Origin of the sequence: Methylorubrum salsuginis, assembly GCF_900114375.1 — a bacterium.
GTDB lineage: Bacteria > Pseudomonadota > Alphaproteobacteria > Rhizobiales > Beijerinckiaceae > Methylobacterium > Methylobacterium salsuginis.
In genome coordinates this window covers 1-55593 of the sequence record NZ_FOSV01000004.1, presented here as the reverse complement: position 1 = coordinate 55593, position 55593 = coordinate 1, and the positions used below count along the sequence as shown (strand labels likewise).

Annotated in this window: 56 protein-coding genes (1 of these 56 only partly in view); 32 read left to right on the top strand and 24 right to left on the bottom strand. The window is 70.5% G+C overall.

What is annotated here, in order from left to right; translation table 11 throughout:
* A protein-coding gene (locus BM140_RS07010; RefSeq protein ID WP_165616411.1) for an aKG-HExxH-type peptide beta-hydroxylase crosses the window boundary here: on the bottom strand, nt 1-167 show its beginning. The gene continues 733 nt to the left of window position 1, outside the view; the window shows 167 of its 900 coding nt (coding positions 1-167); its start codon is at nt 165-167; its stop codon lies off the left edge, out of view.
* Between the two features lie 172 nt (nt 168-339).
* Between BM140_RS07010 and BM140_RS25345 the strand changes: the two genes are divergently transcribed.
* From BM140_RS25345 to BM140_RS06995, 3 genes are all read left to right on the top strand, one after another.
* A complete protein-coding gene (locus tag BM140_RS25345) occupies nt 340-651 on the top strand; it encodes a hypothetical protein (protein ID WP_131803754.1) in 312 nt (103 codons plus the stop codon).
* Between the two features lie 592 nt (nt 652-1243).
* Nucleotides 1244-1399 carry a DUF3309 domain-containing protein gene (locus tag BM140_RS07000; RefSeq protein WP_091943448.1) on the top strand — a complete coding sequence of 52 codons (156 nt, stop codon included), beginning with the start codon at nt 1244-1246 and terminating at the stop codon, nt 1397-1399.
* Nucleotides 1400-1899: 500 nt separating this feature from the next.
* Nucleotides 1900-2148 (top strand): acyl carrier protein, encoded by a 249-nt coding sequence (locus BM140_RS06995; RefSeq protein ID WP_091943446.1) that lies wholly within the window; start codon nt 1900-1902, stop codon nt 2146-2148.
* Here BM140_RS06995 and BM140_RS06990 read toward each other — a convergent pair.
* Nucleotides 2143-3246, bottom strand: coding sequence for a YheC/YheD family protein (locus tag BM140_RS06990; RefSeq protein ID WP_131803753.1), 1104 nt, complete (start codon nt 3244-3246; stop codon nt 2143-2145). The genes BM140_RS06995 and BM140_RS06990 overlap by 6 nt on opposite strands.
* A 143-nt stretch (nt 3247-3389) precedes the next feature.
* Between BM140_RS06990 and BM140_RS06985 the strand changes: the two genes are divergently transcribed.
* Nucleotides 3390-4463, top strand: a complete 1074-nt coding sequence (locus BM140_RS06985; RefSeq protein ID WP_091943442.1) for a hypothetical protein — start codon at nt 3390-3392, stop codon at nt 4461-4463.
* 52 nt (nt 4464-4515) lie between these two features.
* On the opposite strand, the gene BM140_RS06980 is transcribed toward BM140_RS06985, so the two are convergent.
* From BM140_RS06980 to BM140_RS06950, 8 genes are all read right to left on the bottom strand, one after another.
* Nucleotides 4516-5184, bottom strand: coding sequence for a hypothetical protein (locus tag BM140_RS06980; protein ID WP_091943440.1), 669 nt, complete (start codon nt 5182-5184; stop codon nt 4516-4518).
* Nucleotides 5185-5311: 127 nt separating this feature from the next.
* On the bottom strand, nt 5312-5482 hold the full coding sequence (locus BM140_RS25775) for a hypothetical protein (protein ID WP_165616410.1): 171 nt from the start codon (nt 5480-5482) through the stop codon (nt 5312-5314).
* A gap of 80 nt (nt 5483-5562) precedes the next feature.
* Nucleotides 5563-5925, bottom strand: coding sequence for a phage holin family protein (locus tag BM140_RS06975; RefSeq protein ID WP_244535330.1), 363 nt, complete (start codon nt 5923-5925; stop codon nt 5563-5565).
* Nucleotides 5926-6463: 538 nt separating this feature from the next.
* Nucleotides 6464-9760, bottom strand: coding sequence for a hybrid sensor histidine kinase/response regulator (locus BM140_RS06970; RefSeq protein WP_091943436.1), 3297 nt, complete (start codon nt 9758-9760; stop codon nt 6464-6466).
* Between the two features lie 117 nt (nt 9761-9877).
* Nucleotides 9878-11968, bottom strand: a complete 2091-nt coding sequence (locus BM140_RS06965) for a hypothetical protein (RefSeq protein WP_091943434.1) — start codon at nt 11966-11968, stop codon at nt 9878-9880.
* A 283-nt stretch (nt 11969-12251) separates the two neighbouring features.
* Nucleotides 12252-15086, bottom strand: coding sequence for a DUF4159 domain-containing protein (locus tag BM140_RS06960; RefSeq protein WP_091943432.1), 2835 nt, complete (start codon nt 15084-15086; stop codon nt 12252-12254).
* Between the two features lie 13 nt (nt 15087-15099).
* Nucleotides 15100-16014, bottom strand: a complete 915-nt coding sequence (locus BM140_RS06955) for a DUF58 domain-containing protein (protein WP_091943430.1) — start codon at nt 16012-16014, stop codon at nt 15100-15102.
* 13 nt (nt 16015-16027) lie between these two features.
* On the bottom strand, nt 16028-17038 hold the full coding sequence (locus BM140_RS06950; RefSeq protein WP_091943428.1) for an AAA family ATPase: 1011 nt from the start codon (nt 17036-17038) through the stop codon (nt 16028-16030).
* 214 nt (nt 17039-17252) lie between these two features.
* Here BM140_RS06950 and BM140_RS06945 point away from each other — a divergent pair, with 214 nt between their 5' ends.
* The 5 genes from BM140_RS06945 to BM140_RS06930 all read left to right on the top strand — a co-directional run bounded on the left by BM140_RS06945 (nt 17253) and on the right by BM140_RS06930 (nt 20643).
* Nucleotides 17253-17678, top strand: a complete 426-nt coding sequence (locus BM140_RS06945; RefSeq protein ID WP_091943426.1) for a PaaI family thioesterase — start codon at nt 17253-17255, stop codon at nt 17676-17678.
* A 44-nt stretch (nt 17679-17722) separates the two neighbouring features.
* Nucleotides 17723-18316: a DUF1285 domain-containing protein gene (locus BM140_RS06940; RefSeq protein WP_091943424.1), complete on the top strand. Its 594-nt coding sequence runs from the start codon at nt 17723-17725 to the stop codon at nt 18314-18316.
* Complete coding sequence (locus tag BM140_RS06935; RefSeq protein WP_091943422.1) at nt 18313-19017, top strand: CoA pyrophosphatase; 705 nt, start codon at nt 18313-18315, stop codon at nt 19015-19017. The genes BM140_RS06940 and BM140_RS06935 overlap by 4 nt, the downstream gene beginning before the upstream one ends.
* Nucleotides 19018-19126: 109 nt before the next feature.
* Complete coding sequence (locus tag BM140_RS26220; RefSeq protein WP_244535329.1) at nt 19127-19384, top strand: DUF6111 family protein; 258 nt, start codon at nt 19127-19129, stop codon at nt 19382-19384.
* Nucleotides 19381-20643, top strand: a complete 1263-nt coding sequence (locus BM140_RS06930) for a CCA tRNA nucleotidyltransferase (RefSeq protein WP_244535328.1) — start codon at nt 19381-19383, stop codon at nt 20641-20643. The genes BM140_RS26220 and BM140_RS06930 overlap by 4 nt, the downstream gene beginning before the upstream one ends.
* 155 nt (nt 20644-20798) lie before the next feature.
* Here BM140_RS06930 and BM140_RS06925 read toward each other — a convergent pair whose 3' ends face one another.
* The 7 genes from BM140_RS06925 to hemH form a co-directional block, all read right to left on the bottom strand.
* On the bottom strand, nt 20799-21200 hold the full coding sequence (locus BM140_RS06925) for a F0F1 ATP synthase subunit epsilon (RefSeq protein WP_091943418.1): 402 nt from the start codon (nt 21198-21200) through the stop codon (nt 20799-20801).
* 77 nt (nt 21201-21277) lie between these two features.
* Nucleotides 21278-22723, bottom strand: coding sequence for a F0F1 ATP synthase subunit beta (gene atpD, locus BM140_RS06920; protein WP_091943416.1), 1446 nt, complete (start codon nt 22721-22723; stop codon nt 21278-21280).
* Between the two features lie 41 nt (nt 22724-22764).
* Complete coding sequence (locus tag BM140_RS06915) at nt 22765-23655, bottom strand: F0F1 ATP synthase subunit gamma (RefSeq protein WP_091943413.1); 891 nt, start codon at nt 23653-23655, stop codon at nt 22765-22767.
* Nucleotides 23656-23801: 146 nt separating this feature from the next.
* Nucleotides 23802-25334: a F0F1 ATP synthase subunit alpha gene (gene atpA, locus BM140_RS06910; protein WP_091943411.1), complete on the bottom strand. Its 1533-nt coding sequence runs from the start codon at nt 25332-25334 to the stop codon at nt 23802-23804.
* Between the two features lie 65 nt (nt 25335-25399).
* On the bottom strand, nt 25400-25969 hold the full coding sequence (locus tag BM140_RS06905; protein WP_091943408.1) for a F0F1 ATP synthase subunit delta: 570 nt from the start codon (nt 25967-25969) through the stop codon (nt 25400-25402).
* 219 nt (nt 25970-26188) lie between these two features.
* Nucleotides 26189-26560, bottom strand: a complete 372-nt coding sequence (locus BM140_RS06900) for a VOC family protein (protein ID WP_091943406.1) — start codon at nt 26558-26560, stop codon at nt 26189-26191.
* 4 nt (nt 26561-26564) lie between these two features.
* Nucleotides 26565-27635 (bottom strand): ferrochelatase, encoded by a 1071-nt coding sequence (gene hemH, locus BM140_RS06895; protein WP_091943404.1) that lies wholly within the window; start codon nt 27633-27635, stop codon nt 26565-26567.
* A 204-nt stretch (nt 27636-27839) separates the two neighbouring features.
* Between hemH and BM140_RS06890 the strand changes: the two genes are divergently transcribed.
* The 3 genes from BM140_RS06890 (at nt 27840) to BM140_RS06880 (ending at nt 31105) form a co-directional block, all read left to right on the top strand.
* Nucleotides 27840-28796, top strand: a complete 957-nt coding sequence (locus BM140_RS06890; protein WP_091943402.1) for a class I SAM-dependent methyltransferase — start codon at nt 27840-27842, stop codon at nt 28794-28796.
* A 69-nt stretch (nt 28797-28865) separates the two neighbouring features.
* Nucleotides 28866-30374, top strand: coding sequence for a bifunctional metallophosphatase/5'-nucleotidase (locus BM140_RS06885; RefSeq protein WP_091943799.1), 1509 nt, complete (start codon nt 28866-28868; stop codon nt 30372-30374).
* Nucleotides 30371-31105, top strand: a complete 735-nt coding sequence (locus tag BM140_RS06880; protein WP_091943400.1) for a uracil-DNA glycosylase — start codon at nt 30371-30373, stop codon at nt 31103-31105. The genes BM140_RS06885 and BM140_RS06880 overlap by 4 nt, the downstream gene beginning before the upstream one ends.
* Nucleotides 31106-31182: 77 nt before the next feature.
* On the opposite strand, the gene BM140_RS06875 is transcribed toward BM140_RS06880, so the two are convergent.
* On the bottom strand, nt 31183-31395 hold the full coding sequence (locus BM140_RS06875) for a hypothetical protein (protein WP_091943398.1): 213 nt from the start codon (nt 31393-31395) through the stop codon (nt 31183-31185).
* Nucleotides 31396-31736: 341 nt separating this feature from the next.
* Here BM140_RS06875 and BM140_RS06870 point away from each other — a divergent pair, with 341 nt between their 5' ends.
* The 4 genes from BM140_RS06870 to BM140_RS06855 all read left to right on the top strand — a co-directional run bounded on the left by BM140_RS06870 (nt 31737) and on the right by BM140_RS06855 (nt 35320).
* Nucleotides 31737-32309 carry a cob(I)yrinic acid a,c-diamide adenosyltransferase gene (locus tag BM140_RS06870; RefSeq protein ID WP_091943396.1) on the top strand — a complete coding sequence of 191 codons (573 nt, stop codon included), beginning with the start codon at nt 31737-31739 and terminating at the stop codon, nt 32307-32309.
* A gap of 160 nt (nt 32310-32469) precedes the next feature.
* Nucleotides 32470-33219 (top strand): electron transfer flavoprotein subunit beta/FixA family protein, encoded by a 750-nt coding sequence (locus tag BM140_RS06865; protein WP_091943394.1) that lies wholly within the window; start codon nt 32470-32472, stop codon nt 33217-33219.
* 73 nt (nt 33220-33292) lie between these two features.
* Entirely contained in the window at nt 33293-34246 is a 954-nt protein-coding gene (locus tag BM140_RS06860) for an electron transfer flavoprotein subunit alpha/FixB family protein (protein WP_091943392.1), read from the top strand.
* Nucleotides 34247-34438: 192 nt separating this feature from the next.
* A complete protein-coding gene (locus BM140_RS06855; protein ID WP_091943390.1) occupies nt 34439-35320 on the top strand; it encodes a 3-hydroxybutyryl-CoA dehydrogenase in 882 nt (293 codons plus the stop codon).
* 154 nt (nt 35321-35474) lie between these two features.
* Here the strand turns inward: BM140_RS06855 and upp are convergent, their stop codons facing one another.
* The 3 genes from upp to BM140_RS06840 form a co-directional block, all read right to left on the bottom strand.
* Complete coding sequence (gene upp, locus BM140_RS06850) at nt 35475-36125, bottom strand: uracil phosphoribosyltransferase (RefSeq protein WP_091943388.1); 651 nt, start codon at nt 36123-36125, stop codon at nt 35475-35477.
* Nucleotides 36126-36221: 96 nt separating this feature from the next.
* Nucleotides 36222-38315 (bottom strand): glycogen debranching protein GlgX, encoded by a 2094-nt coding sequence (gene glgX / locus BM140_RS06845; protein ID WP_091943386.1) that lies wholly within the window; start codon nt 38313-38315, stop codon nt 36222-36224.
* Nucleotides 38316-38396: 81 nt separating this feature from the next.
* Nucleotides 38397-39818 (bottom strand): alpha,alpha-trehalose-phosphate synthase (UDP-forming), encoded by a 1422-nt coding sequence (locus tag BM140_RS06840; protein ID WP_091943384.1) that lies wholly within the window; start codon nt 39816-39818, stop codon nt 38397-38399.
* A 595-nt stretch (nt 39819-40413) separates the two neighbouring features.
* Here BM140_RS06840 and BM140_RS06835 point away from each other — a divergent pair.
* The 13 genes from BM140_RS06835 to BM140_RS06775 all read left to right on the top strand — a co-directional run bounded on the left by BM140_RS06835 (nt 40414) and on the right by BM140_RS06775 (nt 50875).
* Nucleotides 40414-40869 (top strand): hypothetical protein, encoded by a 456-nt coding sequence (locus tag BM140_RS06835; RefSeq protein WP_091943380.1) that lies wholly within the window; start codon nt 40414-40416, stop codon nt 40867-40869.
* A gap of 20 nt (nt 40870-40889) precedes the next feature.
* Nucleotides 40890-41300 (top strand): phage holin family protein, encoded by a 411-nt coding sequence (locus BM140_RS06830; protein ID WP_091943378.1) that lies wholly within the window; start codon nt 40890-40892, stop codon nt 41298-41300.
* Complete coding sequence (locus tag BM140_RS06825) at nt 41297-41698, top strand: DUF3618 domain-containing protein (RefSeq protein WP_091943376.1); 402 nt, start codon at nt 41297-41299, stop codon at nt 41696-41698. The genes BM140_RS06830 and BM140_RS06825 overlap by 4 nt, the downstream gene beginning before the upstream one ends.
* Nucleotides 41699-41756: 58 nt before the next feature.
* Entirely contained in the window at nt 41757-42524 is a 768-nt protein-coding gene (locus BM140_RS06820) for a DUF883 family protein (protein ID WP_091943374.1), read from the top strand.
* A 45-nt stretch (nt 42525-42569) separates the two neighbouring features.
* Nucleotides 42570-43295: a 5-oxoprolinase subunit PxpB gene (gene pxpB / locus BM140_RS06815; RefSeq protein WP_091943797.1), complete on the top strand. Its 726-nt coding sequence runs from the start codon at nt 42570-42572 to the stop codon at nt 43293-43295.
* A complete protein-coding gene (locus tag BM140_RS06810) occupies nt 43292-44311 on the top strand; it encodes a 5-oxoprolinase subunit C family protein (RefSeq protein ID WP_091943372.1) in 1020 nt (339 codons plus the stop codon). Before pxpB ends, BM140_RS06810 begins: the two co-directional genes overlap by 4 nt.
* 46 nt (nt 44312-44357) lie before the next feature.
* A complete protein-coding gene (locus BM140_RS06805) occupies nt 44358-45437 on the top strand; it encodes an apurinic/apyrimidinic endonuclease family protein (protein WP_091943370.1) in 1080 nt (359 codons plus the stop codon).
* Between the two features lie 134 nt (nt 45438-45571).
* The gene (locus BM140_RS06800) at nt 45572-46123 is read left to right on the top strand and encodes an RBBP9/YdeN family alpha/beta hydrolase (RefSeq protein WP_091943368.1); all 552 of its coding nucleotides are present in this window, start codon (nt 45572-45574) and stop codon (nt 46121-46123) included.
* Nucleotides 46124-46258: 135 nt separating this feature from the next.
* On the top strand, nt 46259-46537 hold the full coding sequence (locus BM140_RS06795; RefSeq protein ID WP_091943366.1) for a hypothetical protein: 279 nt from the start codon (nt 46259-46261) through the stop codon (nt 46535-46537).
* 159 nt (nt 46538-46696) lie between these two features.
* Entirely contained in the window at nt 46697-47707 is a 1011-nt protein-coding gene (locus BM140_RS06790) for an NAD(P)H-quinone oxidoreductase (protein ID WP_091943364.1), read from the top strand.
* A gap of 81 nt (nt 47708-47788) precedes the next feature.
* A complete protein-coding gene (locus BM140_RS06785; protein ID WP_091943362.1) occupies nt 47789-48073 on the top strand; it encodes a hypothetical protein in 285 nt (94 codons plus the stop codon).
* A 38-nt stretch (nt 48074-48111) separates the two neighbouring features.
* Entirely contained in the window at nt 48112-49869 is a 1758-nt protein-coding gene (gene ggt / locus BM140_RS06780) for a gamma-glutamyltransferase (protein WP_091943360.1), read from the top strand.
* A 220-nt stretch (nt 49870-50089) separates the two neighbouring features.
* A complete protein-coding gene (locus tag BM140_RS06775; RefSeq protein ID WP_091943358.1) occupies nt 50090-50875 on the top strand; it encodes a lysophospholipid acyltransferase family protein in 786 nt (261 codons plus the stop codon).
* Between the two features lie 126 nt (nt 50876-51001).
* On the opposite strand, the gene metW is transcribed toward BM140_RS06775, so the two are convergent.
* Nucleotides 51002-51691: a methionine biosynthesis protein MetW gene (gene metW / locus BM140_RS06770; protein WP_091943795.1), complete on the bottom strand. Its 690-nt coding sequence runs from the start codon at nt 51689-51691 to the stop codon at nt 51002-51004.
* 17 nt (nt 51692-51708) lie between these two features.
* Nucleotides 51709-52914: a homoserine O-acetyltransferase MetX gene (gene metX / locus BM140_RS06765; protein WP_091943356.1), complete on the bottom strand. Its 1206-nt coding sequence runs from the start codon at nt 52912-52914 to the stop codon at nt 51709-51711.
* Between the two features lie 377 nt (nt 52915-53291).
* Here metX and msrB point away from each other — a divergent pair, with 377 nt between their 5' ends.
* The 3 genes from msrB (at nt 53292) to BM140_RS06750 (ending at nt 55099) form a co-directional block, all read left to right on the top strand.
* Entirely contained in the window at nt 53292-53801 is a 510-nt protein-coding gene (gene msrB, locus BM140_RS06760; protein ID WP_091943354.1) for a peptide-methionine (R)-S-oxide reductase MsrB, read from the top strand.
* Nucleotides 53801-54532 (top strand): peptide-methionine (S)-S-oxide reductase MsrA, encoded by a 732-nt coding sequence (msrA, locus tag BM140_RS06755; RefSeq protein ID WP_244535340.1) that lies wholly within the window; start codon nt 53801-53803, stop codon nt 54530-54532. Before msrB ends, msrA begins: the two co-directional genes overlap by 1 nt.
* Before the next feature lie 252 nt (nt 54533-54784).
* On the top strand, nt 54785-55099 hold the full coding sequence (locus BM140_RS06750) for a hypothetical protein (RefSeq protein WP_091943352.1): 315 nt from the start codon (nt 54785-54787) through the stop codon (nt 55097-55099).
* Nucleotides 55100-55266: 167 nt separating this feature from the next.
* On the opposite strand, the gene BM140_RS06745 is transcribed toward BM140_RS06750, so the two are convergent.
* A partial coding sequence (locus tag BM140_RS06745) for a transposase (protein ID WP_207549438.1) occupies nt 55267-55593 on the bottom strand: 327 nt, incomplete at its 5' end.

Sequence of the window (55593 nt, the reverse complement as noted above, 5' to 3'; positions counted from 1 at the left end):
CGTTGTGCCTCGTCCCGTTGGCCGCGCTGAAGCGAGAGAACGAGTTCGTAGTAGCGGGCGAAGACCGTAGGGTCCAAGCGATGCTCACGGACGTCGCGATCGACCTGGATCGGATCGACTCCGGAGCCTTCGAGAAGGCTCGCGGCATTCGAGGCGACGTACGCCAAGCTTGCCGCGAGCTCTTCTCTGACGATGTGATCGTGATCGAGTCCTGCCGTCGGACGAAACAATTCGACACTCGCCAATCAGATCGGCGGCGATCGTTGCATCGCCGCCGGACAGCAGAAAAAATCGAAGTTTACCTTACGGGGAGGGAGGGGGCGTCTCACCGATCTTCACGTGCGCGGCGTCGAGTGCGGCCGCCATCTCTTCTTCGCTGGCGCCGACCCCTTCGAGATCGCGAAAACCGAGGAGCTGGCGCAGATCGAGAAGCGTCGCTTGGCCGCCGACGATCTCGGCCTCATCCTGAACGCGGTTGGGCTGCATATGAACGGTCCCCTCAGTGAAGAAGCTCGACCGTTTCTGAAAATGCTCGCGATGTCAAGGAAGACGCAGCTTGCGGCGCCCGAATCGACGGCAAATCAAATGGTTTGCACGCTCATGATGCAGCAAAAGCGCACCGACATTCACGGCAATGATTTACTCTCGTGATATTTTTCGAAATTCCTAACCGGCAGCCCTATCGCTCAAGATCAAGCCGATATCGATTTCAAATCGGTCCGAATTCATATCAGGAAAAATCAAGAGGCAAGGCAATCTTGCCAGCAACTGTCGCAAGATTGCCTTGGCGCCCTCGCGCCCAAAGATGAAATCGGCGGCGGGAGGAAGTTTCGTGGAATATTCTGGGACGCTCCGGATTTGGCCGAGCTACGACCCTGCGAACCTCGAAATTGAACCCTGTATTTCAAATCGCCCCAGCGATGCAGGCAAATGAGCGATATGAATTTGCCGATTGATAGATATTTTAGCGGACGCAAGGCATCAGATTCACAACCTGCACGACGCGCGGCCACGGCCCCGCGCTAGACCGGAGGGCACGTCCTTCAGGACGGCGGCAAGGGAAACCGGTTCGACGGAACAGGCTTCTCCGGCAAAGCCGTGAAGGGTGCGGCGCGAAGCGTCCCTGAGCAGCGGCATGACGAGGTCGGGCGCGGGCGCGCTCGGCCGCCTGCAACGATTGTGTGACGGCAATCGTTAGGCGTCACGCTCAAGCGATGATGCGGGAGCGTGAGGAGCGCCACTCATGTCCGTCACGACCATTCTGCTGATCCTGCTCATCCTTCTCGCGTTCGGCGGTGGCGGCTTCCTCGGCGGCGGAGCCTATCGTGGACCCGGCTTCGGATTGGGCGGCATTCTGCTCATCATTCTCATCGTGCTGCTCGTGACCGGACGAATCTGACACCAAGCGGCGATGATCCTGACGCATCGCCGATTGGCCCCGCGACGGTGGGGCGACGGGCGTCCGCCGGACGCACGGAACGGGACCATCGGTCCGGTTCCGTGCCGCTTGGTCTGAGTCGTCCGCTCAGGCTGCGAGACCGATCGGTCTCATCGATGCAGGACCGGGACGTCTCCCCCGGGACCGACCGCATCGGCATCCGCGACATGGCGCAGGAGGTCCGCGCCCGGTCGGATCGATGACGGGTCATCCTCATGACGGAGCTTTCCGGCATTGAGGATGCGGGACTGCGCCGCGGTCTCGCGCACCCGCCTCTCGGAGACCGATACGGGAAGCCGACGGGAGGGCAGGCAGATTCGGCGCCCTCCTCGTCCGGCCTCGTCGCCGCAACCGTCAGGCGCTACAGGGTGGGCGGGGCGCGAAGGGACGGCCTTCCGTCCGCGCCGAAGCCCATGGCCTCGTCGCGCGTCCCGGGCGGGACAGCATGAGGATTGTCGGGCATGGATGTCGGCCGATGGATCATCGACTACGTCGCATCCGTCGTCGGTCGGGAGGCGGACGATCTCGACCTTCATGAGCCGATGGAAGTCTACGATTTCGACTCCATCGATGCCGTCGAGATGACCTTCGCCTTCGAGCGGACCTTCGGCCGCGAAGTCGATCCTCACCTGATCTTGCAGGGCGACCAGACGGTCGCCGGACTGATCGCCGAACTGAGCCGCCCGCCCGGGGCCTGCGCCGGATCATGAGAGCGGCGGAAGCGTCGCGGCCGGCGACCCTGCGACCAGCCACAGGGCGTAGGCGATGGTGCGCACGGCGCGATCGTGTTCGTGCAGGCTGGTCTGCGGCCGGGTGTTGGTCTCGATGAGCCAGAGCCGGTCGTCGGGGTCGAGGGCGAGGTCGACGCCGAGCTCCGACAGGGTATGGCCTTGCGCCGCCTCGATGGCCGCCGCGATGCCGAGCGCCGCCGCGTCCGCCTCCGCCGTGATCTCCGCAGCGGGACGGGCCCTCCGGGTCGCCAGGAAGCCGTCGAGAGGGCCCTGATAGCCGCCGCGGCTGACATTGCTCACCGCCTGCCCCGCCTCGCCGAGGCGGACATAGCGCCGGGTCACGCCCCAGGCGCCGTGCCCGTCGCGTTGCAGGTGGAGGCGCAGGTCGGCGGCGCGCCCATCTGGACTCGTCGAGACGATGTAGCGCTGGACGATGTAGCGGCGGTAGCGCAGGCGCCCGGCGATCCGGGCTGCCACGGCGGCGGCGGCCGTGGCGCGATCGGGGAAGGCCGTCACCGCGCCGTCCTTGCGCAGGCACCAGCCCGCGCCGGATCCCGCATGCAGGCGGTGGATGCCGTGCCCGCGCTTGCCGTCGACCGCCTTGACGACGCAGTCGCCGTGCGCGGCCATCCAGGCCTCGATCCGCTCGGCCGGGGCCTCGGGATCGACCGTATCCTGCGGGATCACGTAGCGGGCGAGCGGCGTCGCGGTCAGCAGGGCCGGCAGCACGAGCTTGTCGGGGCCGGTGTCGCGGATGACCGGAACGGCGCCGCGGATCCAGCGATCGACGCGGCGATGCCGCTCCTGAAGCGGGTTGGTGACGACGAGGACCACGTCCGGCAGCGGCACGGACGCGCTCACCCAGGCGCCGGCCTCCCAGGTCTCCCCCTCCAGCCGCCCGGTCTCCGGGTTGCAGTCGTCGGAATTGAGCAAGACGAGGCGCGCGCCCTGCATCAGCGCCTCCGCGGCCAGCGCGCGCAGGCGCAGGGGCAGCAGATGCAGCCGCGGTGCCCTTCCGAACACGAGGACGCCGACGAGCGGCAGGGGCCGGGCCTGTGACGACGGGGGAACGCTCACGGTGACTCCGCTGCTCTGCATGTCGCCGACCGGATGGCGGGGTGCCCGGTCGGAGCGCCACGAGTCTGCCGTCTGACCGGGATAGAACGCCCCTGGCCCGACCGCATTCCCTGTCGTGCAGGCGGGATTCCTTGGACGGCGCCATGAAGCTCCCCGATCCCGATGCGGCGCTCGCCAACCGGCACGACGATATCGGCCCCGATGCCGCGGCTCTGTGCCTCGCCGCGCGGCGAGGGGGTGTCGAGACCGACATCGTCGTGGGCGCGAGGCGCGGCGTGCCGGAGGCGTGGCTGCGCCTGCATGTCGATGGCCGACGCTTCCTCTATCGGCAGGGCGTCCTGCTGCACGCCCACGACGATCCGGACAGGCCCTTCGGCCGCCACGTCAACGGCGCCGATGCCGCGCGCACCACCGACAAGGAGCGGACCAAGGCGATCCTGGCAGCGGCCGGCATCTCGGTTCCGGAGGGGCGGCTGTTCGCCGAGGACGCGGAGGCCGACGCCGTCGCCTATGCCGCTGCGCTGGGCGGTCCAGTCTGCATCAAGCCCAATCGCGGCTGGGCCGGGCAATACGTCTCGATCGGGCGCGCCGCGCCGCCCGAATGGGGCGCGGCCTTCCGCAAGGCGCGGCGCATCGCGGGCGGCGTGCTGGTCGAGCGCGCGCTGCCGGGCGAGGTGCTGCGCCTGTTCTACGTCGCGCCGGATTGCGTCGCGGTGAAGCTCCATCGCGCACCGGGGGCGGCGGGCGACGGCCGCTCCACGGTCGCGGCGCTGATCGAGCGGCGCAACGAGCGGCGGGCCCTGCCGGGCCTGGCGACCCACGGGCCGATCCGGCGCGACGCCGAACTGCACCGCGCCCTGGCGGCGCAGGCCCTCACCCTGGAATCCGTGCCGGAGTCCGGCGCCTGGGTGCGCCTCGGCATCGTCTCCAACCTGACGCGGGGCGCCGATTCCCTCGACGGCCGGATCGGCACCGATCCGTCCTACGTCGCGGTGGCGGTGCAGGCCTGCCGCGCCTTCCCGCGGCTGCGGGTCGGCGCCGTCGACATGATAGTGACCGAGCGCGACCGCCCGGCCGCCGATGGGAACCACTGGGTGCTGGAGATCAACAGTTCGCCGGGGATCGCCGATTTTCTCTATCCGTGGAGCGGCGCGCCGCAGGACGTGGGGGCGCGGATCATCGCCTTTCTGCAGGGCGCGGCGCGTCCGGACAAGTAGCCGAGCCGTCCGGTGCAGTCGCCGAAGGGGCCGCCCAACGGACCGGGCACGCTCACGCCGGGTCCGGGTCCAGGTCGTCCAGGCGCAGCACCCCGTTGCCGAGCCGATCCATTCGCTCCATCGCATCGACGGCGCGGCGCAGGAAGCCGGCCAGGTCGCCGACGCCGGGTTCCCGGAAATAGGTGCCGTGCGCGCCGCGTACGATCCCCCAGGCGAATTCGGGGTGTCGGCTCCGCCAGCGGGCGACGGGGTCACCCCGCCTGAGGAAGGGGTTGTAGCGTTCGCTGCGGTCACCGAACAGCATCAGCAGGGGCCCGTCATAGGTCCGCGCGGGCTCGCTCTCCAGCATCGTCAGCAGCGGCGGCCGTGCGCGGCCCGCCGCGATCGTGCGCGCGGCGATCTCGATGATGGGGGCGGACTGGCAATTCCCGCCGATCAGGATCGGCGCGCTCCCCGTGATCGCCCGGATCTCCTCCGCGTAGAGCCGGGCGAGCGCCGGCCCGTGGCGCCGCTTCTCGTCACCCTCGACGAGGATGCCCTGGAACGAGTGCATCGCGTAGAGCGGCTGGTCGGCCCCGAGGCGGGCGGCGAGCAGAACCGGCTCCGCGTAATGGTTGAAGCACCAGAAGATCGGCGTCCGGCCGCCCCCTTCGTTGAACAGGGTGAGCCGTCCGGCGGGCCGCGCGATCCTGGGCGGCACCTCGGAGAAGCTGCCGAGCACCTTCTCGGCGAGATCCGGAGGAAGTTGGGCGACCTCGCCTGTCGAAACTATGGCCCGGCCCTCCTCGTCTCGTCCATCGTGAAGGTCCGCCTCCCCACGTCCGGCCCCGTGACCGGACCCATGGACCCTATCCCTCGGCCTTGTCGCCCTGGCCTTCCTTGGCGCCGCCCTGCGGATCCGTGCCGTCCTCGCCCGAGGCCGTGCCGGAGCTGTGCCCCTGCGGGGTCAGGCGCGGGCGGTCCGGCGCCTCGGTCTGGGGCGGCTTGCGATCGTCCGTCTGCTTCGTCGTATTGGTCATGGGAACCTCCCCTCGGCCAACCCGGTGTCGGGCCGACAGGTTCGGCACGGACCGATGAGCCGTGCCGATCCCAGCCGCGCCTACGCCCCGACCGATCGCAGGCCCATCCTCCGAAAGCCGAGCCGCAGCAGGATCGCCGTGGCAGACAGGAAGGGCAGCGCCACGATCGCTCCGGCCAGGATGTCGGAGCCGGTCAGCACCGCGATGGCGTCCCGCAGCGCGATCAGCAACAGAACCAGCGAGACGAGGACGAGCAGCAGCGCGCCGCCGAACAGCACCGCGAGCGTGGCGACGGCCCGCAGGTTGCCGCGAACCTCGATCCTGGCCAGCCGGAGCAGGTCGGCGAACTGCGTGCCGGCGTCGCGTATGGCAGCCACGATCAAGGCCGGCGTGGTGCGCAGGTCCGCATCCGGCCGGGGCCGATCCGATCTCGGCTCGTTCACGGCCACCGCTTCAATGCCCATCGCGCGTGCAATCGGGGCGGTTGCGGAGCCGAATGTCCGATACCAAGCGGCACGCAACAGGACCGAGGGTCCTGTTGCGTGCGTCCGGCGGACGCCCGCCGCCCCGCCGTCGCGGGGGCAATCGGCGATGCGTCAGGATCATCGCCGATCGGTATGAGCCGCCGCCACGCTCGGGAAGGAAGTCGATGCCGGCAGCCCCGGAGGCATTCCGGAAGATCGGCGGCGTGCCGACCTTCGTGACACGGAGCGGGCCGTTCATTTCCCTAAACTTCCCGACCATCTCGAAACGAACACCAGTCTGTTTGGCCAGCGGATCGCGCCGGATCGTCCCGAAAGCCGGAAACCCCCTTTCGGGACGAGGCGCGATGATCGCCCGCGCAACGGGCAACGGTTCCGCGGCATCACGTTGCACTCCGAATGTAGCGCGAGGCCCCCGACAGCCCAGGTCCGGAAGTCCCACCGATCCCATCTCGGCCCCGCGGCCGGATCGAGATCGCGCGAGGCCGCTTCGGATCGATCAGCCGCGGGCGATCATCTCCTTGATCCGGAGACCCAGGGTCTCGACCACGAAGGGCTTGGTCAGCACCGCCATGCCGGGCTCCAGATGGCCGTTGCCGACCGCGGCGTTCTCGGCATAGCCGGTGATGAACAGGATCTTCAGCGCGGGCCGCGACACGCGGCCCGCATCGGCCATCTGGCGGCCGTTCATGCCGCCCGGCAGCCCGACATCGGTGATGAGGAGGTCGATCCGCACGTCGGATTGGAGCACCTTCAGGCCCGAGGCGCTGTCGGCGGCCTCGATCGCGGTGTAGCCGAGATCCTCCAGCACCTCGGTGACGAGCATCCGCACGGTGGGCTCGTCATCGACCACGAGCACCGTCTCGCCCTGCTCGGCCCGGGGCGCATCGACCAGGGGACCGAGGGGCTCGGGCTCGACCGCCGCGCCGTGGTGGCGCGGCAGGTAGAGGCACATGGTCGTGCCCTGGCCGACCTCCGAATAGATCCGCACCTGCCCGCCCGATTGCTTGGCGAAACCGTAGATCATCGAGAGGCCGAGGCCCGTACCCTGGCCGGTGGGTTTGGTCGTGAAGAACGGATCGAAGGCCTTGGCGATCACGTCCGGGCTCATGCCGGTGCCGGTATCGGTGACGCAGAGCGACAGGTAGGGGCCGGCCGGCATGTCGTGGCGGCGGGCGGCGTGCTCGTCGAGCCACTTGTTGGCGGTCTCGATGGTGATGCGCCCGCCCTCCGGCATCGCGTCGCGGGCGTTGATGCAGAGGTTGAGCAGCGCGTTCTCGAGCTGGGGCGGATCGACCAAGGCGGGCCAGAGCCCGGCGGCGCCCACGACCTCGATCGTCACGGTCGGCCCCACGGTGCGGCGGATGAGTTCCTCCATGCCGAAGACGAGACGGTTCACGTCCGTGGGCTTCGGATCGAGCGTCTGGCGGCGGGAGAAGGCGAGCAGCCTATGGGTCAGCGCGGCGGCGCGCTTGGCCGCGCCCTGCGCCGCGCCCATGTAGCGGTCGACGTCCTTGAGCCGGCCCTGGCCGATGCGGGTCTGCATCAGTTCGAGCGAGCCGGAGATGCCGGCCAGGAGGTTGTTGAAGTCGTGGGCGATGCCGCCGGTCAGCTGGCCCACCGCCTCCATCTTCTGCGACTGGCGCAGGGCCTCCTCGGTCTGCATCAGGGCGCGGGTGCGGGTGGCGACCTGCTCCTCCAGCGTTTCGTTGAGTTCGCGCAGGGCGTCCTGCGCCGCGCGCTGCTCGGTGATGTCGACATTGGTGCCGAACCAGCGCACCACGGCGCCCGCCTCGTCGCGGATCGGCACGATGCGGGTCAGGAACGGCCGGAAGACACCGTCCGCCCCTTTGAGCGGGAAGGTCATCTCGAAGCGCTCGCCGGTCTCGATCGAGTGCCGCCAGCGCGCCGTCACGGCGGGCAGCAGGGCGGGATCGTGCAGCACGTCCCAGCCCCAGCCCTGCATGTCGGCGAAATCGGTGCCGGTGTAGTCGTAGAAGCCCCGGTTGTACCAGTAGATGTGCCCGTCGGCCCGCGCCATCCAGCACAGGACCGGGATGTTGTCGGCGAGCGTTTCGAACTCGACCGCCTTCTCCCGCGCGAGCGCGCTGGCGCGGTCCCGCTCGGCCGCGACGGCGCGGCGTTCCTCCACGTCGATGACGACGCCGGGGAAGCGGGTCGGGGCCCCGTCGCGGCCGTGCTCGACCCGGCCGTTGGCCTCGATCCAGTAGTAATGCCCGTCGGCCCGCCGCACCCGGTACTGGTGGGCATAGGCACCGCCGCGCTCGATCGCCGTCTCGATCGCCCGCGCGAGCCCGGCCTTGTCGTCGGGATGAACGGTCTCGACCACCTGCTCCAGGCTGAGGCCCACGCGGCCCAGCGCCGGATCGAGGCCGAAGGCGCGGGCGAAGGCCTCGTCCACCGTGAAGCGGTCGGCGGTCACGTCCCAGAACCACGTGCCGATGATGGCGCCCGCCGCCAACGCCAACTGGACCCGCTCCGCATGCTCGCGGGCGAGCGCCTCGCTCTCCCGCAGGCGCCGCTCGACGGCGATGCGCTCGGTCACGTCGAGTTCGGCCACCACGCCGCCGACGATGGCGCCGGACGCGTCGCGGATCGGCGCGGCGTTGTTGAGGAACTGGCGCCGGGGGCCGCCGTCGAACGGCGCGATCTCGACCAGTTCGCCGCGCACGGTCTCGCCGTGCAGGAGCGCGCGGGCCATGCCCCATTCCTCGGCGGAGAGGCGCTGCCCGGTCTCGGGCCAGTAGCCCTTCCACTCACCGTAGCCGGTCCAGTCCGGGGTCTCCGGCGGCACGCCCCAGATCGCCCGGTTGGCGGCGTTGTCGCGCACGATCCTACCCTGCGCGTCGGCGATGATGACGCCCACGGGGAGCGCGTCGAGGGTGGCGGCGAGCAGCGCCTCGCTGCGGCGCGAGGCGTCTGCGGCCTCGCGCCGGGCGGTGACGTCCCGGTAGAACACCGCGAGCCCCTCGCTCACCGGGTAGGCGCGCATGTCGATCCAGGCGGCGCGGCCGTCGGGCCAGACGTAGCGGTGCTCCAGCACGACGGGGACGCGCTCGGCCATGGCCCGGCGCTGGAGGCGCACCAGTTCCGGGTCCATGTCGGGATAGACCTCCCACTGGATGCGCCCGACGACCGCCTCCCGCGGGCGCGTGTCCATGCGCAGGGCCTCGGCATTCATGTCGAGGATGCGGAAGTCGCGGTCGAGCAGCGCGAAGGCCTCGCCCATGTTGTCGAGCACGCCCGTGGCCCGGTCGCGCTCGGCCCGCAACTCCGCCTCGACCGCCCGGCGGCATTCCTCGGCGCGCACCCGCTTGGTCGTCTCGTTGGTGAAGATGAACAGGCCGGCGATGCGGCCCTCCCCGTCGAGCACCCGCGAGTAGGAGAACGACCACCACGTGTCGGCCTCGCCCCGGTCGGTGGCGAGCTTCCAGGGCAGGTCCTCGAACCGGCGGCTGCGGCCGGCGAAGGCCTCGTCGATGATGGGCTTGGCCTGTTCCCAGCCGTCGGCCCAGACACGATCGAACCGCTCGCCCATCGCCCAGGGGAGCCGTGGGCCGAGTAGCGGGAAGTAGGTCTCGTTGAAGAAGAAATGCAGGTCCGGCCCCCAGGCCAGGATCATGCTCTCGGGCGAGTTGAGGACGAGGCTCAGCGCCGTGCGCAGGGATTCCGGCCACGTCTCCGGGGGCCCGAGCGGATGACCCGACCAATCGCGCTCGGCGATCATGCGGGCGGCCTCGCCGCCGCCGGCCAGGAAGGGAGGGAGGTCGGTCATGCGGCCGGATTTACACAGGTGAGAGGCCCCCGTGTAACTCCCGCTCACGGACAATTGGCCGATAAGCCGGGAGGTTGGCTTTCGGGAGACATCGCCGCGCGGCCTTTGAGCCGGAGGCTACGCCGCCCGCCCCCTGCGTCCCTCCACCAGCCACATCGCCAGCACGGCCGCCGCGAGCGCGGCGAGCGCCCACAGGCCGATGCCCAGCGGATAGACCTCGACGCCGCGGATCGTGGCGCTGTCGCTCGGGCGGAAGCCGATCCAGTCGGCGCCGCCCAAGCGCCCGCCGCGGGTGATCTGGAGGCGCGGCACGTCGAGGCCGCCGCCTGCGGCCGCCACGCGGCGGATGGTGCCGCCGGAGGCCTCGGCTACGCCCTTGAGGCGCTCGGTGTCGCTGAACACGTCGGCGAGTTCGCGCGGGTTGGCCGGGCCGACGCTGACGAAGGCCACGAGGTTGCCCGAGCGCAACGTGTGCAGGCCGAGGCTCTCGGCCTCGAACGTGGCGCTGAACAGGCCGGGCTCGGACTTGGTGAGCGTCAGCGTGCGCTCCTTGCCGGTCGGGCCGGTGATCGTGACGGGGCCGGCTTCTTCCGCCATGGTCTGGCGCTCGACGCGGACCTCGCGGCCCCGGCCCGTCGTCTGCGCCCGCAGCGCCTCCTCTTCGAGGGCCGGTTCCTTCATCAGCCAGTGGGCCAGCCGCCGCAGCAGATCGAGATACGGGCCGCCCTGCTGGTAGCCGCGGGCCCAAAGCCAGGCCTGATCCGACAGCATCAGGGCGACGCGGCCCTTGTCCTCGCGTGAGAGCGCCAACAGCGGCAGGCCGTTGGCGCCGGACATAATCGGCTGGACGCCCGCGCGGGTCTGGGCCGAGACGATGCGCAGCCAGTCGCCCCAGGCCGGCGGGTTCGATTCCGAGCCGGGCAGCGCGCGGGTGACCGGATGGCGCTGGCCGGTGTCGGTCAGCGCGGCCTTGTAGGGCTGCTCGACCACCTTCATCGACGGGTCGCCCGGCAGCACCGCGGAGAGCCGTGTGCGGGCGAGGCTCGCCGGGCCGGCGAATTCGGGGCCGGCGGCGATCAGCAGCGCGCCGCCCTCGCGGACGTAGCGGACGATGTTGTCGAAATAGGCCGACGGCAGCACGCTCTGGTTGGCGTAGCGGTCGAAGATGATCAGGTCGAAATCCTTGATCTTCTGGACGAACAGCTCGCGGGTCGGGAAGGCGATCAGCGACAGCTCCGAGATCGGCGTGCCGTCCTGCTTCTCCGGCGGGCGCAGGATCGTGAAGTGGACGAGATCGACGCTCGCGTCCGACTTCAGCAGGTTGCGCCAGGTGCGCTCGCCCTGGTGCGGCTCGCCGGAGACCAGCAGCACCCTGAGCTTCTCGCGGATGCCCTCGATGGGGAGCACCGCGCGGTTGTTGACGGTCGTCAGCTCGCCCGGCAGCGGCTCGACCTCGATCTCGACCACGTTCGGGCCGCCATGCTCGATATGCGTCGTCAGCGAGAACGGCGTGCCGGTCGCGATGCTCTGCCGGTCGATCTCCTCGCCGTCGCGACGCACGCTGACGGTCGCGGTGCCGGTGCCGCCGCGCTCCATCACCTCGGCGCGGATGGTCACGTCCTTGCCGACGATGCCGAAGCGGGGGGCTTCCAGCATGCGGATCTGGCGGTCGCGCTCGTCGGGCCGCCCGGTGACGAGGACGTGCAGCGGCGCCTTGAAACCGAGCGTCTCCAGCGAGGCCGGGATGTCGTGCACCACGCCGTCGGTGAGCATGACGACGCCCGCCACCCGCTCGGCCGGCACGTCGGCGAGCGCCTGGGTCAGCGCGGTGAACAGCTTGGTGCCGTCGTCGCCCTCAGAGCCCTGCGCGTCGCCGACCTCGATGAAGCGCGGCTCGATGTTGGTGAGCGAGCCGAAGCGGCGCTCCAGCTCGGCCTTGACCGCGTCGGTCATGGCCGGGCGCTCGCCGAGCGTCTGCGAGCCGGAGCGGTCCACGACGATGGCGGCCACGTCCTTCACCGGGTCGCGATCCTCGCGCACCAGGGAGGGGTTGGCGAGCGCGGCGATCACCAGGGCGAGCGCGACGGCGCGCAGAAGCGCGGTGCGCCCGCGGGCCAAGATCGCGACGACGACGAGGACCGCGGCGAGCACGCCGAATCCGGCGAGCACCGGCCAGGGGACCAGGGGGGTGAAGCTGAGGCTCAGCATGAGGTGAGGCCTTCAGGATGAAGCACAAAAGAACCCTCCCCCCAACGGATGTCGGGCTTGCCCGACATCCGCATCCAAGGTGCCAAAGTCGGGCAAGCCCGACTTGGGTTGGGGGGAGGGTGTCCGCGGAGCGGACGGGAGAGGGCAGCGCGACGATCCCGCTTGGCCGCCGTCGACCGGCCATCTCCGGAAGCCGGGCTCCCCTCACCCGCCCCCCTTCGGGGGCCACCCTCCCCCGCAGAGGGGGAAGGGTTAGGGGCGCGGCGCGTCTGTCCCAAAGAAATCACTGCCCTAGCCGCTCCAGCAGCGCCGGCACGTGCACCTGATCGGCCTTGTAGTTCCCGGTCAGCGTGTAGATCACGATGTTGATGCCGCCCCGGAACGCCATCTCGCGCTGCCGCTGATCGCCGTTGACCGGGTAGAGCGGCTCGCCGTTGCGGCCCACCGCCCAGGCGGCGGCGAGGTCGTTGCCGGTGATGATGAGCGGGGTGACGCCGTCGCCGGCCCGCGCCGGGCGGCGCTCGCCGCCTTCCGCCGCGGGAGGGATGGTCTCGACCCAGGTCTGGCCGTTGCCGTAGCGGCCGGGGAAGCTGTCCACGAGGTAGAACGCCTTGGTCAGCACGTGGTCGGGCGGCACCGGCTCCAGCTCGGGCACCTCCAAGGTGCCGAGCATCTTGCGGAGATAAGCGGTCTCCGGCGTCGGCGGGCCGCCGGCGCGGGCGGTCTGGGCGTCGCGGGTGTCGAAGATCACCGTGCCGCCGTTGCGCATGAAGGCGTCGATCTTGCGGATCGCCGCCTCGCTCGGCTGCGGGCGCCCGGCGACGATCGGCCAGTAGATCAGGGGATAGAAGGCCAGTTCGTCCTTCTCGGGATCGAGACCCGCGGGCTCGCCGGGCTCCAGGGCGGTGCGGGCGGCGAGCATCTGGGTCAGACCGGTGAGACCGGTCCGGCTCGCGGTGTCGACCGCGGAATCGCCGGTCACGACGTAGGCGAGGCGGGTGTTGAGGGCCGATTCCGTGCCGTTCGGCCGGTTGGCGGCGGGCACCTGCGCGAAGGCGGGCGAGGGCGCGGCCAGAAGTCCCGCGCCCAGGAATGCGGCGAGGACGAGGGCGGCCGGCGCCGCGCGCCCACGCGACAAGCGACTGGCGCCGCGCAAAAAGCCGCCGAGCCAGAGGCCCGCCAGGGTGTCGAGGGCGAGCAGCAGCAGCGCGAGGGTGAACAGGGTGGCGCGCAGGTCCACCGTCTCGGCGCCCGCGAGCGAGCCGATCCGGGCGCCCGAGAGTGCCGCGATGTCGAGCGGTTCGAGCCGGTCGCCGGGGCGCAGCGCGTTGACGGCGATGCCGCCCTCCGCCGCGCCGTAGAAGCCCGGCGGATGCTCGGGGCCGGCGCGGTCGGAAAAATCGGCCGGGACCGCGGTGGCGCTGGCGGGTGGGGAGCCCAGCGCGCCGAAGCCGTCGAGCGTCAGGCGCGGGGCGAGCAAGGCCGCCTTGGCTTGGCGCCCGTCGCCCTCGGCGAGCTTGGCGGAGGGGCCGGCGAGGCCGACGACCCGGCGCAGCATGTCCACGAACAGGCCGGACAGCGGCAGGTTCGACCACGTGGTGTCGGCGGTGACGTGGAACAGCACGACGAGCCCCTGCCCCCGCTTCTGCGCGGTGACGATCGGCGTGCCGTCCTGCAGGGCCGCCCAGGTCTTGCCCGGAAGATCGCCGTCCGGCTCGGCCAGGATCTGGCGGCGGATGCCGATATCGGCGGGCGGCACGAGGCCGGCGAAGGGGCTCTCGGGGGCAAACGCCGCGAGCGTCTTCGGCCGGTCCCAGGAGAGCGTGCCGCCGAGCGACCGCCCGCCGCGGCGCAGGCGCACCGGCACGAGCGGATCGTTGCCGGCGGCCAAGCGCGGGCCGGCGAAGCGCAGGAGCAGGCCGCCCTCGTCCACGAATTGTTCCACGCGGGCCAGCGTGCGCTCGTCGAGCGCGCCGACATCGGCGAGCGCCAGCACCGAGACCTGATTGTCGAGCATCTGCCCGATGGCCTCCGACGTGCCCTGCCCGCCGCGGGGCTGCTGCACGTCGGCGAACGGTGAGAGGGCCTTCGCCAGGTAGTAGGTCGGCGCCAGCAGCGGCTGGGCCTGATCGAGAGTGCCGCCGAAGACGAGGCCGACCCGGCGGCGCCGGCCGCGCTCGTCCATCAGCACCACGGCCCCGGCCGAGCCCTCGCCCTCGATCTCCAAGCGGGCGATGGCGTTGCGCAGCTCCACCGGCAGATCGAAGGTCACGGTCGTCTCGCGGGCCTCCGGCTCCAGGGTGAAGCGGCTCTCGGCGAGCGGCAGGCCTTTCTGGTCGAGCGCCCGCACGAGACCGGTGTCGCGGCCGTTCGGCGCAGCGCGCAACACCTGTGCGGTGAGCTTCTCGCCCGGCTGCTGCGGCGCGCCCTCGATGGCGAGCGCGGGCGGGCGGTCGGCCTTGAGCAAGGTGACGGCGCTGCCCTGCTTGGCGGCGAGCTCGGCGAGCGCCTTCGCGAAATCGGTATCGCCCGCGCCGCGGACGCCGTCGGCGATCCAGACGATGGAGGCGCCGGGCGTCTTCTCCAGGAAAGTCCCGATCGACGGCAGATGCGCGCCGCGGTCGGCGAGGTGCGGGCGCGGCTTGATCGCGCGCAGGCGCTCCAGGGCGGCGGCGGGCGGGCGCGCCTCGAACGGGGCGGCGGCTTCCGCGCTCGCCACCAGGGCGACCGGGCGCCCGTCGCGGGCGGCGGCCTCGACCTCGTCGGTGGCCGCGCGCAGGCGGTCGCGCCAGTCGTGGGCGGCGGTGAAGCCGTTGTCGAGGATCAGCAGCAGCGGAGTACGCCCCGAGGCGGCGCCGATGCCGGACGGATTCCAGACCGGGCCGGCGACGGCCAGGATCAGGCAGGCGGCGGCCAGAATCCGCAGGATCAGCAGCCAGGGCGGGGTGCGGGCGGGGGTCTCGCGCTTCGGGAGAATGTCGGCCATCAGCGCCAGCGGCGGGAAGCTGATGCGGCGGGGGCGCGGCGGCGTGACCCGCAGCAGGATCCACAGCGCCGGCAGCGCCACGAGGGCGGCCAGCGCGAGCGGGGCGGCGAAGGTGAGGGGGAGCCCGAACACGGACCGTTGCCTTTCAGCCGAGCCCGCGCGCGGCGGCGACGAGGGTGAGGACGCGGAGCGCCGCCTCGGTCGCGGGCCGGTCGGTGCGGTGGATGGTCAGCGTCCAGCCCGCCTGCTGGGCGATCTCGGCGAGCCCGTCGCGGTGGGCGGCGATGCGCTGGCGATAGGCCTCGCCCCAGGCGCCGGCCTCGCCGATGTCGAGGCTGGTGTTGCCTTGCGGGTCGTGCAGCACGGCTTGGCCCGTGAAGGGGAAGGTTTCTTCGACCGGATCGACCACCATCACGAGATGGCCGTGGGTGCCGCGCGTCGAGATCGCCTGCACCGAGGCGCGCACGGAATCGAGCGGGGTGAGGAAGTCGCTGATCAGCACGGTCTCGTCGAAGCGGCCGGGGGTCGCCGGGGGCGGCAGGTCCTGGCTCAGCCCGGCGCGGTCGTTGACGAGCGATTGCGCCAGCGTCTCGACGATGCCGCGGGCGGCTGACGACCGGGTAAGCCCGAGCAGCCCGACTCGCTCGCCGCCATCCACGAAGGTGTCGGCGAGCGCCAGCCCCAGCACCAGGGCACGCTCGACCTTCGAGGTCTGGGCGAGATCGGAGGCGAAGCCCATGGAGGCGGAGCGGTCGATCCAGATCCAGATGTTGTGGGCGGCCTCCCATTCGCGCTCGCGCACGTAGAGCCGGTCGTCGCGGGCCGAGCGGCGCCAGTCGATGCGCGCCGCCGCCTCGCCGTTCACGAAGGGCCGGAACTGCCAGAAGCTCTCGCCCGGCCCGGCCCGGCGGCGGCCGTGCAGGCCATGCGCCAGCGTGCCGGAGACGCGGCGCGATTCGAGAACGATGCGGGGCATCCGCCCGGCGAGGTCGAGGGCGCTGCCGGTCTCGGGCCGCCCCGGGCGGCGGCTGTCGGCCTCGACGAGCCGGGCGGAGGCCATCGGGTCGGTCCCGTCAGAGCTTGGCGGCGAGCTGGCCGATCAGGCCGGTCACGCTCTCGCCGTCGGCCCGCGCCGCGAAGGTCACCGCCATGCGGTGCTTGAGCACCGGCTCGGCCAACGCCTTCACGTCGGCGACCGAGGGGGCGACGCGGCCCTCGATCAGGGCGCGGGCGCGCACCGCCAGCGTCAGCGCCTGGCTGGCGCGGGGGCCGGGGCCCCACAAGAGCTTTTTCGCCACCGACGGATCGCCGCCCTCGGGGCGGGCCGAGCGCACGAGGTCGAGGATCGCATCCACCACCGCATCGCCCACCGGCAGGCGGCGTACGAGACGCTGGGCCGTGAGCAGCTGCTCGGTGCTCATCACCGCCTTCGCCCTGGCGTCCTCGACGCCGGTCGTCTCGATCAGGATGCGGCGCTCGGCGGCACGATCCGGATAGCCGACGTCGATCTCCAAGAGGAAACGGTCGAGCTGCGCCTCGGGCAGGGGGTAGGTGCCCTCCTGCTCGATCGGGTTCTGGGTCGCCAGCACGTGGAACGGGCGCGGCAGGTCGTGGCGCTCGCCCGCCACAGAGACGAAATGCTCCTGCATCGCCTGGAGCAGGGCCGATTGCGTGCGGGGACTCGCGCGGTTGATCTCGTCGGCCATCAGCAATTGCGTGAAGACCGGGCCCTTGACGAAGCGGAACGAGCGGCGGCGCTCGGCATCCTCGTCGAGGATTTCGGTGCCGAGGATGTCGGACGGCATCAGGTCGGGGGTGAACTGCACCCGCCTTGCGTCGAGCCCCAGCACGGTGCCCAGCGTCTCGACCAGCTTGGTCTTGGCGAGGCCCGGCAGGCCGACGAGCAGGCCGTGGCCGCCGGCCAGGATGGTGACGAGGGCGAGATCGACGATTCTTTCCTGGCCGAAGATGACCCCGTGGATCGCCTCGCGCGCCTCGTGGATCGCGGCCAGACAGGTCTCGGCGGTGGCGACGATCCCGTCGTCGAGGCTCGTCGTGCTGGCCGAACCGGCGCCCTGTGCCATGCGGTCGAATCTCCGAATGCCGGGCGGCGCGCAGTGCCGAACGCCCAGGATGAGCTGCAAGTCTGGCGCCGAACGCGCACCGAACGCAAGCGCGGCGCTGCCGCGCGACGGATGGGCGCTATATGGGCCCCTCACGACGACAGGGCAGGCCGCCCGCGACATCGTGCATCCGCGGTCGGCCCGTTCGCACTTCTGGCGCGGAGACGGACCTTTCATGACCGACGCGGAGCAAGCGGCGTTTCCCGCCGGCTGGGAGGCTTTCACCGATCCGGGCTTCATCGCCCATATCGGCCCGGTGCATCACCGCACCGTCGAGGGGCGGCGCGACTTCGCGTTCCGGACGGACGAGCGGCACGGCAATCTGGTGGGCATCGTCCACGGCGGCGCGCTGCTGACCTTCGCCGACCGGGCGCTCAGCATCGTGGTGCGCGAGACCGCCGACGACGCCCCCTGCGTCACCATCGAGATGTCGAGCCAGTTCGTGGATGCCGCCAGGATCGGCGATCTGATCGAGGTGACGCCCGAGATCGTGCGAAAGACCGCGTCGCTGGTGTTCGTGCGCGGCACGCTGACGAGCGGCGGGCGGGCGCTCGTCGCCGTCACCGGCATCTGGAAGGTGCTGAAGAAGAAGCCGGGCTGAGGGCCGCCTCCCTGCGGGGCGCGGCCTGCCATATATTCGCTCCCATGAGCCAAGATGCCCCGGATCCGGCCCCCGATCCCGCCCTCGCCCGCCTGAGCGCCGCCCTCGGCGATCTCGGCACGCGCGGGCCGCCGCCGGTGGAGCGGTGGAATCCGGAGCATTGTGGGGACATCGACATCCGCATCGCGGCGGACGGGACATGGTTCCACAACGGCTCGCCGATCCGCCGGCCAAAACTCGTCAAGCTGTTCGCCTCGATCCTGCGGCGCGAGCCCGACGGCTCGACCGTGCTGGTGACGCCGGTCGAGAAGGTGCGGATCGCGGTCGAGGATGCGCATTTCACCGCGGTCGAGATGGCGGTGGAGGGCGAGGGCGAGGGGCGCCGCATCGCGTTGCGCACCAATGTCGACGACCTCGTCTCCGTCGATGCCGAGCACCCCCTGCGGTTCGAGGACACGGCCGACGGCCTCAAACCTTATGTGCGCGTGCGCGGCGGGCTGACGGCCCTGGTCAGTCGGGCGCTCACCTACGATCTGGTCGATCTGGCCGAGGAGCGGAGCCTCGACGGTGAGAGCTGGCTCGGCCTGTGGGCCGGGGGCGCCTTCCACCGCATCGCCCCGGCCGAGGCCGCCGCATGAAGCTGCCCGAGGGGGCGGCCGACCCCGCGACCGCGCCGCCGGGCGGGCGCGAGCCGGTCAATCCCGCCGATTTCCGCCGTCCCGGCTTCCTGGCGCGGGCCGAGGTCGGCCTGTCGCGCGTGCCGCCCGGCCCCGGCGTGCCGCTCGCGAACCCGCGCGGCGACCACGACCTCGATCCCGGTGGCGTGGCCACCGCGCCCGCCGCGCCCCATCGCGACGCCGCGGTGCTGGTGCCGGTGATCGAGCGCCCCGACGGCATGAGCGTGCTGCTGACCCGGCGGGCGGCGCATCTGCGCGACCATTCGGGCCAGATCGCCTTCCCCGGCGGCAAGGTCGATCCCGGCGACGTCTCGCCCATCGACACCGCGCTCCGCGAGGCCCGCGAGGAGATCGGCCTCACGGGCGATTCCGTGCGTCCGCTCGGCTATCTCGATCCCTATCTCTCGGCGACCGGCTTCCTCGTGGTGCCGGTGGTCGGCCTCGTGGCGGACGACGCGATCCTCGCCCTCAACCGTGACGAGGTGGACCTCGCCTTCGAGGTGCCGCTCCAGTTCCTGATGGACCCGGCGCGGCATCTCGTCCGTTCGCGGGCGTGGCAGGGCCGGACGCGTTACTTCTACGCCATCCCGCACGGCGAGCACCTGATCTGGGGCGTCACGGCGGGGATCGTGCATAACCTCTACGAGCGACTCTACGCCTGAGTGTCTCTCATAGAACGCCCGCCGCGCTGTCGCCCCCGACGAAAACACCGGCGGTGAACGGGAGTTTTGTGAGGCACTCCGAAACCCGGCTCCGCGAAAATCCGAAACAATGCTGCGCCTCGTCTTCGAACAGATCGCCCTGTTCTCGCTGCCCTTCATCCTGTTCGCCGGCTGGCTGCTGCTGGCGCGCCGCTCGCCCCTCGACGGGGCAGAGTGGAAGCCGCAATGGACGCGCCTCGTGCTGGCCGGGCTGTTCGTCGTGGTGGTCTCGCTGGTGATGACCGGGCTGACCGGCGAGCGCCACGCCGAGGGCTACGTGCCGCCGCGCTACGAGAACGGGCGCTTGGTGCCGGGGCACTTCCGGTGACGGAACGGCCCCCCGGCCTCGACGCCGACGGCCCGGCGCGCCTTCTGGCCCGCGCGGGCGTGCGCGCCTGCCTCGCGGCCCTCGACGCTCCCGCCGAGGAAACCCGCCTCGTCGGCGGCTGCGTGCGCGATGCGCTGCTCGGGCGGACCGCCAGCGACCTCGATCTCGCCACCACGCACCTGCCGGAGGCCGTGATCGCGCGCGCCCGCGCCGCCGGCCTCAAGGCGGTGCCGACGGGGATCGAGCACGGCACCGTGACCCTCGTGGTGGACGGCGAGCCCCACGAGGTGACGACGCTGCGCGAGGATGTCGAGACCGACGGGCGCCATGCCGTGGTCCGGTTCGGCCGCGACTTCGCACGGGATGCCGAGCGGCGCGACTTCACCATCAACGCTCTGTCGCTCTCGGCCGACGGCACGCTTCACGACACCACCGGCGGCGTGGCCGATCTCGCGGCCGGCCGCGTGCGCTTCATCGGCGAAGCCGCCACCCGTATCCGCGAGGATGTTCTCCGCATCCTGCGCTTCTTCCGATTTCACGCGCGCTATGGGCGGGGCGAGCCGGACCCGGAGGGGTTGGCTGCGGCGGTGGCGGCCCGCGACGGCCTGTTTCGGCTCTCGCGCGAGCGGGTGCGGGCGGAGTTCTTGAAGCTCCTGCTGACGCCCCGCGCGGTGGAAGCCGTCGCGACCTTGAGCGAGACCGGCCTTCTCTCCCGCATCACCGGCGGCGTCGCCGAACGCGGCCGCCTCGCCCGCGCGGCGCCGGAGACGGAGGCGATCACGAGGCTCGGTGCGCTCTGCGTGCTGACCCGCGAGGATGCCGACCGGCTGCAGGAGAGCCTGCGCCTGTCCAAGGCCGAGCACGCCCATCTGACCGCCTATGCCGACGCGCTCGCCCACCTGCACGGCCGCCCCGGCCTCGACGCCGCCGAGACGCCGGCGCTGGCGGCCGATTACGGCCCCGCGCTGCTGCGCACCGTGCTGCGCATCCTCGACGGCGAGCCGCGTCCCCTCGTGACGGACGAGGCTCGGGCCGCGCTGGATCGGATGGTGCGGTCGGGCACGCGCCCGGTCCTGCCGGTGGCCGGCGCCGACCTCGTGGCCCGCGGCGTGCCGCCGGGGCCGGACGTCGGGCGGGCCCTGCGCGCGGCGCGGGCTCTGTGGCTCGCGGAGGGCTGCCCGAGCGATGCGGCCGTCAAGGATCGGCTCATCGCCCACGCGCTCGCCGCGCTGTCTCCCCCGTCTTGCCAGGAGGGTTAGGCGGGGGCGGGTGAAGCCACCGCCCCATCCTGAACGCCTCAACCGGCGGCTTTCCTTCCTCCAGGGGGAAGGGACGCCGCGATGCAGCCGCGGAAACGAAGAAGGGCGCCGGTGACCCGACGCCCTTCTCGTAAAACCGAAAAATCTCAAAAAGCTCAGAGGCTGAGCGTGTGCTTGGCTTCGCGCAGCTGAACGATCTGGCTGTTGATGGCCTCGCGCTTGGCGGGATCCTGGGTGGCGTCGCGGGCCATCTCGGCCGCCTCGATCTCCTTGTCGATCATGGCGGGGTTGACCTCCTCGATCGGCGCGGCGCGCTCGGCCAGCACGGTCACGGATTTGGGGCCGATATCGGCAAAGCCGCCCTGGACGTAGATGCGCTTGCCGTTGCCGGCCTTCTCGGTGACGGTGATGACGCCGACCTTCAGCGAGGTCAGCACCGGGGCATGGCCCGGCAGCACGGTCATCTCGCCCTCGGTGCCGGGCAGCTGCACCGCCTCGACCTCACCGGAATACAGCGTCCGCTCGGGGCCGACGAAATCGAAATGGAAGGTGGCCATGCGTCAGGTGTCCGCGAGAGGTTGAGCGGCGCGCGGGACGTCTGCCCCGCGCGCCGGGGGGAAGCGTCGTCCGCGGCTTAGGCGGCGAGCTTCTTGGCCTTCTCCTGGGCCTCCTCGATGGAGCCGACCATGTAGAAGGCGGCCTCCGGCAGGTCGTCGTACTTGCCCTCGACCAGGCCCTTGAAGCCCTTGATCGTGTCCTCGAGCGCGACGAGCTTGCCCGGCGAGCCGGTGAACACCTCGGCGACGTGGAACGGCTGGCTGAGGAAGCGCTCGATCTTGCGGGCGCGGGCGACCGTCAGCTTGTCCTCTTCCGACAGCTCGTCCATGCCCAGGATCGCGATGATGTCCTGAAGCGACTTGTAGCGCTGCAGGGTCTGCTGGACGCGGCGGGCGACGTCGTAGTGCTCCTCACCGAGGATCGCCGGCGAGAGCATGCGCGAGGTGGAGTCGAGCGGGTCCACGGCCGGGTAGATGCCCTTCTCGGCGATCGAGCGCGACAGCACGGTCGTGGCGTCGAGGTGGGCGAACGAGGCGGCGGGCGCCGGGTCGGTCAGGTCGTCGGCCGGCACGTAGATCGCCTGCACCGAGGTGATCGAGCCCTTGGTCGTGGTGGTGATGCGCTCCTGCAGGGCGCCCATGTCGGTGGCGAGCGTCGGCTGGTAGCCCACCGCCGAGGGGATGCGGCCGAGAAGCGCCGACACCTCGGAGCCCGCCTGCGTGAAGCGGAAGATGTTGTCGACGAAGAACAGCACGTCCTGGCCCTCGTCGCGGAACTGCTCGGCGATGGTCAGGCCGGTCAGCGCCACGCGGGAGCGGGCGCCGGGCGACTCGTTCATCTGGCCGTAGACCAGCGCGCACTTGGAGCCCTCGGCCGAGCCGCCGTTCTCCTTGGGGTTCTTGTTGACGTTGGACTCGATCATCTCGTGGTAGAGATCGTTGCCCTCGCGGGTGCGCTCACCCACGCCAGCGAACACCGAGTAGCCCGAGTGGGCCTTGGCGATGTTGTTGATCAGCTCCATGATCAGCACGGTCTTGCCGACGCCCGCGCCGCCGAACAGGCCGATCTTGCCGCCCTTGGCGTAGGGGGCGAGCAGGTCCACCACCTTGATGCCGGTGACGAGGATCTGCGCCTCGGTCGACTGCTCGTCGTAGGACGGGGCCGGCTGGTGGATGGCGCGGAACGTGTCGGCCTGGATCGGGCCGGCCTCGTCGATCGGCTCGCCGATGACGTTCATGATGCGGCCGAGCGTGTTGTGGCCGACCGGCACCCGGATCGGCGCGCCGGTATCGGAGACCTCCTGGCCACGCACGAGGCCTTCCGAGGTGTCCATGGCGATGCAGCGGACGGTGTTCTCGCCGAGCTGCTGGGCCACTTCGAGCACGAGGCGGTTGCCCTGGTTCTTGGTCTCCAGCGCGTTCAGGATCTCCGGCAGATGGCCGTCGAACTGCACGTCGACCACGGGGCCGATGACCTGGGTGATCTTGCCCTTGGCGGCGGTGGGGGCGGCGGTGTTGGCCATGATGCCTGTCCTTCGAATGCGTGCGGGCGCGTGTTTGTGGATCAGAGCGCTTCCGCGCCCGAGATGATTTCGATGAGTTCCTTGGTGATCATGGCCTGACGCGTGCGGTTGTAGATCAGCGTCTGCTTCTTGATCATCTCGCCCGCGTTGCGGGTCGCGGAATCCATGGCGCTCATGCGCGCGCCCTGCTCGGAGGCGGCGTTCTCGAGGAGCGCGCGGTAGACCTGGACGGTCAGGTTCTTGGGCAGCAGCGTCTCGAGGATCGACTCCTCGGAGGGCTCGAACTCCATGGCGGCGTCGGAGCCGGCGCCGGTGGTGGTCGTGCCGTCGGTCGCCGGCAGTTCGGCCGGGATCAGGCGCTGGGCGGTCGGGATCTGCGAGATCACCGAGCGGAACTCGGAGTAGAACAGGGTCGCGACGTCGAACTCGCCGGCATCGAAGCGGGCGACGATCTTGTCGGCGATCTGCGAGGCGAACTCGTAATCGACCGGCTTGGTGCCGCGGATGTCCATGCTCTCGACGATGCGGTCGCGGTACTGGCGGCGCAGGATGTCGAGGCCCTTCTTGCCGACGGTCATGATCTTGACCGTCTTGCCCTCGGCCTCGAGCTTGCGGACGTGCTCGCGGGCCAGACGCACGATCGAGGAGTTGAAGGCGCCGCACAGGCCGCGGTCGCCGGTGGCGACGACGAGCAGGTGGACGCGGTCCTGGCCGGTGCCCGAGAGCAGCTTCGGGGCGCCGACGCCGCCATCGAGGTTGCCCGCGAGGTTACCGAGCACCTGCGCCATCTTCTCGGCGTAGGGCCGCCCGTTCTCGGCGGCGTTCTGGGCACGCCGCAGCTTGGCGGCGGCGACCATCTGCATCGCCTTGGTGATCTTCTGCGTCGCCTTCACCGAGGTGATGCGGTTGCGCAGGTCCTTCAAGCTGGCCATCGAGGGGCGTCCGGGTCCGTTCGGGAGGGCCTCTCCTCCCGTGTCTGGGGAGGAGCCGGAGAGGGGGTTCGTCCGGAGCGCGGCCCTTGCGAACCGCGATCCCCGATCCCTTCCTCACGCGGAAGGGATCGGGTCGTTCGAGAGGTTTAGCCTTCGAGCGACTTGGAGATGCCTTCGACGACACCCTTGAGCTTGTTCGCGTTCTCGTCGGAGAGATCCTTCGAGTCGCGGATCGCATTCAGCAGGTCGGCGTGCTTCGAGCGGAGCGTGCCGAGCAGCTGGTCCTCGAAGGTGCGGACCTTGTTGAGCGGCAGCTTGTCGAGGTAGCCGTTCACGCCGGCGTAGATCACCGCGACCTGCTCTTCCATCTTCAGCGGCGAGAATTGCGGCTGCTTCAGGAGCTCGGTGAGGCGCGAGCCACGGTTCAGCAGGCGCTGGGTCGAGGCGTCGAGGTCGGAGCCGAACTGCGCGAAGGCGGCCATCTCGCGGTACTGCGCGAGCTCGCCCTTGATCTTGCCGGCGACCTTTTTCATCGCCTTGGTCTGGGCCGAGGAGCCCACCCGCGACACCGAGAGGCCGACGTTCACCGCCGGGCGGATGCCCTGGTAGAACAGGTCGGTCTCGAGGAAGATCTGGCCGTCGGTGATCGAGATCACGTTGGTCGGGATGTAGGCCGACACGTCGTTGGCCTGGGTCTCGATGACCGGGAGCGCGGTGAGCGAACCCTTGCCGGCGGCGTCGCCCATCTTGGCGGCGCGCTCGAGCAGGCGGCTGTGGAGGTAGAACACGTCGCCCGGATAGGCCTCGCGGCCCGGCGGGCGGCGCAGCAGCAGCGACATCTGGCGGTAGGCCACCGCCTGCTTGGACAGATCGTCATAGACGATCACGGCATGCATGCCGTTGTCGCGGAAATACTCGCCCATGGCGCAGCCGGAGAACGGCGCGATGAACTGCATCGGCGCGGCGTCGGAAGCGGTGGCGGCGATGACGATGGAGTATTCGAGGGCGCCCTGGTCCTCCAGCACCTTCACGAACTGGGCCACCGTCGAGCGCTTCTGGCCGATGGCGACGTAGACGCAGTAGAGCTTGGCGTTCTCGTCGGAAGCCGCATGGGCCGGCTTCTGGTTGAGGATCGTGTCGAGCGCGATCGCGGTCTTGCCGGTCTGGCGGTCGCCGATGATCAGCTCGCGCTGGCCGCGGCCGACCGGGATGAGGGCGTCGATCGCCTTGAGGCCGGTGGCCATCGGCTCGTGCACCGACTTGCGCGGGATGATGCCCGGCGCCTTCACGTCGACGCGGCGGCGCTCGGTCGTCTGGATCGGGCCCTTGCCGTCGATCGGGTTGCCGAGGCCGTCGACCACGCGGCCGAGCAGGCCCTTGCCGACCGGCACGTCCACGATGGCGCCGGTGCGCTTGACGGTCTGGCCTTCCTTGATCTCGCGGTCGGAGCCGAAGATCACGACGCCGACATTGTCCTGCTCGAGGTTGAGGGCCATGCCGCGCACGCCCGACTCGAACTCGACCATCTCACCGGCCTGGACGTTGTCGAGGCCGTAGACGCGGGCGATGCCGTCGCCGACCGCGAGCACCTGCCCGACTTCCGTGACTTCGGCCTCCTCGCCGAAGTTCTTGATCTGCTCTTTCAGGATCGCGGAGATCTCGGCGGCGCGGATGTCCATCGTCGGGCCTCTTTAAGGTCGGGTGTCTGTTTCGTCGGTTACGGTCGGTCGCGAGGCGTCACGCCTCAGCGGGCTTCCCGCATGGCGAGGCGGATGTTGTTGAGCTTGGTCCGCAGCGAGGCGTCGACCATGCGCGAGCCCATCTTCACGACGATGCCGCCGATGAGGGAGGGATCGACGTGCAGGTCGATCTCGACCTCGGTCTTGGCGACCTCGCGCAGCGAAGCCTTGATCTCTTCGATGATCGCGTCGGAGGGCTTCTCCGCCACGCGGACCTCGGCGCGGACGATGCCCTTGGCCTCGCGCACCTTCTCGCGGAAGGCGCGGATCATGTCCGGCAGGGCGAACAGGCGGCGGTTGGCGGCCGACAGCTTGATGAAGTTGGCGGCCAGCCCCGTGATGCCGGCCTTGGCGAGCAGGGCGCCGATGGCGGCCGTCTGCTCCTGCGCCGAGAAGGCCGGGCTCTTCACGAGACGGCGAAGGTCCGCGCTCTCGCGATAGAGCGCGTCGAACGCATCCAGGTTCTGAGCCACGTCATCGACCTGCCGCTCGTCGCGGGCCAGCTCGTACAGGGCCAAAGCGTAGCGACCGGCAACGCCTGCCACCAGGGGACCCTCGGAACCGTTCTGCGCCACCCGTCGCTCTCTCTTGTCCTTGCCCGCCGCTCTCTTCAGCCTGCGTCCGCCCGTGACGGCAGAGGCTTGAAGACCGTGGGGATTGGAATGGCGCCGGGCACGGAAGGCCCTGAAGGGTCTCCCCGCGGCGCGGCTGTCGCCTAGCATGGGCTCCGGGGGGGCGCAAGGCGAAGTCAGGGCATGGAACGGGCGGTTTTACGGCAGGCCCGGACGCCGGCTTCAGCTCCGCAGCGTCCGGCCGACCCGTACCAGCGCGCCGTCCGGATCGGACACCGCGAATTCCAGCATTCCCCAGGAAGTTGGTTCCGGCCCTTCGCCGCCGACGATCTCCGCGGAGAGGGCGGCGGCCAGCGCCTCCACGTCCTCGGCATAGAGATAGAGACCGAAGGGGTTGCGCTCAGGGACGAGCCAGCCGTCCTCCGCCTGCCGCAGATGCAGGCGCGCCCCGTCGGGTCGGCTCAGCATGCGGTAGCCGTCCTGCCACGCCTCCTGGCCGGGATCGCGGGAGAAGCCGAGGCGGGCATAGAAGCGCTCCGATCCATCGAGATCCCGGCAGGGCAGGATCACGACGAGGCCGGAGCGCGGCGTCATCGGGTCAGATCCAGCCCTGCAATTCCCGCCGCACCACATGCTCGATCACGCGCATGCCGAGGTCGGAATCGTTGAGGCAGGGGATGAAGGCGTAGTGCTCGCCGCCGTTCTCCTCGAAATAGTGGCGGTTCTCGCCGTCGAGCTCCTCCAGCGTCTCCAGGCAGTCGGCGGTGAAGCCGGGCGCGACGATCGCCATGCGCTTCACGCCGGACTTGGCCAGCGCCTGCACGGTCTCGTCGGTATAGGGCTTGAGCCATTCCTCGTTGCCGAAGCGCGACTGGAAGGTCACCCGCATCCGCTCGGGGCTGTAGCCCATGGCCTCGCGGATCAGGCGGCCGGTCTTGAGGCACTGGCAATGGTAGGGGTCGCCCTTGAGCAGGTAGCTCTTGGGCACGCCGTGGAACGAGGTGAGGATCACCTCCGGCTCGAAATCCAGCTTCGCCAGCCCCTCGCGGATCGAATCCGCCATAGCTTGGATGTAGACCGGATCATCGTGGTAGGGCGGCGAGACCCGCACGGTCGGCTGCCAGCGCATCTGCATCAGCGCCTTGAAGGCCTGGTCGCAGGCGGTGGCCGAGGTCGCCGCAGCATATTGCGGATAGAGCGGCACGAGCAGGATGCGGTCGCAGCCCTCGTCGAGCAGCGCCTGGATGCGGACGCTCACCTCGGGCTTGCCGTAGCGCATCGCCCAATCGACCAGCACGGTGTCGCCCATCGCGGCCTGCAGCTTCTCGCACTGGCCGCGGGTGATGGTCTTGAGCGGGCCCTCGTCGCGGTCCTTGTTCCAGATGCTGTCGTAGTCGCGCCCCTTCGGCCCGGGGCGCTTCGTCAGGATGATGAGGTTGAGAAGCGGCCACCAGATCAGGCGCGGCACCTCGATGACCCGGCGGTCGGAGAGGAATTCCTTCAGGTACCGGCGCATCGGCCAGTAGCTCGTGCCCTCGGGCGTGCCGAGATTCATCAGCAGCACGCCGACGCGGCCGGTCCGCACCGCCGGATGGTCGGGCGGCAGGGTGGTCGGGGCGACGCGGACAGGTTCGCGCATCAGGGCCTGGGGTTCGACGCGTTCGTTCATCGGGCTTCCGGTCACGGGCAGGCCGCCTCCCTCGACGCAGGGCCGTCGTTCCGGCCTCAAGGCGATCAGGTTGTGCGGTCCCGTCGTTCGATCTAGAGCAGGCGGCCGTCCAAGACCAAGAGTCTCACTCCGTGTCTTGGGGCGCAGTGCGACGAAGAGTGTGGCGAACCCTTCGCCCGAAATCGCCTCGGAGGCCAGCGCGACATGCCGTCCCCCCGCTACTTCCTGCAGCATTTCGTGCCGTTCACCGGCTACCCGTACAAGGGCGCGCCGACGGGGTGCAATCTGTGCGGATCGCGCGAGGCGCTCACCGTCGCCGAGACCGACCGGCGGCTCAAGACCCTGCGCTCCATCGCCTGCACCCAGTGCGGCCTGATCCGCACAGATCCGATGCCGACGCCGGACGAGTTGGCCGAGTACTACGCCACCGCCTACCGGGCCGATTACCAACTCGCCTTCGCCGGCGGCCCGCCGCGCCACCACCTCAACCGCTCGGCCCGCGAGGCGACCTTCCGCGCCGACCTGCTCGCGCCCAAGCTCAAGCCCGGCGCGCGGCTGCTCGATTTCGGCTCGGGCTCGGGCGAGTTCCTGGCCGAAGCGCGAAAGCGCGGATGCGACGTGACCGGCGTCGAGCCGGGGCGCGACTACGCCAATTATGCCCGCGACCATCACGGCGTCACGGTGCTGGACGAGGCCGAGAATCCCGAGACCTTCCCGGCCGGGCATTTCGACGTGATCTCGACGCACCACGTGCTGGAGCACCTGCGCAACCCGGCCGAGACGGTGGAGCGGCTGGCCCGCTGGCTGAAGCCCGACGGCGTGCTCTACGCGGCGGTGCCCAACATGGCCGCCACCGGCAAGCCGCCGCACGAGCGCTTCCACTTCGCCCACGTCCACGGCTACGTCCGCGAGACCTTCGATCTCTTGGCCCGCCGCGCCGGCCTCGTGCCGCATACCGAGTACTGGCGCGAGGACACCACGGTGGTCTACCGCAAGACCGACGCGCCGCCGGTGCCTCTGAAGAATCCCGGCCTCGCCGAGCGCCTCGCCGTCGATCTGAAGCCGATGTCGGCCGGTCTTTTCCTTGCCTCCGGCGCCTGGATCTGGCCGGCGCTCCGGCGCAACGCCAAGGCGGTGCGGGACGGGCTCGCCCGACGCTGAAGCATCGTCCCGAAAGGTGGCTTCCGGCTTTCGGACGAGATGATGCGATCCAATGGCCGCAAGCCGCCGATGCCGCGCCATCCGACCCGCCGCGCCACCGTCGCGGGGATCGGCGCCGGCCTGCTCGCGGCCGGCACGGGCGGCGCCTTCGCCGCTCAACCGACCTTCACGCTTCTTCTCGTCAACGACATCTACGCCATGGGCGAGGCGGAGGGCCGCGGCGGCTTCGCCCGGCTCAACGCCGTGGTGAAGGCGGAGCGGGCCCGCGGCGTGCCGCTGCTCTACGCGCATGCGGGCGATTGCTTCTCGCCCTCGCTGATGTCGGGCTTCGACCGGGGCGCCCATATCGTGGCGCTCCACAACCTCGCCCCGCCCGACGTGTTCGTGCCGGGCAACCACGAATTCGATTTCGGCCCAAAAGTCTTCGCCGAGCGGCAGGCGGAGGCGCGCTTCCCGTTTTTCGCCGCCAACCTCCGCGACGGCGACGGCAAACCGCTGCCGGGGGTGAAGGATTCGGCGCTGATCGAGCTCGGCGGCGTCCGGCTTGGGCTTGTCGGCATCGCGCTGCAATCGACGCCGGAGAAATCGCAGTCGGGCGACCTCCGTTTCGGCCCGGAAATCGAGACGCTCGCTGCCGAGGCGCAGAAGCTTCGGACCGCCGGCGCGCAGATGATCGTCGGCGTGTGCCACACCGCGCGGATCACCGACGACGCGATCGTGCGGGCCCGCCTCGTCGATATCCTGCTTTCGGGCCACGACCACGACCTCGTGGTGCGCGACGACGGGCAGGCGGTGCTGGTCGAGTCGAGCCACGACGCCCATTTCGTCACCGCGGTCGATGTGTTCGTCACCTCCGTCGGCGACGGGCCCGTGCGGTGGCGCGCCGCCTTCCGCGTCCACGACACCGCGCAGGTGACGCCCGATCCCGAGACCGCGGCGCTCGTGGCCCATCTCGAAGGCGACCTGTCGCGGGAACTCGATGTCGTGCTCGGCACGACGCTGGCGCCCCTCGACAGCCGCATCGCCAGCGTCAGGACACGGGAATCGAGCTTCGGCAGCCTCGTGGCCGACGCGGTGCGGGCCGGCACCGGCGCCGCGATCGGCCTGATGAACGGCGGCGGCATCCGCGGCGACCGGCTCTATCCGCCGGGGGCCGCGATCACCCGGCGCGACATCTTGAGCGAACTGCCCTTCGGCAATTCCGTGGTGCTGGTGGCGATCGACGGGGCGACGCTCCGCGAGGCGCTGGAGAACGGGTATCGCGATTTCGGCCGCCCGTCCGGCCGCTTCCTGCACGTCTCGGGTCTCACCGTGACGATCGACCCGAGGGCACCGCCCGGCCGGCACGTCGTCGCGGTGGAGGTCGGCGACGAACCCCTCGATGCCACCCGGACCTACCGGGTCGCCGCCAACGATTTCATGCTGCGCGGCGGCAACGATTACGGGATGCTGGCCAAAGGCCGCACCCTGATCGGCGCGACCGATGGAAAGCTCCTGGCCAACGTGGTGATGACCACTATCCGCGCCCACGCGCCGCTGCCGGCGGAGACGGGCCCGCGCCTCAAGGTTCTGCCGTGACACAGAGCGACCTCTTCACCGAGCCCTCCGCCGAAACCGGCCCCGTCGCGGCCGCCCTCGCGGCCTTCCGCGACAGCGGCTCCCCCTGGCTCACCCTCCCCTTCTTCGAGGAAGGCGCGGCCGACGCGGTCGCGAAGAAGATCGATGCCCGCGTGGCGGCCGGCGCGCAGGTTCTGCCCGACCCCTCGGCGATCTTCCGGGCGCTGACGCTGACGCCTTTGCCGGCGGTGAAGGCGGTGATCCTGGGTCAGGACCCCTACCCGACGCCGGGCGACGCCAACGGGCTCGCCTTCTCCTATGTCGGCCCACGTCGCCTGCCGGCCTCGCTCAAGGTGATCCTGGCCGAACTCGCGCCGGAGGGCGAGAAACCCGATTTCTCGACGGGCGATCTGTCCCCTTGGGCCGAGCGCGGCGTGCTGCTGCTCAACGCCGCCCTGACGGTGGAGGCCGGCAAGGCCGGGGCCCATCTGCGGTTCGGCTGGTCGCAGCTCACCGACGAGGCGGTGGCGGCGGTCTCCGCCCGCGGCGAGCCGACGGTGTTCCTGCTGTGGGGCGCGCAGGCCCGCGCCCGGGAGGCGCTGATCGACACGAGCCGCCACGGCATCATCGCCTCGGGCCACCCCTCCCCGCTCAACCGCGCCCGCGACTTCCCCGGTTCCCGCCCGTTCACCCGCGCAAACGCATGGCTCGAAGAACACGGGCGGGCGCCGATCGACTGGCGCCTCGCCTGAAATATCGTTCCTCTTCGCACATGCGAAAAGCCCCGCCACAGGGGCGGGGCTGATCGGCCGACCGGATTTTAGAAGGATTACGCGGCGATGCGGGCGCCGGCCGGGGCCGAGGCGTTCTCGTTGGCCGGGGCGTAGGTCGCGGCCGGGGCCGGGTTCGCGGAGCCAGTCGCCTGCAGGCTGGTCAGCTCCCCGGCCGAGACGTGAGAACCCTCACCGCCGAAGCGGTCGGCGAGCATGACGACGAGGGAGACGTTGGCGACGGCGGCGGCGAGAACGAGGAGAGCGATCATCGGGGCGGGTCCGTGTTGGGTGCGTTGCGTTGAGCCTGATATCGCACTGCACACTGGAATTTGGTATGCCAGATGCCGCGATGCCGATATTCCCTCAGCGCATGACCAAGAGGCCCATCGGCGGGATTAAATTCATCATTTGAGAGTTTGGCCGCGCGGCCGGCTCGGATGGACCCTGCCCCCATCGCGGGGGCATTCCGAACGCCCCCTCAGCCCGGCGGACAGGAAGCCGGCTTTCGCGGAAGTGCCCGGCAGAGAGCGGTGCCCCCCTTGCCAAGACCGGCCCCGCGCGAAACACCTTCGCCCGGCGGGTTCTTGCGTGCCCGCGGGGAGAAAACGCCGTGGTCAAGCTGAACCGCATCTATACCCGCACCGGCGACAAGGGCACGACCGGGCTCGCCAACGGCGAGCGGCGCTCGAAGGCGGATCTGCGGGTCGAGGCCTACGGCACCGTCGATGAGACCAATGCCTGCATCGGGCTCGCCCGCCTCCACGCCGAGCCGGCGCTCGACGCGATGCTGGCGCGCATCCAGAACGACCTGTTCGATCTCGGCGCCGATCTCGCGACCCCGCCGAGCGAGGAGCCGCTGGGCTACGAGCCGCTGCGGGTGGTGGCCGCCCAGGTGCAGCGCCTGGAGACCGAGATCGACGCGCTCAACGAAAAGATTCCGCCGCTCAAGTCGTTCGTGCTGCCGGGCGGCTCGCCGGCTTCCGCCGCGCTCCACCTCGCCCGCACCGTGTGCCGCCGGGCCGAGCGGCTCGTCGTGTCGCTCTCCGCCAACGAGAGCGAAGCGATTTCCGCGGAGGCGCTGCAATACCTCAACCGCCTGTCGGACTTCCTGTTCGTGGCCTCCCGCGCGGCCAATCGCGACGGGGCCGACGACGTGCTCTGGGTGCCGGGTCAGAACCGTTGAAGCTGCAGGGCCAAGCTGCAGATAAGGCGCGTTGACAAGCGGGAAATCGGCTCGTTACGGTCCCGCCGCTCTGACAATCAACATTGGATTGCCGTCGCACAGGCGTGGCCGCCTCACGGGCGCCCGCCTCGCGACGACGGCGCGGAGGAAAGCGACTGCCATGAAGGTTCTGGTGCCCGTCAAGCGGGTCGTCGATTACAACGTGAAAATCCGCGTGAAGGCCGACGGATCGGGCGTGGAACTCGCCAACGTCAAGATGTCGATGAACCCCTTCGACGAGATCGCCGTCGAGGAGGCGATCCGCCTGAAGGAGAAGGGCAAGGCCACCGAGATCGTCGCCGTCTCGATCGGCCCGCAACAGGCGCAGGAGACCCTGCGCACCGCGCTCGCCATGGGCGCCGACCGCGCCATCCTGATCAAGACCGACGTGAATTGCGAGCCGCTCGCCGTCGCCAAGCTCCTCAAGGCGGTCGTCGAGAAGGAAAACCCCGAACTCGTCATCCTCGGCAAGCAGGCGATCGACGACGATTCCAACCAGACCGGCCAGATGCTCGCCGCCCTGCTCGGCTGGCCGCAGGGCACCTTCGCCTTCAAGCTCGAATTCGGCGAGGGCGCGATCGACGTGACCCGCGAGGTCGATGGCGGCCTCCAGACGGTGGCGCTCAAACTCCCGGCAATCGTCACGACCGATTTGCGCCTCAACGAGCCGCGCTACGCCTCGCTGCCCAACATCATGAAGGCCAAGAAGAAGCCGCTGGAGGAGCTGGCGCCCGACGCGCTCGGCGTCGATGTCTCCCCCAAGCTCACCGTGGTGAAGGTCGCCGAGCCGCCGGGCCGCTCGGCCGGCATCAAGGTCGGCTCCGCGGCGGAACTCGTCCAGAAGCTCAAGGTCGAGGCCGGCGTCCTCTAAGTTTTATCGAGACTCGCGCGCCGCTCCCCTCGGGTCGAGCGGCGCTGAACCCCTCTTTTGACAAGGTCTTTCGATGACCACGCTCCTCTACGTCGAGCACGCCGACGGCAAGATCAAGGACGGCACCCTCAAGGCCCTCACCGCCGCCAAGCAGCTCGGCGGCCCGATCCACGCGCTGGTGGCCGGCGCGAACTCGAAGGCGGCGGCCGAGGCCGCGGGCAAGCTCGACGGCGTCGAGAAGGTGCTGAACGCCGAGGACGCGGCCTACGACCACGATCTCGCCGAGACCAACGCGGCGCTCATCGTCTCGCTGGCGGGCTCCTACGACGCCATCGTCGCCGCCGCGACGACGACCGGCAAGAACACCCTGCCCCGCGTCGCCGCGCTCCTCGACGTCGCCCAGGTCTCCGACATCATCAAGGTCGTCTCGCCCGACACCTTCGAGCGGCCGATCTACGCCGGCAACGCGATCCAGACCGTGCAGGCCGGCGCCGGCAAGAAAGTCATCACGGTCCGCACCGCCGCCTTCAAGGCCGCGGAAGAGGGCGGCTCCGCCGCTTCGGTCGAGGCCGTCTCGGCGGCAGCCCCCGATGCACTCGGCGCGGCCTACAAATCCGAAGAGATCGCCAAGTCGGACCGGCCGGAACTGGCCTCGGCCAAGTTCATCGTCTCCGGCGGCCGTTCGCTCGGCTCGGCGGACAAGTTCAAGGAGCTGATCGAGCCGCTGGCCGATTCGCTCGGCGCGGCGGTGGGCGCCTCCCGCGCGGCGGTCGATGCCGGCTACGCCCCCAACGACTGGCAGGTCGGCCAGACCGGCAAGGTGGTCGCCCCCGACCTCTACGTCGCCGTCGGCATCTCCGGCGCGATCCAGCATCTGGCCGGCATGAAGGACTCGAAGGTCATCGTCGCGGTCAACAAGGACGAGGACGCGCCGATCTTCCAAGTGGCGGATTACGGCCTCGTCGGCGACCTGTTCCAGGTCGTGCCGGAGTTGCAGGCCGAGATCGCCAAGGCGAAGGACCGGTAAGGAACGGCCCATCCGCGCCCGTCATGGGCGGGCGCGGACCATCATGCCCAAGGCGTCCGACACAAGGCGTCCGGCACAAGGCATCCGGCCCAAGGGGTGGCGAAGGACCGGTTTGACGCATTTGTTGCAGTGCCGCATGGTATACAAGCGGTTCGCCCGGCGATGCCGCAGCAGGTGAGACGCGAGACGGGTATGGGCATCGAGATCAAGACGGTCGGCATCATCGGCGCCGGCCAGATGGGGACCGGCATCGCGCATGTCTGCGCGGCCTCGGGCCTCGACGTCCGGCTGAACGACCGCGATGCCGAGCGGCTCGATGCCGGCCTCGCGCAAATCGAGGCGAACCTTACCCGTCAGGTCCAGAAGGGCAGCCTGAGCGAGGATCAGCGCCGCACCGCCCTGGAGCGGATCGGGGTCGCCCGCGCCTATGCCGATCTCGGTCCCTGCGACCTCGTGATCGAGGCCGCGACCGAGGACGAGGCGACCAAGCGCAAGATCTTCCAGGATCTGTGCCCGTCGCTGAAGCCCGACGCCCTGGTCGCCACCAACACCTCCTCGATCTCGATCACGCGGCTCGCCGCCTCGACCGACCGGCCGGATCGCTTCATCGGCATCCACTTCATGAATCCGGTGCCGGTGATGCAGCTCGTCGAGCTGATCCGCGGCATCGCCACGGAGGACCCGACCTACGAATCGGCCAAGGCCTTCATCGGCAAGCTCGGCAAGACCTCGACGATGTCGGAGGATTTCCCAGCCTTCATCGTCAACCGCATCCTGCTGCCGATGATCAACGAGGCGATCTACACGCTCTACGAGGGCGTCGGCTCGGTCGAGTCGATCGACACGGCGATGAAGCTCGGCGCCAACCACCCGATGGGCCCGCTCCAGCTCGCCGACTTCATCGGCCTCGACACCTGCCTGTCGGTGATGCAGGTGCTCTACGAGGGCCTGGCGGATTCGAAGTACCGCCCCTGCCCGCTGCTGGTGAAATACGTCGAGGCCGGCTGGCTCGGCCGCAAGACCAAGCGCGGCTTCTACGATTACCGCGGCGAGACGCCGATCCCGACAAGATAATTCGGGCCTCAAGCGCCGGCGGCCGCGTCCGCGGCCTTAGGCTGTCCGCTCCGCTTGACGCCTCGGCTGAAAGCCGAGGCCGCTGCGCGCGGCGCTCTTCGCGCCGGGCCATACGGTGCTGCCGCACGATCCACGCGGTGGGCCAGGTTTTTGTCTACCGCGTGCCGTACATCCGGTCGCCCGCGTCGCCGAGGCCGGGGACGATGTAGCCGTGCTCGTTGAGGCGCTCGTCGATCGCCGCGGTCCAGACCGGCACGTCGGGATGCGCCTCCTGGAACCGGGCGATGCCCTCGGGGGCGGCGAGCAGGCAGACGAAGCGCAGGTCCTTGGCGCCGCGGCTCTTCAGCCGCTCCACCGCGGCCACCGCCGAGTTGGCGGTCGCCAGCATTGGATCGAGCACCAGCACGGTGCGGTCAGCCAGATCGGACGGCGACTTGAAGTAATATTCGACCGCCTGGAGCGTGTCGGGATCGCGGTAGAGCCCGATATGGGCCACGCGGGCCGAGGGCATCAGCGAGAGCATCCCGTCGAGGAAGCCGACGCCGGCCCGCAGAATCGGGGCGAGCACGAGCTTCTTGCCGGCGATCTGGCGGCCCTTCATGGGCCCGATCGGCGTCTCGATCGAGATACCCTCCAGCGGCAGGTCGCGGGTCACCTCGTAGGCCAGCAGCATGCCGATCTCGTTGAGGAGTTCGCGGAACCCCTTCGTCGAGCGGTCGCGGTCGCGCATCATCGTCAGCTTGTGCTGGACGAGGGGATGATCGACCACCGTCACCGCAGCCGCCCCGCCGCCTGCCGTCATCATCCGCTCCCGTCCCAGACCGCGCCCCGGAACGCACGATGCCACAATCGGGCCGGCGAAGCCGAGCCGCCAAAAGGGTTTTCCCGGCCGATCGGCGTTTCAGGCGAGAGCCGGCGCGCCCTTCAGCACCAGCACGGCCCGCTCGGGCAGGTCGACCGTGCCGCCGGCCTCCACCGCGGGGCGGCTGCCCTCGGGGACGGTGCCGACGGGCAGCGTCGTGTCGAAGACCGGGCGCCACGGGCCGCCCAGCGCCAGCGGCAGGGCGAAGGGGCACGGTTGGGTCGCCGCGTTCATCAGGATGAGCACGCGCTCGGAGCCGGCGATGTCGTTGCTCATCTGCATGCCGAAGGCCTGGCGCTCGCCGTCCGCCCAGGCGGCGCCGTCCATCTCGGCGGCGTCGGGGGAGAGCCAGTGCACGTCCTTGAGGCCCGTGCCCTCGACCTCGGCCCCCATCAGGAAGCGGCGGCGGCGCAGCGAACGGCAGACGCGCCGCAGCCCCGCGAGGTTGGCGACGAACTCGGTCAGCGCCGGATCGGGATCGGTCTCCCAGTCGATCCAACTCCCGGCGTTGTCCTGGCAATAGGCGTTGTTGTTGCCCTGCTGCGTCCGCGAGCGCTCGTCGCCCATCAGCAGCATCGGCACGCCTTGCGCAAAGAACACGCAGGCCAGCATGTTGCGTGTCTGGCGGGCGCGAAGCTTTAGGATCGCGGGATCGTCGCTCGGCCCCTCGACCCCGTAATTGCAGCTGAGGTTGTGGCCGTGGCCGTCGCGGTTGCCCTCGCCGTTGGCCTCGTTGTGCTTCTCCGCGTAGGCGACGGCATCGGCGAGCGTGAAGCCGTCGTGGGAGGCGACGAAGTTGATGCTGGCGAGCGGCGAGCGGCCGGACGGTAAAAAAATTTCGCGCGAGCCCGAGAGCCCCTGCGTCAGCTTGGCGAGCGTGCCGCGGTCGCCGCGCCAGAAGCCGCGGAGGTTGTCGCGGAACTGGTCGTTCCACTCGCTCCAACCGTAGGGGTAGCCGCCGAGCCGGTAGCCGCCCATGCCAATGTCCCAGGGCTCGGCGATGAGCTTGACCCGCGACAGCACGGGATCCTGCTGCACGGCCTGGAAGAACGCCGCTTCGGGCGTGAAATCGTAGGGCGCCCGGCCGAGGCTGGAGGCGAGATCGAAGCGGAATCCCGCCACGCCGTAGACCGTGACCCAGTGGCGAAGGCTGTCGAGCACCATCCGCATCACGCGGGGATGGGCGACGTTCAGCGTGTTGCCGCAGCCGGTGCAGTCGATGTTGCGGCGGCGGTCTTCCGGGTCGAGCTTGTAGTAGCTGGCGTTGTCGATGCCGCGGAAGGCCAGCGTAGGCCCGAGATGGTCGCCTTCCGCCGTGTGGTTGTAGACCACGTCGATCAAGGTCTCGATGCCGGCCGCGGCCAGCTCGCGGATGGCGAAGCGCAGCGCGCTGGCATCGCCCCCGCCGAGATAGCGCGGCTCGGGGGCAAAGTAGTTGAAGGGCTGGTAGCCCCAGAAGTTGGTCAGCCCCTTCTCGACGAGGAAGCGGTCGTCGGCAAACGCTTGGATCGGCAGGAGTTCGAGGGCGGTGACGCCGAGCTTGAGCAGATGCTCGATGATCGCCGGATGCGCGAGGCCGAGATAGGTGCCGCGCTCCGCCTCCGAGAGCGCCGGATGCGTCATGGTCAGCGCCTTGACGTGGGCTTCGTAGATGACGGTCTCGTGCAGCGGCCGAGGGGCGGCGAGCGGCATTGGTTCGGGGTTGTCGGGCCGGGTCACCACGCCGCGGGGCATGAACGGGGCGCTGTCGCGCCGGTCGATCTGGTCCTCGCGGGCGCCGCCGCGGCGGTGTCCGTAGAGCGCGTCGTGCCAGCGGATGCGGCCGGCGATCTCGCGGGCATAGGGGTCGAGGAGGAGTTTCGCCGGGTTGAAGCGATGGCCGGCGGCCGGCTCCCACGGGCCGGAGACGCGGTAGCCGTAGAGCTGGCCCGGCAGCAGGCCGTGGACGTAGCCGTGGAAGACGTCGTCGGTCCGGCACGGCAGGCGGATCGTGCGCGATTCGTGGCGCGCCCCCGGCTCGAACAGACAGAGATCGACCGCGGTCGCGTTCTGCGAGAAGAGGGCGAAGTTGACGCCGCGGCCGTCGAAATGCGCGCCGAGCGGCGTCGGCAGGCCCTCTTCGATGACGATCATCCCGGTCCTTCGCGCGAGCATGCCCGAGGCGGGCCGCGCTCAGGACTTAGGCCGATTCGTCGGCGGGTTGGAGAGGTTCCGCTACTCGGCCGCCGCGGCCGCCCGCGGCGGTTCGCGCTCGACGGTGCGGAAGGATTCGAGTTCCGCCATGTAGCTGCGGGCCCACCAATCCACGTCCTCGCGCAGCATGCGCTCGGCCATCGGCCTCCAACGCTCCAGGCGCTCGGCCCGCGGCATGTAGAGCGCCTGCCGGATGGCTTCCGCGACCTCGAACCGGTCGTAGGGATTGACCAGCAGCGCCTCGGGCAGCTGGCGCGCCGCGCCCGCGAACTTCGACAGGACGAGAACGCCGGGGTCCTCCTCGCTCTGCGCCACGACATATTCCTTGGCGACCAGATTCATGCCGTCGCGCATCGGCGTGACGAGCCCGACCCGGGCGGCGCGGTAGAGGCCGGCGAGCACGGGGCGGGGATAGGCCTTGGTGACATACTGGATCGGCGTCCAGGCGGGCTCGCCCAGCGTGCCGTTGATGTCGCCGACCTTCTCGTTCACCTCGCGCGAGAGCTGCTCGTATTCCGGCACCTCGCTGCGGGATTTCGGCGTGATCTGGATGTAGACGACGTTGCCGCGCTGGTCGGGATTCGAGGCGAAGAAACGGTCCACCGCCTCCATCCGCTCGGGCACGCCCTTCGAGTAGTCGAGCCGGTCGACGCCGATGAGGAGCTTGCGGGTGCGCAGGCCCGCCATGGTCTCGCGCACCACCTTGTTGGAGCCGGCCTTGTCGGCCGCCTCCTTGAAGCCCGCGACATCGATGCCGATCGGGAAGGACCGGATGCGGGTGCGCCGGCCATCGACCATCAGGGCACCGCCGCCCAGGGGAATCGCCCGCATCGTGTCGATGAAGTTGCGCGAGAGGTTCTGCACGTCGGCGTCGGTCTGCAGGCCGATCAGGTCGTAATCGGCCATGGCGCGCAGCAATTCGCCGCTCGCCGGCAGCGTGTTGAATACGTCGGCCGCGGGCCACGGGATGTGGTGGAAGTAGCCGATCGGGTTGGCGATGCCCTGGCCGCGCAGTTCGCTCGCCAGCGGCAGCAGGTGGTAATCGTGGACCCAGATCAGGTCGTCGGGCTCGACCAGCTTGGCGAGCGCGCGGGCGAAGGTCTGGTTGACGCGCTGGTAGCCGGCATAGTCCGAGCGCGAGAAGGTGCCGAGCCCGATGCGGTAATGCATGATCGGCCACAGCGCCCGGTTGGCGAAGCCGGCGTAATATTCGCGGTGGTCCTGCGGCGAGAGATCGAGGACGGCGTACTGGATCGGCCCGCGGTCGATCAGCTCCGGCTCGGGGCTCGGATCCTCGGTGATGTTGCCGCTCCAGCCGAACCACAACCCCTCGTAGGAGGAGAACGCCTCCTTGACCGCGACGGCGAGGCCGCCGGCCGAGACCGCGTCCTTGCCCTCGGCGGGCACGGCGACACGATTCGAGACGATGATCAGACGTGCCACGAACCCGGCTCCGCTCCTCGTTGCAGCGGGCGCGAAGGCCGCGTCCGCCTGTAGAGTCTTAAACGTCCGTGGGAAAACGCGCGGAAGTCGTGCGCGATCCGTCGGGATGCAGCCAAGCGCATCGCTTCTCGCCGGTCAAGCGAGCCGGGCGAACGCCCGGCTCGCTTGACCGGGTTTATGCTTGGCCTCAGGGGCCGGCAGCCGCGTCCGCGGCTCTGGCTGTTCGCTCCGTTCGACGCCTCGGCAAAGCCGAGGCCCACTGCGCGGGGCGCGCCTCGCGCCCGGCCATACGGCCGTTCCTTCTGCGCGCGCCGCCTCCGAGGGGCGACGGAGAAGGACACCGGTCCAGCCGCGATCAAAGTCGCTTGCCGCGGCATCGAAAGTCCGGACGACCTTCGCAGCGTCTCGCGCCTGACCACGCCTGCGCCTCCCAACATCGGGTCCATGCCCGCCGCGCGCCGAAGCGTGAAGCGGAACAGGACGTTGGAAGCGGAACCCCTCAGCGGGGCCATCGGTTCTCCGGCCGAATCCTTTTGCGGTCGCCCCCTTCCGGCGCCGGCCGCCCTCCCGCTTCGTCGTTTCAGGAGTTGAGACCATGACCGCCTCCGCGTCACCGGACCCCGTCGGCGGGGCCGACCTGAAGGACCTGCGCCACGACGTCGAGGACACCGCCCACATCGCCGCCGAGCGCGGCCGGGGGTTGGCGTCGGCGGCGCGCAAGCAGGCCTATGCCTATGTCGATCAGCGCAAGGGCGAGGCCGCCCGCTCGGTCGGCGACATCGCCAAGTCGATTCGCGATTCCGGCCAGACCTTCGAGGATCGCCCCAACCTGCGCGCCTTCTTCGACAGCGCGGCGGAAGGGCTCGACGACCTCGCCGGCTCGATCGAGCGGCGCAGCCTCGACGACTTCTATGCCGAGGCCGAGGCCTTCGCCCGGCGCTCGCCGGTGACGACCGCGGTGGCGACCTTCGCGGCGGGCTTCCTGCTCGCGCGCTTCATCAAGGCCTCGGGCGAGCCCGAGTCGGCCTTCGACCGCGACGGCCGGATCTGAGGGACGGAAAGACGACGACCATGGCAAGCCCTCCGCCCCCACCCCCGCCCTCCTCCTCGATCCAGGCGCTCATCGCCGATGCGCTGCGCGAGGCGAGCGAACTCGCCGGTAAGGAGATCGCCCTCTTCCGCACCGAGATGACGAACAACGTCCGCTCGCTCTTCGTCGGCCTCGGCATGATGGTCTTCGCCGCGGTATTCGCGGTGACCGCGATGCTGGTGCTGATCGGCGCGCTGGTGAAGTACGTCGCCACCCTCGTCGGCTCCGAATGGCTCGCCGCCCTCCTCGTCGGCGGCGCGATGCTGCTCGTGGCGGTCATCCTCGGCCTGCTCGGCGCCCGCGCGATGTCGCTGTCCAACCTCGCCCCGACCCGGACCACCCGGCAGGTCCGGCAGGATGCCCGCGCGCTGACGGAAAGGGTCTCGGGATGAGCGAATCGATCTCCGATCTGGAAAAGGACATCGAGCAGCGCCGTGCGCGCCTCGACGAGACCATCGACCGCATCCAGGGGCGCCTCAACGCGTCGAGCCTCGTCGACGAGATGCTCGGCTCCGCCCGTCGCACGCCCTACAGCGGCTTCTACGACGAGGCGCTGGACACGGTGCGGCGCAACCCCGTGCCGGTGCTGCTGATCGCGGCCGGCGTCGGCCTGCTGCTCAACGGCCTGCGCAGCGGCCGCCAGCGGGGGAGCCGCGCCCTGGTACCGGTGGAGACGGTGCCGGTGGAGACCAAGCCCGTCACGGTGACGGGCGCCGACCGCACCTACGATCCCGACGCTCCGGCCGGGAAGCCGCCGCACGACCTGCCCGGCGAGCGCCCGCAGGTCTGACCCCTCGCCCGCGCGGCGCCCCCTTCGGCGCCGCCCCGCCTGATACGGAGCCCCCCTGATGAACCACGATCCCGCCATCCCGCCCCGCCCGACCGAGGGCGTCCCGGTCGAGACCCTGCCCGAGCAGCTCGCCGCCAGGGCCGGCATGCCCCGCACCGAGGGCGTCGAGCACAGCTTGCACGGCACCGCCGACCGCGCGAGCGCGGCAGGCCGCGAGGCCAATGCCCGGCTCCAGCAGGGCCTTCACGACACCACGCGCGAGGCCACCGAGCAGGCCTCGAACCTGCGCGACCGCGCCGCCGACAAGGCCTCGGAGTTGCGCGATCAGGCCGCCGACAAGGTGTCCGAGCTGCGTGATCGGGCGAGCGAGACCCTGCGCTCCGCCCGCGACCGGGCCGAGGACACCTACGAGGACGCCCGCGCCTGGGCCGAGGACCGCTACGACACGCACCGCCAGCGCGCCGCCGACCTCGCCGACCGGGGTGCGCAGCGCCTGCACCGCGGTCGCTCCGCCACCGAGGACTTCATCGCCGAGAACCCGCTGCTGGTCGGCGTGGTCGGCCTCGCCGCGGGCCTGCTGCTCGGCGCGCTCCTGCCGCGCACGCGTCAGGAGGATCGGGCGCTCGGCCCGTATGCCGACGACCTGCGCGACCAGGGCGTACGCTACGCCCGCGACCTGACCCAGCGCGGCCGCAGCTTCGTCGAGACCGCTCTGGACCCGGAGAACCTCGACGCCGCCGTCCAGCGCGCCACCGGCGCGGCTCCGGAACGGAACGCACCGCGGGAGACGCATGACGAAGCGGAGCGGGCGGCGCACCGGCTCTGACCGAGACCTCGCGGCGCGCCGCGCCTTGGGGTAGCGTTGCGCCCCATGACGCACGACGCGCCGCGGCTGCTCGCCTGCGGGGATACGGCCTTCACCATCGAGTTCGGCGTTCGCGTCGATCCGGCGCTCTCGGCCCGCGTGCTGGCCCTCGACGCCGCGCTTCGGGCGCGGGCTCTGCCGGGCCTGCGCGAGACGGTGCCGACCTACCGCTCGCTCACGATCCATCTCGATCCCCTCGTCGTCGATCCGGGCGAACTCGGCCGCACGATCCTGGCGCTCGCCGCCGAACCCCTGCCGCCGCCCGCCACCGCGCGGCTGTGGCGCATCCCGGTGGTCTATGGCGGCGAATTCGGGATCGATCTCGACGCGGTCGCGGCCCATCACGGGATCGCGCCGGAGGCCGTGATCGAGCGCCACGCCGCGCCCCAATACCGCGTCGCGATGATCGGCTTCCTGCCGGGCTACGCCTATCTCGAAGGGCTCGACCCCGGGCTCAGTCTGTCGCGGCGCCCGCATCCGCGCCCCGTGACGCCCGCCGGCACCATCTCCATCGGCGGGGTGCAGGCGCTCGTGGCCAGTATCGCGGCCCCGAGCGGCTGGCATCTGCTGGGCCGAACCCCCGTCAGAACCTTCGTGCCGGAGCGCGATCCGGTCTTCCTGCTGCGTCCCGGCGACCGGGTGCGCTTCATGCCGACGCCTGCAGAGCGTTGGGACGGGCTCGCCGCCGCTGTGGAAGCCGGCGAGTCCGTCGCCGAACTGAGCGAGACGTGAGCGGCGTCCTCCATCTCCTGCGCCTCTCCGGCGCCGCCTCGATCCAGGATGGCGGCCGGCCCGGTTTCCTGCGCGACGGCCTCTCGGCCTCGGGGCCGATGGACCGGCTGGCCCACGCCGCGGCGAACAGCCTCGTCGGCAACCCGCCGGATGCGGCGGCGATCGAGCTGGGCCTCGCCAGCGCGACGCTGCGCGTCGAGGGCAGCCCGGTGCGGTTGGCTCTGGCCGGCGCCTGCGGTGCGCTGCGCCTCGACGGCGAGCCGCTCGCCGACCACCGCGCGTTCCTGCTGCGGGAGGGCGCGGAGCTGACCCTCGGGCGGGCCGGCGCGGGCGTATTCGCCACGCTCGCGGTCGCAGGCGGCTTCCGGCTGCGACCCGTCCTCGGCAGCGTCGCGCTCCACCGCCGCGCCGCCCTCGGCGGCCTCGACGGACGCCCCTTGCGCGAGGGCGACCGGCTGCCGCTCGCCGGGTCAGCGCCCGCGGGCGAGGCGGACCTTTGCCTCGATCCCGTCCCGCTGGAGAGCGACCGGCCGATCCGCGTCGTCCTCGGCCCCCAGGACGATCATTTTTCACCGGAAGGCCTCGCGACCTTCCTCGAAGGCACTTTCACGGTCTCGGGGCAAGCCGACCGGATGGGCTATCAGCTCGACGGGCCGTCCATCGCCCACGGCGCGGACGGCTTCAACATCGTCTCGGACGCCACCGTGATGGGCTCGGTGCAGGTGCCGGGCACGGGCCGTCCCATCGTGCTGATGGCCGACCGCCAGACCACCGGCGGCTACCCGAAGATCGCCACCGTCGTCTCGGCCGACCTCCGCCGGATCGCCCAGCGCCGGCCCGGCGAGCCGGTGCGGTTCGAGGCCGTCGATCTCGCCACCGCGCGAAAACTCGCTCAAGGTCGGGCCGCCGCGCGCGACGCGCTCTCAAGGAACTTGCGGCCGGTGAAGGGCGCGACCGAGCGGCTGATGGCGGCCAACGTCGCGGGCGCCGCGGTGGACGCGTTTCGCGACGATTGAGTCGCCTCGCTTCGTGACCGGAGCGGTCCTGCCGCGTTGTCCGCCCATGTCGCGCGAACCCTCCCCCACGCCCCGCCTCGGCTTCTGCTGCACCTTCATCCCGGATCCGGATCCGGCGCACAAAACCCTCAAGGCCGCCAAGGACGCGGCCAAGCTGATGAATCTCGGCACCGTGACCATGGCCCATCTCGGGCGCCTCGGTCCCGTGGAGCGGCGCAGGAAGCTGGAGGACGTGGTGCGCCACAACCTCGCGGCCCTGGAGCGGCAGGTGAGCTGGGTCGCCGCCCGGCCGCCGCTGGAGCGGCTCCTGCGCATGGCGAGCTCGCTCCTGCCGGGCTTCACCCACCCGACGGCGATGCCGCTCTACGCGGAACCTTCGCTTCGGGCCCTGATCGAGGCCGGGCTCGCCCGCATCGGCGAGCGGGCAAGAAAGGGGGGCGTGCGCCTCAGCATGCATCCGGGCCCGTTCTGCATCATCGCCTCGCGCAACCCGAACGCGCAAGGAAACGGCATCGCCGAACTCGAATATCACGCCGAGGTCATGGCGATGCTGGGCTACGGCACCGGCTGGCACCCGTTTGGTGCCCACCTCAACATCCATGTCGGCGGGCGCGAGCCCGGCATCGAGGGTTTTCGCGAGAGCCTATCGCTGCTCTCGGAGACCGCGCACAATCTGCTGACCGTCGAGAACGACGAGTCGCTGTTCGGCCTCGATGCGGTGCTGCGCCTCGGCGACCGGGTGCCGGTGGTGCTCGACCTGCATCATCACTGGGTCGAGAGCCGCGGCGCGTATATCGAGCCCGACGATCCGCGCATCGCGGCGGTGATCGCCTCCTGGCGCGGCGTGCGGCCGGTCGCCCATATCAGCGTCTCGCGCGAGAGCGTGCTGATCGACCACGATCCGGGCGCCCTGCCGGACTTCGTCGGGCTTTCGGAAAAAGGCCATTCGTGGCGCGACCTCGCCGCCCACTCCGAGTTGATGTGGAACGAGGCCGTCAACGCGCTGGTGGCCCGCCACCTCGCCTGGGCCGATTTCGAGATCGAGGCCAAGGGCAAGAACCAAGCGAGCGTGCCGCTGGCCGCGCAGATCGGGCGCAGCCTCGGAGCCGCTCAAGCCGCGGCTTGATTTTTTGCTCCTTTCGCCGCTGTGCCTCGCCCGGTGCCGCCGGGGTCGTCATGATCGAGCGTCTCGGCTACTGGCCGGACGAGACGCACGCCCGAAGTCACAGGGCGGCAAGACCCATTGCCGAAAGGCCGATCATGAAGACAGCCGACTGCGAGATCCTGATCCTGCCGGGCTATGCCGGCTCCGAAGAGGAGCATTGGCAGAGCCGATGGGCCGGGCGCCTCAAGACGGCGCGGGTGGTCGAGCAGGCGGACTGGCACGATCCCGATCCGGAATCCTGGCGCACGCGCATCGTCGAGGCGGTGGCGGCGGCGCGCCAGCCGGTGATCCTGATCGCCCACAGCCTCGGCGTGGTCGCGGCGGTGGAGGCCGCGCCCCGCTTCGCCCCCGGCGTGGTGCGCGGCGCGCTGCTCGTCGCCTTCCCGGACATCGAGGTGGGGGCGACCCTGCCCGCCAGCGTGCGCGCCTTCGCCCCCGTGCCGCGCGATCCCCTGCCCTTTCCCTCGCTTCTGGTCGCGAGCCGCACCGACCCCTACTGCGCCTATGACCGGGCCGAGGACTACGCCTATGCCTGGGGCTCGGCGCTGGTCGATGCGGGCGAATCCGGCCACATCAACGTGGCGAGCGGGCACGGGCCCTGGCCCGAGGGCCTCATGCGGCTCGCCGGCTTCCTGAAGGGCCTATAGCCGGCAAATTTTTCGAGACGGCTTCGCGGTGGGCTTGGCCGCCAGGAACATCCTCGGACGGCGCGGCGTTGGCGTGGCATATCCCCCGTCACACCGCGACACCCGGCGCCAGCCGGGTGCCGAGAGAGGAAATCCATGGCGCCGATCGAGAGACCCACCGAGGCCCGCCAGGGCGAGAAGGGCAAGCCCGTCCTCTACGTGCTGGTCGCCAGCTTGGTCCTGCTGGCCATCGCCACCGTCGGCCTGCTGAGCTGGAACCGCGCCGAGTCGCCGGCCGACTACGCCGGCAAGAGCCAGGAATCGGCCCGCGAGATCACGACCGGCTCGGTCAACAAGGCCCCGTCCTCCAACAGCGGCAACGTCCCGGCCGAGAACCCGGCCTACCCGCAGCCGTCGCAGAACAAGGCGAACTGAGGCCGCTTAAGCGGCTTCCCGTTGGAAAAGCCTCCCGGACAGGGGTCCGGGGGGCTTTTTCGTGCGCCGTCGCGGCCGCGCGTCGGCCTCAACCTCGACGGGGCCCCCCATCTGCGCCATGTGACGACCGAGCCCGGACATCACCCCAGGAGCCCGTCGATGACCCAATCCCTGCCCGAGACCATGCGCCAGATCCGCTTCGGCGGCGCGGGCGGGCCGGAGGTGATCGCGGTGGAGACGGCGCCGATCCCGAAGCCCGCGGCCGGTCAGGTGCTGGTCGAGGTCGTGGCCGCCGGCGTCAACCGGCCCGACATCATGCAGCGCCAGGGCAGCTACCCGCCGCCGAAGGGCGCCACCGAGATCCCCGGCCTGGAGATCGCCGGCCGCATCGCCGCCCTCGGCGAGGGGGTCACCGGCTTTGCAGTGGGCGACGAGGTCTGCGCGCTCGTCATCAGCGGCGGCTATGCCGAGTTCGCGGTGGCGGAAGTCGGCCAAGTGCTGAAGAAACCCGCCTCGCTCTCGCTCACCGAAGCGGCGGGCCTGCCCGAGACCGTCTTCACGGTCTATTCCACGGTGATCCAGCGCGGGCGGCTGAAGGCGGGCGAGACCTTCTTGGTTCATGGCGGATCGAGCGGCATCGGATCGACCGCGATCCAGATCGCCAAGCAGCACGGCGCCCGCGTCCTCACCACGGCGGGCTCGGCGGAGAAGTGCCGGTTCTGCGAGGAGCTGGGGGCGGATGCCGCCATCAACTACCGCGAGGCCGATTTCGCCGAGGAGGTGAAGCGCCTCACCGACGGCAAGGGCGTCGACGTGATCCTCGACATGGTGGGTGCGGCCTATCTCCAGAAGAACATCGCCTCGCTGGCGGTCGAGGGGCGGCTCGTCCAGATCGCCTTCATGCAGGGCTACAAGGCCGAGAGCCTGACCCTGACCCCGATCATGCTCAAGCGCCTGACCATCACCGGCGCGACCCTGCGGGCGCAGTCGAAAGAGGCCAAGGCGGCCATCGCCGAAGGCGTGAAGAGCGAGGTCTGGCCGCTGGTGGAAGCCGGAAAGATCCGCCCGATCGTCCACGCCACCTTCCCGCTCGAAGACGCGCAGAAGGCGCACGAGTTGATGGAGACGAGCAGCCACTCGGGCAAGATTCTGCTGACGACCGGGCGCTGAGGGCGGCGGCCGGAACTCTCGGCAGCGGCCGGTGTTCGTCAGAACCCGCCGCTTCCGGCATTCTCACCTCACAGGCCCTCGATGCGGCATCTCTCGATCGCGGTGGCGCTCGCCCTGAGCCTTCCGGCGGCGTCGGCCCTGGCCCAATCCGCCCCGCGGGAGGGAACGCCCGCCGTACCCTCCCCGCCCAGTCCCAAAGCCTCCGCCACGGGCGACGCCCCCGTCACCGGTCCCGGCACCGGGGGCACGCCGAACCGGCCCACGGTGGTCGGCGGCACGCCCGGCGCGGTGATCGGCGGGACGCCGACGAGCGGGCCGCCCGGCACCGGCGGCGCGGCCGGCGGGCCCTCGATCAGCGGGCAGTAACGCTGGCCATGGCCGGGCCGGGGGCTAGATCGTCGGGCATGACGCTCCGCCTTCGCCTCGTCCTCGCCCTCCTCGTCCTTACCGGCCCGGCCCGCGCGCAGCCCGACGTCACGCCGGGCTCCCTTCCGGCCGCTCCCGAGCCGCCGCCGATCCAGTCGGATTCGGCGCGGCTGCTGCCGGTGCTGGCCACCCACGGCATGGTCTCGTCGCAGGAGGCGCTGGCGACCCGCGTCGGCGTCGCGGTGCTGAAGAAGGGCGGCAACGCCATCGACGCCGCGGTGGCGGTGGGCTTCGCGCTCGCCGTCACCCTGCCGCGGGCGGGCAATCTCGGCGGCGGCGGCTTCATGATGGTCCACCGCGCCGCGAGCAAGGAGACGGTCGCGGTCGATTACCGCGAGACCGCGCCCGGGGCGGCCACCGCCGACATGTTCCTCGACGCCAAGGGTGAGCCCGACAAGGCGGCCTCGACCCGCGGCGGCAAGGCGGTCGGCGTGCCGGGCACCGTGCGGGGATTGGCGGAAGCGCATCGCCGCTACGGCTCGGGCAAGCTGACGCTGGCCGAGTTGATCGCGCCGGCGGAAAAACTCGCCCGCGAGGGCATCCCGGTCGAGTCGGGACTCGCCGATTCCCTGCCGCGGGCCTCGGGGCTGCTCGGGGCGTGGCCGTCGAGCCGAAAGATCTTCTATCAAGGCGACCACGTGCTGCCGCGCGGGGCGACGCTGATACAGACCGACCTCGCCGACACCCTCAGGACCATCGCCGAGCGCGGGCCGGACGCGTTCTACGAGGGCGCGATCGCGCAAAAGATCGCGGACGCGGTGCAGGGCGCGGGCGGGATCATGACGGCGGCCGACCTCGCCGCCTACCGGCCGGAAATCCGCCAGCCCGTGCGCGGCACCTATCGCGGCTACGAGATCGTCTCGATGCCGCCGCCAAGCTCCGGCGGGGTCCACCTCATCGAGATCCTCAACGTGCTGGAGGGCTATGATCTCGCCAAGCTCGGCGCCGGCAGCGCGGGCGCGCTCCATCTCATGGCGGAGGCGATGAAGCCCGCTTACGCCGACCGCGCCACCTGGCTCGGCGACCCGTCCCGCACCAAGGTCCCGGTCGCGGGCCTGACCTCCAAGCCCTACGCGGCGACGCTACGCCAAAGCATCGACCCGGAGCGGGCCCGGCCCGCGGCGGAGGTGAAGGCCGGCGATCCGCTGCCCTACGAATCCGACCAGACCACGCATTTCTCGGTGGTGGACGCCGAGGGCAACGCGGTGTCGAACACCTACACCCTCAACTTCTCCTACGGGATCGGGCTGGTGGCCGAGGGCACGGGGGTGCTGCTCAACAACGAGATGGACGACTTTTCCGCCAAGACCGGCGCGCGCAACGCCTACGGCCTCGTCGGCGGCGAGGCGAACGCAGTGGCGCCCGGCGCCCGCCCGCTCTCCTCCATGACCCCGACCTTCGTGTTCCGCGACGGCAAACTGTACCTCGTCACCGGCAGCCCCGGCGGCAGTCGCATCATCACCACGGTGCTGCAGGTGATCGTCAACGTGCTGGATTTCCGGCTGAACCTCGCCGAGGCCGTGGCCGCGCCGCGCATCCATCACCAGTGGCAGCCCGACATGCTGATGGTGGAGGAAGGCGTCTCCCCCGACACCCTGGCGCTGCTGCGCGCCAAGGGTCATCCGGTGAAGGTCGGGGCGAGTTCGGGCTCGGCCAACTCGGTGATGGCCGAAGATGGTTTGTTGGCAGGTGCCTCCGACCCGCGCCAGCGGGGGACGTTGGCGGAAGGGCCTTGAGGTCCCTCAATCACCTCAGCCGTCATTCCGGGGCGCCGCAGGCGAACCCGGAATCCACGACTGGGCACGACGGTTCAGCTTCAGCCAAGCATCCCGCATCACGGGTGGATTCCGGGTTCCGCTTCGCGGCCCCGGAACGACGGATAAGCGGGCGAAACACGCGGCGGTGGGCAAGCGCGGGCGCGCGGGCTAAAGGAGCGCCAGCCTCACCGGACGAACGATGCTCCTCCTCCGCTCCCTCGCCTTCAACCTCTGCTTCTACGTGGCGACCGCGCTGATCGCGGTCGGCGGCCTGCCGGCCTTCGTGTCGCGCAAGGCCGTGATCCGGGTGGCGCAGTTCTGGGGGCGGAGCGTGCTGTGGCTGCTGCGGGTGGTCGGCGGCACGCGGGTGGAGTTCCGCGGCCTGCACAACATCCCCGACGGCCCGCTCTTGGTCGCGGCCAAGCACCAGTCGGCTTTGGAGACGTTGGCGCTGACGATCCCCTTCGACGACTTCGCCTACGTGCTCAAGCGCGAGCTGATGTGGACGCCGGTCGTCGGCTGGTACTTCGCCCGCGGCGGCATGGTGCCGATCGATCGCTCCAAGGGCAGCAAGGTGATGGCGGCGATGAACGCGTCGGCCAAGGCCGCCATCGGCCAGGGGCGCCAGCTCATCATCTTCCCCGAGGGCACCCGCCGCCCGGCCGGCGCCCCGCCCGCCTACAAGCAGGGCGCCTCGCACCTCTACACCGCGCTGAACGTGCCCTGCCTGCCGGTGGCGCTCAACACCGGCCTCTACTGGCGCCGCCGGGGTTTTCGTCGCATGCCCGGCACCACGGTCATCGAGTTCCTGCCCCCGATCCCGCCGGGCCTGCCGCGCGTCGAGTTCCTGAACACGGTGCAGGCGCGCATCGAGACTGCCTCCGCCGCCCTGCTGGCGGAAGGCCGCGAGGATCTCGCCCGCCACGGCCACCCCGTCGCCGTGCCGGCGGGCGGCTCGGAGCCGGACACCTCCGGCACGCTCTGACGTCAGGGGTTCCCAAAGGGCGGGCCCTTTGGCGGGTCCAGGGTGGAACCCTGGGATCGTAAAGCGGGGCTTCCGCCCCGTGCCCCGCCAAAGGGATGATCCCTTTGGAATCTCAGGACAAACGCGTCAGGATTTCGGTCGGCCCCGCCTCAACAAGAACACCCCCTGCGCGCCGAGCAGGTTCCAGAACCACCACGGCATCGAGAAGCGCATCGGGCGGCCGCGGACATCGAGGGCGGTGGCCTTCTCGATGCGGGCGCCGACGAGGTGACACAGGCCGACGAAGTCGCGGATGGTGCAGTGGTGGATGTTGGCGGTCTCGTACCACGATTCCGGCATGGTCTCGGTCACCGGCATCCGGCCGCGGAAGGCGAGTTCGGCCCGCACCCGCCAATGGCCGAAATTCGGGAACGAGATCACCACCTGCCGGCCGATCCGCAGCAGGTGCTCCAGCACGATCCGCGGATTGCGCGTCGCCTGGATGGTCTGGGACAGGATCACGACGTCGAAGGCGTCGTCGGGGTAGTTGGCGAGATCCGTGTCGGCGTCGCCCTGGATCACCGGCAGGCCGCGACTGAGACAGGCGTTGACGCCCTCGCGCGACAATTCGATGCCGCGGCCGTCGACGCCGCGGCGGTCGCGCAGCAGCGCCAGGAGCGAGCCGTCGCCGCAGCCGATGTCGAGGACCCGCGCGCCCGGCGGCACGAGGCCGAGCACGACGATGTGGTCGATGCGCGCGCCGCCCTCGTGGGGCAACCCCTCGGCGGCCTCCCACGGGGCGTCGGAGGCGGCGTCGGTGAAGCGTTCCGTCTCCACGGCGGTCTCGGCGCCGCTCACAGGCCGCGCGCCCGCGCCGCCGCGTCGATGAAGCCGCGGGCCGCGGAGAACATCGCCGGCTCGTCGAGCAGGAAGGCGTCGTGGCCCTTGTCGCTCTCGACCTCGACGAAGGCGACGGGCGCCGCGACCGCGTTCAGCGCGTGGACGATGGCGCGGGAATCGGCGGTCGGAAACAGCCAGTCGGAGGTGAAGGACATCACGCAGAAGCGGGTCTTGGAGCCGCGGAAGGCGTTGGCCAGCACGCCGCCATGGTCCTCGGCGAGGTCGAAATAGTCCATCGCGCGGGTGAGGTAGAGATAGGCGTTGGCGTCGAACCGCTCGACGAAGGAAAGGCCCTGGTGGCGCAGGTAGCTCTCGATCTGGAAGTCGGCGTTGAAGGAGAAGGTCGGCGCGGCCCGGTTCTGCAGGCGGCGGCCGAACTTGCGGTGAAGCGCCGGCTCGGAGAGGTAGGTGATGTGCGCGCCCATCCGGGCGACGCCGAGCCCCTTCGAGGGCCGCGTGCCGGCCTCCAGATAGCGCCCCTCCTCCCAGGCCGGGTCGGCCATGATGGCTTGGCGCCCGACCTCGTGGAAGGCGATGTTCTGGGCCGAGTGGCGCGGGCCCGTGGCGATCGGCATCGCGGCAAACACCCGCTCGGGGAAGAGCGAGGCCCATTGCAGCACCTGCATCCCGCCCATCGAGCCGCCGATGCAGAGGAACAGGTCCGTCACGCCGAGGCGGTCGAGCAGCATCGCCTGGGCCCGAACCATGTCGCGGATCGTCACCAGCGGGAAGTCGAGCCCGTAGGGACGGCCGGTCGCCGGATCGAGGGAGGCCGGGCCGGTCGAGCCCATGCAGGAGCCGATGACGTTGGAGCAGACGACGAAGTAGCGGTCGGTGTCGACGGGCTTGCCCGGTCCCACCAGCGTCTCCCACCAGCCGGGCTTGGCCGTGACCGGATGCGGGTGCGCGAAGTGCTGGTCGCCGGTGAGCGCGTGGCAGATCAGCACCGCGTTGGAGCGGTCGGCGTTGAGCGTGCCCGCGGTCTGGTAGGCGATCTGGAACGGCCCGAGCCGGGCGCCGGAATCCATCGCCAGCGGCTCGTCGGCCGAGAAGCGCATGACCGGGCTGCGCGGGTCCATCGCCTGCGAGGCCTCGCGGCGCGCGTCGTCCCGCAGCACCGTGTCGCCGCCCGGCTCGATGTGGGTGAGGGTGGAGTCCATCGCGCGTCCCGGATGCCTCATAGAGCATCGGCTTTTTCCGAAAGCCGGTTCCCACCTTTCGGGCCGATGCTCAAGCCCGGAGCCGGCCCGCCGGAGGAGCCGCCCGTCCTCCGCGCATCCCGCAAGATTTCGGGAGCCCGGCCCGCGGCGCCCGAACGCGGGCCGCCCTCGACCGGGCCTTCATCGGAGGTAATGCTCGGCCGGGCGAGCGTCAACGCAGGCGAGAGAAAGCTTGAGCCGGCGAAGCCTCTCCGCCGCGTGCGGCTCTTCGTCGGAGCGGCGCCGGGGAGACGATCGTGCTATCGATTGCGCACGAGACAAGACCTCGCCCGCGCAACGCTCTCTCGTTCGGGGCGATTTTCGCCGGAGGCTTCTCCATGAACCGCCGTGAGACCCTGCGCGCCGGCGCCTCGTTCCTCGGGCTTCTCGCCGCCGCGCGCTTCGCCGGCCCGGCCTCGGCCGAGACGGGCAAGACGTTCGAGGTGACCAAGACCGAGGCCGAGTGGCGCCGAGCCTTGAGCCCCGCCGCCTACACCGTGCTGCGCGAGCACGGCACCGAACGGGCCGGCACCAGCCCGCTCAACAAGGAGAAGCGGGCCGGCCGCTTCTCCTGCGCCGGCTGCGACCTGCCGCTGTTCTCGTCCGACACCAAGTTCGAGAGCGGCACCGGCTGGCCGAGCTTCTACCAGCCGCTGCCGGACGCGGTCGGCACGCAAGTGGACACCGCCTACGGCATGCGCCGCACCGAGGTGCATTGCCGCCGCTGCGGCGGCCATCTCGGCCACGTCTTCGAGGACGGGCCGCGCCCCACGGGCCTGCGCTACTGCATGAACGGCGTGGCGCTCCGCTTCGAGCCCGCCGCCGACCAGAAGGGAGCCGCGCTGTGATCCAGGATCCGTCTCGCCCTCCGCGCTCCGCGAAGGCGCTCTGGCTCGGCGGCCTCGCGGGCCTGGGCCTGCTGGCCGCCTCGTTGATGCCGCTCGCGCCGGTCTCGGCGGAAGAGGCCGGGCGGCGCCTGCCCGACGCCGCCGAGCGAGCCCAGGAGGGCTCCGGCCTTCGCACCGCGACGCTGGCCGGCGGCTGCTTCTGGGGCGTGCAGGGCGTGTTCCAGCACGTGAAGGGCGTGAAGCAGGCCGTCTCCGGTTACGCCGGCGGCACCAAGGCCAGCGCGAACTACGAAGAGGTCGGCACCGGCCGCACCGGACATGCCGAGGCCGTCCGGATCACCTACGATCCGGCGGTGATCCGCTACGACGAGCTGTTGCAGATCTTCTTCTCCGTGGCGCTCGACCCGACCCAGGTGAACCGCCAGGGCCCGGATACCGGCCCGCAATACCGTTCCGCCGTCTTCCCGGCGGATGCCGAGCAGGCGCGGGTGGCAAAGGCCTATATCGGCCAGCTCGACGCCGGACGGGCATTCTCGCGCCCGATCGCCACGACGATCGAGCCCAACGCCGCCTTCTACCCGGCGGAGGACTATCATCAGGATTACATGACCCTGCATCCGAACAACGGCTACATCGTCACCAACGACGCGCCGAAGCTGCAGGATCTCAAGACGCTCTTCCCCGAGCGGGCGAATGCGAAGCCGGTGCTGGTGGGGAAGTCGAAGGCGTAAAGGGGCCGGGCGCCCTCCTTACCGTGCTATGCGGCTACGGGCCATACAGATTTCAGCCGCCGCGCTGAGATGAGCGTTGTCCCTCTTTTCCAGATCAGGAGGGACGGAGGGGGAAATTGGCGGCGGGAATGCGCTGACGCAGGCGCGAGGCGCTCGGCTGTTCGAGTGGGTCGTCGAGACGGGCAGCGTGGTGGGGGGCGATCACGACGTCACGACGGCGTCTCATCCTACCTGACGTTGCCCGAGAACGGCGTGCCCCCGATCCTGTCGGCGCTGCGCGAGCGGGCCGTGACGGAGTGCCGGGATCGGTGGGTCGTGGCGGTGCCGAGCACCACGGCGCCGGGCTTCGGCGGGACAGCCGATCGGCATGGTCTGGGCCCGGGCGGGGACGAGCGGCATCCGGGCTTCTTCATGCATCCGGTGGTGGCGGTGGACGCGCAGGACGAGGCGGTGCCGAGCCTCTTGGATGCGCAGCCGACGCTGGCCTTTCGGCACGCAGGCAGCAGAGGCGGCGCTGTCGGGCGGCCGGGAAGCTGTTCCGGTTCAGTGTGTTGTTGGCGCTGGTAGCCGCGGTAAAGGTCCAGTAATTAGTGGATGCCCGCAGCGGCAGTTCCCGGCTGATGGGCGACGTGCTGGATGTCGCCACCGGCACGGTGGTGTCGGCCCTGGGACAAGTCGGGAGCGAGCCACCGCGCGCCAGCGCAATCCCCATCGCTGCGGCAACTGATATACCTCTACGCGGATGGAATCCGTGCGTCGGTCTTGCCGATGAGGTGGAAGCGGTCGGTGATGAGGCTGGCCAAGTCGGCCTCGTGCTGGTGCAGGCGCTCGAAGAAGTCATCGAAGTCCTGCTTGAACAAGGCGAACTTGGCGTAAGCCTTGTTGAACAGCACCGTGCGCTTCATGAAGCGCCGGAAGCGCTCGATCAGGTTGAGATTGGGTGCGTAGGACGGCAGATCAACCAGTCGCAGCCGGCAACCGGGCTGGTCGAGCCAAGCCTTCAGTGCGCGCGAGCGATTGTAGCGGGCATTGTCGAGCACGACCGTGACGCTCTCGCTTGC

Bases quoted from the DNA above. Each gene is read 5' to 3' on its own strand.
- BM140_RS06985 (WP_091943442.1), top strand. From the start codon at position 3,390: ATGAAGCTCCCCGATCCCGATGCGGCGCTCGCCAACCGGCACGACGAT.
- BM140_RS07000 (WP_091943448.1), top strand. From the start codon at position 1,244: ATGTCCGTCACGACCATTCTGCTGATCCTGCTCATCCTTCTCGCGTTC.
- atpA (WP_091943411.1), bottom strand. From the start codon at position 25,334: ATGGACATCCGCGCCGCCGAGATCTCCGCGATCCTGAAAGAGCAGATC.
- BM140_RS06830 (WP_091943378.1), top strand. From the start codon at position 40,890: ATGGCAAGCCCTCCGCCCCCACCCCCGCCCTCCTCCTCGATCCAGGCG.
- BM140_RS06925 (WP_091943418.1), bottom strand. From the start codon at position 21,200: ATGGCCACCTTCCATTTCGATTTCGTCGGCCCCGAGCGGACGCTGTAT.
- glgX (WP_091943386.1), bottom strand. From the start codon at position 38,315: ATGATCGTCATCGAAGAGGGCCTGCCGACGCCGCTCGGCGCGCATTTC.
- BM140_RS06835 (WP_091943380.1), top strand. From the start codon at position 40,414: ATGACCGCCTCCGCGTCACCGGACCCCGTCGGCGGGGCCGACCTGAAG.
- BM140_RS06935 (WP_091943422.1), top strand. From the start codon at position 18,313: ATGAAGCTGCCCGAGGGGGCGGCCGACCCCGCGACCGCGCCGCCGGGC.
- metX (WP_091943356.1), bottom strand. From the start codon at position 52,914: ATGGACTCCACCCTCACCCACATCGAGCCGGGCGGCGACACGGTGCTG.
- BM140_RS06940 (WP_091943424.1), top strand. From the start codon at position 17,723: ATGAGCCAAGATGCCCCGGATCCGGCCCCCGATCCCGCCCTCGCCCGC.
- BM140_RS06955 (WP_091943430.1), bottom strand. From the start codon at position 16,014: ATGGCCTCCGCCCGGCTCGTCGAGGCCGACAGCCGCCGCCCGGGGCGG.
- BM140_RS06970 (WP_091943436.1), bottom strand. From the start codon at position 9,760: ATGACCGACCTCCCTCCCTTCCTGGCCGGCGGCGGCGAGGCCGCCCGC.
- BM140_RS06875 (WP_091943398.1), bottom strand. From the start codon at position 31,395: ATGATCGCTCTCCTCGTTCTCGCCGCCGCCGTCGCCAACGTCTCCCTC.
- BM140_RS06865 (WP_091943394.1), top strand. From the start codon at position 32,470: ATGAAGGTTCTGGTGCCCGTCAAGCGGGTCGTCGATTACAACGTGAAA.
- BM140_RS06775 (WP_091943358.1), top strand. From the start codon at position 50,090: ATGCTCCTCCTCCGCTCCCTCGCCTTCAACCTCTGCTTCTACGTGGCG.
- BM140_RS06995 (WP_091943446.1), top strand. From the start codon at position 1,900: ATGGATGTCGGCCGATGGATCATCGACTACGTCGCATCCGTCGTCGGT.
- BM140_RS06795 (WP_091943366.1), top strand. From the start codon at position 46,259: ATGGCGCCGATCGAGAGACCCACCGAGGCCCGCCAGGGCGAGAAGGGC.
- BM140_RS06950 (WP_091943428.1), bottom strand. From the start codon at position 17,038: ATGGCACAGGGCGCCGGTTCGGCCAGCACGACGAGCCTCGACGACGGG.
- BM140_RS26220 (WP_244535329.1), top strand. From the start codon at position 19,127: ATGCTGCGCCTCGTCTTCGAACAGATCGCCCTGTTCTCGCTGCCCTTC.
- BM140_RS25775 (WP_165616410.1), bottom strand. From the start codon at position 5,482: ATGACCAATACGACGAAGCAGACGGACGATCGCAAGCCGCCCCAGACC.
- msrB (WP_091943354.1), top strand. From the start codon at position 53,292: ATGAACCGCCGTGAGACCCTGCGCGCCGGCGCCTCGTTCCTCGGGCTT.
- BM140_RS06785 (WP_091943362.1), top strand. From the start codon at position 47,789: ATGCGGCATCTCTCGATCGCGGTGGCGCTCGCCCTGAGCCTTCCGGCG.
- pxpB (WP_091943797.1), top strand. From the start codon at position 42,570: ATGACGCACGACGCGCCGCGGCTGCTCGCCTGCGGGGATACGGCCTTC.
- BM140_RS06945 (WP_091943426.1), top strand. From the start codon at position 17,253: ATGACCGACGCGGAGCAAGCGGCGTTTCCCGCCGGCTGGGAGGCTTTC.
- BM140_RS06885 (WP_091943799.1), top strand. From the start codon at position 28,866: ATGCCGCGCCATCCGACCCGCCGCGCCACCGTCGCGGGGATCGGCGCC.
- BM140_RS06855 (WP_091943390.1), top strand. From the start codon at position 34,439: ATGGGCATCGAGATCAAGACGGTCGGCATCATCGGCGCCGGCCAGATG.
- BM140_RS06805 (WP_091943370.1), top strand. From the start codon at position 44,358: ATGTCGCGCGAACCCTCCCCCACGCCCCGCCTCGGCTTCTGCTGCACC.
- BM140_RS06915 (WP_091943413.1), bottom strand. From the start codon at position 23,655: ATGGCCAGCTTGAAGGACCTGCGCAACCGCATCACCTCGGTGAAGGCG.
- BM140_RS06900 (WP_091943406.1), bottom strand. From the start codon at position 26,560: ATGACGCCGCGCTCCGGCCTCGTCGTGATCCTGCCCTGCCGGGATCTC.
- ggt (WP_091943360.1), top strand. From the start codon at position 48,112: ATGACGCTCCGCCTTCGCCTCGTCCTCGCCCTCCTCGTCCTTACCGGC.
- BM140_RS06965 (WP_091943434.1), bottom strand. From the start codon at position 11,968: ATGCTGAGCCTCAGCTTCACCCCCCTGGTCCCCTGGCCGGTGCTCGCC.
- atpD (WP_091943416.1), bottom strand. From the start codon at position 22,723: ATGGCCAACACCGCCGCCCCCACCGCCGCCAAGGGCAAGATCACCCAG.
- upp (WP_091943388.1), bottom strand. From the start codon at position 36,125: ATGATGACGGCAGGCGGCGGGGCGGCTGCGGTGACGGTGGTCGATCAT.
- BM140_RS06820 (WP_091943374.1), top strand. From the start codon at position 41,757: ATGAACCACGATCCCGCCATCCCGCCCCGCCCGACCGAGGGCGTCCCG.
- BM140_RS06860 (WP_091943392.1), top strand. From the start codon at position 33,293: ATGACCACGCTCCTCTACGTCGAGCACGCCGACGGCAAGATCAAGGAC.
- BM140_RS06890 (WP_091943402.1), top strand. From the start codon at position 27,840: ATGCCGTCCCCCCGCTACTTCCTGCAGCATTTCGTGCCGTTCACCGGC.
- BM140_RS06825 (WP_091943376.1), top strand. From the start codon at position 41,297: ATGAGCGAATCGATCTCCGATCTGGAAAAGGACATCGAGCAGCGCCGT.
- BM140_RS06790 (WP_091943364.1), top strand. From the start codon at position 46,697: ATGACCCAATCCCTGCCCGAGACCATGCGCCAGATCCGCTTCGGCGGC.
- BM140_RS06800 (WP_091943368.1), top strand. From the start codon at position 45,572: ATGAAGACAGCCGACTGCGAGATCCTGATCCTGCCGGGCTATGCCGGC.
- hemH (WP_091943404.1), bottom strand. From the start codon at position 27,635: ATGAACGAACGCGTCGAACCCCAGGCCCTGATGCGCGAACCTGTCCGC.